Source organism: Hymenobacter miniatus (genome assembly GCF_016427455.1).
GTDB lineage: Bacteria > Bacteroidota > Bacteroidia > Cytophagales > Hymenobacteraceae > Hymenobacter > Hymenobacter armeniacus.
The window spans coordinates 1-57,671 of record NZ_JAELXR010000012.1 but is presented as its reverse complement, the minus strand read 5'-3'; the positions used below and the strand labels follow the sequence as shown (position 1 = coordinate 57,671).

Annotated in this window: 44 protein-coding genes (1 of these 44 running past the window's edge); 18 read left to right on the top strand and 26 right to left on the bottom strand. The window is 63.1% G+C overall.

Annotated features, from left to right (window positions below; all coding sequences use genetic code 11):
- On the top strand, nucleotides 1–1,679 hold the 3' portion of the coding sequence (locus tag JAO73_RS23395) for a beta strand repeat-containing protein (RefSeq protein ID WP_198978456.1). It extends 2,362 nt beyond the left edge of the window; only the last 1,679 of its 4,041 coding nucleotides appear in the window; its start codon lies beyond the left edge, outside the window; it ends in the stop codon at nucleotides 1,677–1,679.
- A gap of 161 nt (nucleotides 1,680–1,840) precedes the next feature.
- Here the strand turns inward: JAO73_RS23395 and JAO73_RS17625 are convergent, their stop codons facing one another.
- The 4 genes from JAO73_RS17625 to JAO73_RS17610 form a co-directional block, all read right to left on the bottom strand.
- Nucleotides 1,841–2,167, bottom strand: a complete 327-nt coding sequence (locus JAO73_RS17625) for a HesB/IscA family protein (RefSeq protein ID WP_046244758.1) — start codon at nucleotides 2,165–2,167, stop codon at nucleotides 1,841–1,843.
- Nucleotides 2,168–2,285: 118 nt separating this feature from the next.
- The gene (locus JAO73_RS17620; RefSeq protein ID WP_198978455.1) at nucleotides 2,286–2,681 is read right to left on the bottom strand and encodes a hypothetical protein; all 396 of its coding nucleotides are present in this window, start codon (nucleotides 2,679–2,681) and stop codon (nucleotides 2,286–2,288) included.
- 113 nt (nucleotides 2,682–2,794) lie between these two features.
- Nucleotides 2,795–3,205, bottom strand: coding sequence for a Fe-S cluster assembly scaffold IscU (gene iscU / locus JAO73_RS17615; RefSeq protein WP_190923982.1), 411 nt, complete (start codon nucleotides 3,203–3,205; stop codon nucleotides 2,795–2,797).
- Between the two features lie 98 nt (nucleotides 3,206–3,303).
- Nucleotides 3,304–4,518 (bottom strand): IscS subfamily cysteine desulfurase, encoded by a 1,215-nt coding sequence (locus JAO73_RS17610; protein ID WP_198978454.1) that lies wholly within the window; start codon nucleotides 4,516–4,518, stop codon nucleotides 3,304–3,306.
- Nucleotides 4,519–4,729: 211 nt separating this feature from the next.
- On the opposite strand from JAO73_RS17610, the gene mce reads away from it, so the two are divergent.
- The 3 genes from mce to JAO73_RS17595 all read left to right on the top strand — a co-directional run bounded on the left by mce (nucleotide 4,730) and on the right by JAO73_RS17595 (nucleotide 7,260).
- Nucleotides 4,730–5,134, top strand: coding sequence for a methylmalonyl-CoA epimerase (mce, locus tag JAO73_RS17605; RefSeq protein ID WP_198978453.1), 405 nt, complete (start codon nucleotides 4,730–4,732; stop codon nucleotides 5,132–5,134).
- Between the two features lie 90 nt (nucleotides 5,135–5,224).
- Nucleotides 5,225–5,797 (top strand): L-threonylcarbamoyladenylate synthase, encoded by a 573-nt coding sequence (locus JAO73_RS17600; protein ID WP_198978452.1) that lies wholly within the window; start codon nucleotides 5,225–5,227, stop codon nucleotides 5,795–5,797.
- A 23-nt stretch (nucleotides 5,798–5,820) separates the two neighbouring features.
- A complete protein-coding gene (locus JAO73_RS17595) occupies nucleotides 5,821–7,260 on the top strand; it encodes a CCA tRNA nucleotidyltransferase (RefSeq protein WP_198978451.1) in 1,440 nt (479 codons plus the stop codon).
- Between the two features lie 85 nt (nucleotides 7,261–7,345).
- On the opposite strand, the gene JAO73_RS17590 is transcribed toward JAO73_RS17595, so the two are convergent.
- Both JAO73_RS17590 and JAO73_RS17585 read right to left on the bottom strand, forming a co-directional pair.
- Nucleotides 7,346–10,000, bottom strand: a complete 2,655-nt coding sequence (locus tag JAO73_RS17590; RefSeq protein WP_198978450.1) for a PspC domain-containing protein — start codon at nucleotides 9,998–10,000, stop codon at nucleotides 7,346–7,348.
- A gap of 60 nt (nucleotides 10,001–10,060) precedes the next feature.
- Nucleotides 10,061–10,408 carry a PadR family transcriptional regulator gene (locus JAO73_RS17585; protein ID WP_190923994.1) on the bottom strand — a complete coding sequence of 116 codons (348 nt, stop codon included), beginning with the start codon at nucleotides 10,406–10,408 and terminating at the stop codon, nucleotides 10,061–10,063.
- Between the two features lie 375 nt (nucleotides 10,409–10,783).
- On the opposite strand from JAO73_RS17585, the gene JAO73_RS17580 reads away from it, so the two are divergent.
- Nucleotides 10,784–11,911: a putative type IX sorting system protein PorV2 gene (locus JAO73_RS17580; RefSeq protein WP_198978449.1), complete on the top strand. Its 1,128-nt coding sequence runs from the start codon at nucleotides 10,784–10,786 to the stop codon at nucleotides 11,909–11,911.
- Between the two features lie 72 nt (nucleotides 11,912–11,983).
- Nucleotides 11,984–17,212 carry a putative type IX secretion system sortase PorU2 gene (gene porU2, locus JAO73_RS17575; protein WP_198978448.1) on the top strand — a complete coding sequence of 1,743 codons (5,229 nt, stop codon included), beginning with the start codon at nucleotides 11,984–11,986 and terminating at the stop codon, nucleotides 17,210–17,212.
- 69 nt (nucleotides 17,213–17,281) lie between these two features.
- Here porU2 and JAO73_RS17570 read toward each other — a convergent pair whose 3' ends face one another.
- The 3 genes from JAO73_RS17570 to JAO73_RS17560 are packed head-to-tail and all read right to left on the bottom strand — an operon-like array spanning nucleotide 17,282 to nucleotide 20,038.
- Complete coding sequence (locus JAO73_RS17570; protein ID WP_198978447.1) at nucleotides 17,282–17,770, bottom strand: dihydrofolate reductase; 489 nt, start codon at nucleotides 17,768–17,770, stop codon at nucleotides 17,282–17,284.
- A 47-nt stretch (nucleotides 17,771–17,817) separates the two neighbouring features.
- Nucleotides 17,818–18,762, bottom strand: coding sequence for a methionyl-tRNA formyltransferase (fmt, locus tag JAO73_RS17565; RefSeq protein WP_198978446.1), 945 nt, complete (start codon nucleotides 18,760–18,762; stop codon nucleotides 17,818–17,820).
- Between the two features lie 40 nt (nucleotides 18,763–18,802).
- On the bottom strand, nucleotides 18,803–20,038 hold the full coding sequence (locus JAO73_RS17560) for an exo-beta-N-acetylmuramidase NamZ family protein (RefSeq protein WP_198978445.1): 1,236 nt from the start codon (nucleotides 20,036–20,038) through the stop codon (nucleotides 18,803–18,805).
- A gap of 107 nt (nucleotides 20,039–20,145) precedes the next feature.
- Here JAO73_RS17560 and JAO73_RS17555 point away from each other — a divergent pair, with 107 nt between their 5' ends.
- A complete protein-coding gene (locus JAO73_RS17555; protein ID WP_198978444.1) occupies nucleotides 20,146–21,369 on the top strand; it encodes an ABC transporter permease in 1,224 nt (407 codons plus the stop codon).
- Nucleotides 21,370–21,574: 205 nt separating this feature from the next.
- On the opposite strand, the gene JAO73_RS17550 is transcribed toward JAO73_RS17555, so the two are convergent.
- Entirely contained in the window at nucleotides 21,575–22,261 is a 687-nt protein-coding gene (locus JAO73_RS17550; protein ID WP_198978443.1) for a peptidoglycan DD-metalloendopeptidase family protein, read from the bottom strand.
- A 184-nt stretch (nucleotides 22,262–22,445) separates the two neighbouring features.
- Between JAO73_RS17550 and JAO73_RS17545 the strand changes: the two genes are divergently transcribed.
- Nucleotides 22,446–23,546, top strand: a complete 1,101-nt coding sequence (locus tag JAO73_RS17545) for a ferredoxin--NADP reductase (protein ID WP_198978442.1) — start codon at nucleotides 22,446–22,448, stop codon at nucleotides 23,544–23,546.
- Nucleotides 23,547–23,694: 148 nt separating this feature from the next.
- On the top strand, nucleotides 23,695–25,437 hold the full coding sequence (locus JAO73_RS17540) for a M3 family oligoendopeptidase (protein ID WP_233169266.1): 1,743 nt from the start codon (nucleotides 23,695–23,697) through the stop codon (nucleotides 25,435–25,437).
- A 79-nt stretch (nucleotides 25,438–25,516) separates the two neighbouring features.
- On the opposite strand, the gene JAO73_RS17535 is transcribed toward JAO73_RS17540, so the two are convergent.
- From JAO73_RS17535 to JAO73_RS17520, 4 genes are all read right to left on the bottom strand, one after another.
- Nucleotides 25,517–25,681: a hypothetical protein gene (locus JAO73_RS17535; RefSeq protein WP_198978441.1), complete on the bottom strand. Its 165-nt coding sequence runs from the start codon at nucleotides 25,679–25,681 to the stop codon at nucleotides 25,517–25,519.
- Nucleotides 25,682–25,825: 144 nt separating this feature from the next.
- The gene (locus tag JAO73_RS17530) at nucleotides 25,826–26,185 is read right to left on the bottom strand and encodes a hypothetical protein (RefSeq protein ID WP_198978440.1); all 360 of its coding nucleotides are present in this window, start codon (nucleotides 26,183–26,185) and stop codon (nucleotides 25,826–25,828) included.
- A gap of 73 nt (nucleotides 26,186–26,258) precedes the next feature.
- Nucleotides 26,259–26,876 carry a hypothetical protein gene (locus tag JAO73_RS17525; protein ID WP_198978439.1) on the bottom strand — a complete coding sequence of 206 codons (618 nt, stop codon included), beginning with the start codon at nucleotides 26,874–26,876 and terminating at the stop codon, nucleotides 26,259–26,261.
- A 135-nt stretch (nucleotides 26,877–27,011) separates the two neighbouring features.
- Nucleotides 27,012–27,611 (bottom strand): TetR/AcrR family transcriptional regulator, encoded by a 600-nt coding sequence (locus JAO73_RS17520; protein ID WP_198978438.1) that lies wholly within the window; start codon nucleotides 27,609–27,611, stop codon nucleotides 27,012–27,014.
- Between the two features lie 222 nt (nucleotides 27,612–27,833).
- On the opposite strand from JAO73_RS17520, the gene JAO73_RS17515 reads away from it, so the two are divergent.
- The 4 genes from JAO73_RS17515 to JAO73_RS17500 all read left to right on the top strand — a co-directional run bounded on the left by JAO73_RS17515 (nucleotide 27,834) and on the right by JAO73_RS17500 (nucleotide 31,402).
- Complete coding sequence (locus JAO73_RS17515) at nucleotides 27,834–28,997, top strand: T9SS type A sorting domain-containing protein (RefSeq protein WP_198978437.1); 1,164 nt, start codon at nucleotides 27,834–27,836, stop codon at nucleotides 28,995–28,997.
- Between the two features lie 139 nt (nucleotides 28,998–29,136).
- The gene (gene thiL / locus JAO73_RS17510) at nucleotides 29,137–30,168 is read left to right on the top strand and encodes a thiamine-phosphate kinase (protein WP_198978436.1); all 1,032 of its coding nucleotides are present in this window, start codon (nucleotides 29,137–29,139) and stop codon (nucleotides 30,166–30,168) included.
- A 140-nt stretch (nucleotides 30,169–30,308) separates the two neighbouring features.
- Nucleotides 30,309–30,833 (top strand): YMGG-like glycine zipper-containing protein, encoded by a 525-nt coding sequence (locus tag JAO73_RS17505; protein ID WP_198978435.1) that lies wholly within the window; start codon nucleotides 30,309–30,311, stop codon nucleotides 30,831–30,833.
- 113 nt (nucleotides 30,834–30,946) lie between these two features.
- A complete protein-coding gene (locus JAO73_RS17500; protein ID WP_198978434.1) occupies nucleotides 30,947–31,402 on the top strand; it encodes a YybH family protein in 456 nt (151 codons plus the stop codon).
- Between the two features lie 139 nt (nucleotides 31,403–31,541).
- Here JAO73_RS17500 and JAO73_RS17495 read toward each other — a convergent pair whose 3' ends face one another.
- The 6 genes from JAO73_RS17495 to JAO73_RS23390 form a co-directional block, all read right to left on the bottom strand.
- A complete protein-coding gene (locus tag JAO73_RS17495) occupies nucleotides 31,542–31,916 on the bottom strand; it encodes a hypothetical protein (RefSeq protein WP_198978433.1) in 375 nt (124 codons plus the stop codon).
- Nucleotides 31,916–32,491, bottom strand: coding sequence for a hypothetical protein (locus JAO73_RS17490; protein WP_198978432.1), 576 nt, complete (start codon nucleotides 32,489–32,491; stop codon nucleotides 31,916–31,918). Before JAO73_RS17490 ends, JAO73_RS17495 begins: the two co-directional genes overlap by 1 nt.
- A gap of 1 nt (nucleotide 32,492) precedes the next feature.
- Nucleotides 32,493–33,920 carry a 23S rRNA (uracil(1939)-C(5))-methyltransferase RlmD gene (rlmD, locus tag JAO73_RS17485; protein WP_198978431.1) on the bottom strand — a complete coding sequence of 476 codons (1,428 nt, stop codon included), beginning with the start codon at nucleotides 33,918–33,920 and terminating at the stop codon, nucleotides 32,493–32,495.
- Nucleotides 33,921–34,060: 140 nt separating this feature from the next.
- A complete protein-coding gene (locus JAO73_RS17480) occupies nucleotides 34,061–34,342 on the bottom strand; it encodes a hypothetical protein (protein ID WP_198978430.1) in 282 nt (93 codons plus the stop codon).
- Nucleotides 34,343–34,502: 160 nt separating this feature from the next.
- Nucleotides 34,503–40,034, bottom strand: coding sequence for a T9SS type B sorting domain-containing protein (locus JAO73_RS17475; protein ID WP_198978429.1), 5,532 nt, complete (start codon nucleotides 40,032–40,034; stop codon nucleotides 34,503–34,505).
- A 99-nt stretch (nucleotides 40,035–40,133) separates the two neighbouring features.
- Nucleotides 40,134–42,347 carry a GEVED domain-containing protein gene (locus tag JAO73_RS23390; RefSeq protein ID WP_317191242.1) on the bottom strand — a complete coding sequence of 738 codons (2,214 nt, stop codon included), beginning with the start codon at nucleotides 42,345–42,347 and terminating at the stop codon, nucleotides 40,134–40,136.
- Nucleotides 42,348–42,707: 360 nt separating this feature from the next.
- On the opposite strand from JAO73_RS23390, the gene JAO73_RS17455 reads away from it, so the two are divergent.
- The gene (locus tag JAO73_RS17455; protein ID WP_198978428.1) at nucleotides 42,708–43,520 is read left to right on the top strand and encodes an SDR family oxidoreductase; all 813 of its coding nucleotides are present in this window, start codon (nucleotides 42,708–42,710) and stop codon (nucleotides 43,518–43,520) included.
- Between the two features lie 185 nt (nucleotides 43,521–43,705).
- On the opposite strand, the gene JAO73_RS17450 is transcribed toward JAO73_RS17455, so the two are convergent.
- A complete protein-coding gene (locus JAO73_RS17450; protein ID WP_198978427.1) occupies nucleotides 43,706–45,430 on the bottom strand; it encodes a S8 family peptidase in 1,725 nt (574 codons plus the stop codon).
- 381 nt (nucleotides 45,431–45,811) lie between these two features.
- Here JAO73_RS17450 and JAO73_RS17445 point away from each other — a divergent pair, with 381 nt between their 5' ends.
- From JAO73_RS17445 to JAO73_RS17430, 4 genes are all read left to right on the top strand, one after another.
- A complete protein-coding gene (locus tag JAO73_RS17445; RefSeq protein ID WP_198978426.1) occupies nucleotides 45,812–48,505 on the top strand; it encodes a PIG-L family deacetylase in 2,694 nt (897 codons plus the stop codon).
- Nucleotides 48,506–48,727: 222 nt separating this feature from the next.
- Nucleotides 48,728–50,104 (top strand): aspartate kinase, encoded by a 1,377-nt coding sequence (locus JAO73_RS17440; protein WP_198978425.1) that lies wholly within the window; start codon nucleotides 48,728–48,730, stop codon nucleotides 50,102–50,104.
- A gap of 88 nt (nucleotides 50,105–50,192) precedes the next feature.
- Nucleotides 50,193–50,867 (top strand): phosphatase PAP2 family protein, encoded by a 675-nt coding sequence (locus tag JAO73_RS17435; RefSeq protein ID WP_198978424.1) that lies wholly within the window; start codon nucleotides 50,193–50,195, stop codon nucleotides 50,865–50,867.
- A 120-nt stretch (nucleotides 50,868–50,987) separates the two neighbouring features.
- Entirely contained in the window at nucleotides 50,988–51,875 is an 888-nt protein-coding gene (locus JAO73_RS17430; protein WP_198978423.1) for a glycerophosphodiester phosphodiesterase, read from the top strand.
- Between the two features lie 196 nt (nucleotides 51,876–52,071).
- Here the strand turns inward: JAO73_RS17430 and JAO73_RS17425 are convergent, their stop codons facing one another.
- The 5 genes from JAO73_RS17425 to JAO73_RS17405 all read right to left on the bottom strand — a co-directional run.
- Nucleotides 52,072–52,965: a DUF2911 domain-containing protein gene (locus tag JAO73_RS17425; protein ID WP_198978422.1), complete on the bottom strand. Its 894-nt coding sequence runs from the start codon at nucleotides 52,963–52,965 to the stop codon at nucleotides 52,072–52,074.
- 89 nt (nucleotides 52,966–53,054) lie between these two features.
- Nucleotides 53,055–53,567: a hypothetical protein gene (locus JAO73_RS17420; protein WP_198978421.1), complete on the bottom strand. Its 513-nt coding sequence runs from the start codon at nucleotides 53,565–53,567 to the stop codon at nucleotides 53,055–53,057.
- Between the two features lie 127 nt (nucleotides 53,568–53,694).
- Nucleotides 53,695–55,539 carry an ABC transporter ATP-binding protein gene (locus JAO73_RS17415; RefSeq protein ID WP_198978420.1) on the bottom strand — a complete coding sequence of 615 codons (1,845 nt, stop codon included), beginning with the start codon at nucleotides 55,537–55,539 and terminating at the stop codon, nucleotides 53,695–53,697.
- Between the two features lie 97 nt (nucleotides 55,540–55,636).
- Nucleotides 55,637–56,152 carry an energy transducer TonB gene (locus JAO73_RS17410; RefSeq protein WP_190924065.1) on the bottom strand — a complete coding sequence of 172 codons (516 nt, stop codon included), beginning with the start codon at nucleotides 56,150–56,152 and terminating at the stop codon, nucleotides 55,637–55,639.
- A gap of 6 nt (nucleotides 56,153–56,158) precedes the next feature.
- Nucleotides 56,159–57,671 (bottom strand): sodium:solute symporter (locus JAO73_RS17405; RefSeq protein WP_317191241.1); only part of this gene is annotated, 1,513 nt, incomplete at its 5' end.

Sequence of the window (57,671 nt, the reverse complement as noted above, 5' to 3'; positions counted from 1 at the left end):
GCGCCAACGGGGGAGGTATTGACATCGCAGCCGGAAAAACGCTGACGCTAAATGCCAACACGTTGGCTTTCGTGCCGGGCGGCAACGCCGTGATTTCCACGTCCACCGGCACTTTCACGGTGTCGCCAAATTCGTCGCTCAACCTCGAAACGAACAACACGACCTATTCCATCGGCACGCTGCGCCTCACCCCCGGTTCCACTTCGCTCGGCAACCTGCGGGTGTCGCACGCTTCCGGCGACTACCTCGACCTAACGCAGTCGCTGACGGTGAACGGCGCGCTGGTGCTCGATGCCTCGGGCACGCTCGACATCGGCGCCGGCCGTACCCTCACGCTCAACGGCACCGTGGCCGGTACCGGGTTTCTACGCGGTTCGGCCACCAGCGACTTGGCCGTGGGCGGCACGGGCGCCTTGGGCACGCTGCGCTTCTTCAACGGCACCACCACCCGCCTGCTCCGCAACGTCACCCTGAACCGCACGGCCGGCACCACCACCCTTGGCTCGCCGCTAACCATCAACGGCGCGTTTGCGCTGACCAACGGCATCATCACCACCAGCGCTACCAACTTGCTGTCGCTAGCCAGCAGCGCCGCCCTCAACGGCGGCAGTGCCAACAGCTTCGTGAATGGCCCGCTGGCCCGCGCCACGGGCATGGGGGCGGCCGCTACGGTGTTCCCCATCGGCAACGGCACCATTTACCGGCCGCTTACGCTCACGGCCAGCACCCAGACCGGCACTGCCACCTACACCGCATTCCAAACCGAACTCAACACCGGCCGGGTGCTCGCCACCGGCGGAGCGCTGCCCGACCTCACGCGCGTTTCCACCAAGCGCTTTTACACCGTCACCACCTCTAACACCGGGTCGGGCTTCACCGGCAACATTATCCTCACGTTTGGCAGCGACGACTACGTGAACAACCCGGGCAATGCCGCCCTAGTCATTGCCAAGCGCGATGGCGGCACCTCCGGCGCCTGGACCAACATTGGTCGCGCCGCCATCAATGCCAGCACCGGCCCCGACAATGGGCCCGGCGGCGTGCCATCAGCGGGTACGCTCACCTCGGGCGAATTCAGCGGCTTCTCCGATTTCACCTTCGGCGCCACCGACGATAACTCCCAGGTCAACTTCTTCCAGTCCGTCAACCCCCTGCCCGTGGAGCTCAGCCGCTTTGGTGCCCAGCGTCAGGCCGACCAAGCCGTGGCCGTGTCCTGGACCACGGCCAGCGAGAAGAACGCCGAGCGGTTTGAGGTGCAGCGCAGCCGCAACGCCCACGATTTCGTGACCGTGGCCACCACCCAAGCCCAGGGCACCAGCAGCAAGGCCTCGGCCTACGCCCTAGTCGATAAATCGGCCCCGGCCGGCCGGCTGTATTACCGCCTGCGGCAGGTAGACAACGACGGCACCGCGGCCTTCTCGCCGGTGGTGACGGTGGCTGGCAGCGGCGAAACCGCCAAGGTGCTGCTCTACCCCAACCCCACGAGCACCAGCATCAGCTTCATTGCCGAAGTCACCACGCCTTACCGCGTGCTCAACCAGGTAGGCCAGGTGCTGCTGCAAGGCACCACCGAAGCTGGCACGGCCAAAGTAGCCGTCGACAAGCTGCCCACCGGCCTGTACTTACTGGAACTGCAAACCCCCGCTGGCCGCAGCGTGCAGAAGTTCGAAAAGCAGTAATTTGAACCACGGATTCGTGCGGATTTTTCGGATTCCACGAATTTTGTGGACGTGATGAAAAGAAAAAGGCCTCTCGATTGAGAGGCCTTTTTTTGGCTGGTACTAGATTTGAGCCGCCCACAAAATCCGTGGAATTCGAAAAATCCGCACGAATCCGTGGTTCAGACGGAGAAGCTCTCGCCGCAGCCGCACTCGCGCGAAGCGTTGGGGTTGTTGAACTGGAAGCCTTTGCCGTTCAGCCCGTCGGAAAAGTCGAGCTCGGTGCCGGCCAGGTAGAGGAAGCTCTTCATGTCGACCACCACGCGCACGCCCTTGTCCTCAAACTCCTGGTCCATGGGCCGCACTTCGTTGTCAAAGTCCAGCTTATAGCTCAGGCCCGAGCAGCCGCCGCCGGCCACCGAAGCGCGCAGGCGGTAGGTATCGTCGAGGTGCGCGTCGTGCATCAGGCGCGTCACTTTCTCTTTGGCTTTATCAGAAACGGTAATCATGGCAATAGGAGAGGACAGGCCTCGCTTAGCTTACGGGAATGGGAGCGCAATTTAGACAAATTATAAACAAGGATGATGAATCCTTTGTTCAATCGGGCTGCCGCAAGGGCGGTTCCTTTTACGAGCTAGGGTTCAGTACCACGCTAAATACCGTGATGGCGTTCAGGTCGCGGCCGAAATACAGCTTATCAAGGGCCTCATACACGTTGTGGGCACGGAAGTAAGACGTTTGCAGCTCCCGGTCGCCGCGGGTGCGCCACTGCAGCGTGTAAGAGCTTTCGGTGTCGCGGAAGCGCTTCACGTAGTCCAGCATTTTCTGCAGCGTCTCGGTTTCGTCGCGCCCCGTTTCGTAGCGGAACAGGAAGCTCTGCTGGTGGCGCGGGTTCACCGTGACGAGGTCGAGGCGGGTCTGGCCTTCCACTTCCCGAAAATCAAACCGCAGCTGTTCCGGCGTCAGGCCCAGGTATTGCTGAATCTCGCGTTGCAGCCGGGCTGCTTCAAATTCGTCGGTCATTATGCAATGAGCGAATGGATAAATGCGTGAATGGGAGGAATGAAAAAATGGGTGAACAAGCGAAGTGGCCGCAGCCCATTCACTCATTCACCCATTCAAAATTCACTCGTTGATTAGTGGTGCGAGAGCTCCAGCGCGGGCAGGCCGTTTTTCACGCGGTAGTCCGAGATGGCCGACTTGATGGCGTCCTCGGCCAGCACCGAGCAGTGGATTTTCACGGGCGGCAGGGCCAGTTCTTCCACAATCTCCATGTTGTCGATGGCCAGCGCCTCGTCAACGGTTTTGCCTTTCAACCACTCCGTAGCCAGCGACGACGACGCGATGGCCGAGCCGCAGCCGAAGGTTTTGAATTTGGCGTCGGTGATGGTGTTGGTGGCTTCATCCACCTCGATTTGCAGGCGCATCACGTCGCCGCACTCAGGCGCGCCCACGAGGCCGGTGCCTACGTTCTTTTTGCTTTTGTCCAGCGTGCCCACGTTGCGGGGGTTGCTGTAATGGTCGATAACCTTATCGGAGTAAGCCATTTTGAGTTATGAGTTAAAAGTTAAAAGTTATGAGTTAGCACGGTTAAAAGCATGAGGCAAGAAAAACTCCTAACTCATAACTTTTAACTCTTAACTCCCTAGTGTTCTGCCCACTCAATCTTGCTGAGGTCGACGCCCTCCTTGAACATCTCCCACAGGGGCGACATTTCGCGGAGCTTGGTCACGGCTTCTTTTACGTGGTTGATGGCGTAGTCGATTTGCTCGTCGGTGGTGAAGCGGCTTAGGCCGAAACGCAATGAAGAGTGCGCCAGGTCGTCGCTCAGGCCCAGGGCCTTGAGTACGTAGCTAGGCTCCAGCGAGGCCGAGGTGCAAGCCGAGCCGGAAGATACGGCCAGGTCCTTCACGCCCATCATCAAGCCTTCGCCTTCCACGTACTTGAAGCTGATGTTGGTAACGTGCGGCAGGCGGTGCTCACGCGAACCGTTTACGTAGCTTTCTTCCAAGGTTAGCAGCTCGCGCTCGAGGCGGTCGCGCATGGCCGAGAGGCGGGCGGTGTCGGCAGCCATTTCCTGCATGGCCAGCTCGCAGGCCTTGCCCAGGCCCACGATGCCGGGCACGTTCAGGGTGCCGGAACGCATGCCGCGCTCGTGGCCGCCGCCGTCCATCTGGGCGGTTACTTTCACCCGGGGGTTCTTGCGGCGCACGTAGAGGGCGCCCACGCCTTTCGGGCCGTACATCTTGTGGGCCGTGAAGGCCATGATGTCGATGCCGTCGGCGATGACGTCCACCGGAATTTTACCCACGGCCTGGGTGCCGTCCGTCATGAACAGGGCGCCGTGGCTGTGGGCAATTTTGGCGATTTCGCGGATGGGCTGGATGGTGCCCGTCTCGTTGTTGCCGTACATGATGGTCACCAGAATGGTCTGGGGCGTCATGGCGGCTTCCAGCTCTTCAAGGCTGATGAGGCCCTGCTCGTTCACGGGCAGATAGGTCACGCGGCCACCCAGCTTCTCGATGTGCTTGCAGGTGTCGAGCACTGCTTTGTGCTCAGTGGTGGCGGTGATGACGTGGTTGCCCTTCTGGCTGTACATCTCAAACACGCCCTTGATGCCAAGGTTGTCGGACTCGGTAGCGCCCGAGGTAAAGATGATTTCCTTGGGGTCGCAGTTGATGAGCTTGGCAATCTGCTCGCGGGAATAGTCCACGGCTTCCTCGGCGGCCCAGCCGAAGGGGTGGTTGCGCGAAGCAGCGTTGCCGAATACTTCGGTCAGGTAAGGCATCATGGCCTCCAGCACCCGCGGGTCGAGGGGCGTGGTGGCGTTGTTGTCGAGGTAAATAGGGAGCTTTAGCATTGCGCGCAGCAGTAGTGACAAGTGGGAAACCAGCGAAAAGCCGATACCCAGCTAGAACACGGTTCCGGGGCAATCAGTTTTCTTTGGTTTCACAAAAGTAGATACAATCTAAATAAGGAAATGCGCCGACTTGCGGCGCTGGCCCAAAATGCCGGGCAAAACCCGGCTTTTTCTATGCCAGCGGCCCCTGCGCAGCCTTTCTCAATTCCGCATGCTTACCAACCTCGAACACCTCGGCCTGGCCGTGTACGACCTCGAAGCCGCCACGGCCCTCTACACCACCCTGCTCGGCGCCGCGCCCTACAAGAAGGAGCACGTGGCCAGCGAAGCCGTGGATACCGTCTTCTTCCAGGTCGGCGGCTCCAAAATTGAGCTGCTGGCCGGCACCTCGCCCGACAGCGCCATTACGAAGTTTCTGGCCAAAAAGCCCGAAGGCATTCACCACGTCGCGTTTGAAGTAGACGACATTCACACCGAAATGGCACGGCTGAAAGGGGAGGGCTTCGTGCTGCTGAACGAGGCACCCAAGCGCGGCGCCGATAATAAGCTGGTGTGTTTCGTGCACCCAAAGAGTGCGGCCGGCGTATTGGTGGAGCTTTGCCAGAGCATCAAGTAGCGTGGCTTCTGCGAGTCCGCGCCTGAACGAACGTCACCATTTCCCGCCATGCGCGGACTCGCAGGGTCCGCGCTACAAGCTTCCCATCGCATGAACCGTTTCCAACAAGAAGTAGATGCCGCCGTGGATGCCCTGCTGCTGCAGCAAGTCATTCTGTATCCTACCGACACCGTGTGGGGCGTGGGCTGCGACGCCGAGGCGCCGCCCGCCGTGAAGCAGCTGTACAAGCTCAAGGGCCGGGAGGCCGGCAAGCCCAGCATTGTGCTGGTGGCCGACTTTGCTATGATGAAGCGCTACGCCCCCGACGTGCCGGCCGAGCTGGAAGCCATGCTGGCGACGGACACCCGTCCCACCACCTACATCGTGCCGGCCGGGCGCGCCGTGGCCCCCGAGCTGGTGGCGCCCGACGGCACCGTGGGCCTGCGCGTGGTGAAAGACGAGTTTTGCCACAAAGTGGTGCGCCGGTTGGGGCACGGCCTCGTCTCGACTTCGGCCAACAAAGCCGGCGAGCCCACGCCCGCCGTGTACGCCGAAGTGGACCCGGCCATTGTGCGCGGCGTCGACCACGTGGTGAACTGGCGGCAGGACGACGATACCCGCGTGGCCCCCTCGCGCGTGGTGCGGCTGGGGGATGGCGGCCAGCTGGAAGTGGTGCGGGAATAAAACCCGTGCCGACCTTTGCAGGCATGAAGACGCCTCAACTGCCCGAACTGCCCATTTTTCGCACCATCGCCGAAGCCGCCGCTGAGCTAAAGCAGCCCGCCTACGTCATTGGCGGCTACGTGCGGGACTTGGCGCTGGGCCGCGACAGCAAGGACATTGACGTGGTGACGGTGGGCGACGGCATTGCGCTGGCGCAGGCCGTGGGCGCCCGGCTGAAAGGCCGCGGCCGGGTGCAGGTGTTCAAGAACTTCGGCACGGCCATGCTGCCGACTCAGGAGGCGGGCGACATCGAGTTTGTGGGTGCCCGCAAGGAAAGCTACCGCGCCGAAAGCCGCAAGCCCGAAGTGGAAGCCGGCACCTTGGAAGAAGACCTGGCCCGCCGCGACTTCACCATCAACGCCCTAGGCATCAGCCTCAATCCTGAGAATTTCGGCGAGCTGGTCGACCGCTACGAGGGCATGAATGACCTGGCCAGCAAAACCATCCGCACGCCGCTGGGGCCCGACGTGACCTTCTCCGACGACCCGCTGCGCATGATGCGCGCCGTGCGCTTTGCCTCGCAGCTCAACTTCGACATCGAGCCCGATACGTTCGACGCCATTATTCGGAATAAAGACCGAATCAAGATTGTGTCGCAGGAGCGCATCACCGTCGAGCTGAACAAGATAATCGAGTCGCCCACGCCGAGCTATGGCTTCAAGCTGCTGTTTCAGACGGGGCTGCTGCAACTCATCTTCCCGAAGATGGCGCAGCTGCACGGCGTGGAAAAAGTGGGCACGCACGCCCACAAAGACAATTTCTACCACACCCTGCAAGTGCTCGACAACGTAGCCAACGCCGGCGGCGACCTGTGGCTGCGCTGGGCCGCCGTGCTGCACGACATCGCCAAGCCCGCCACCAAGCGCTACTTCCCCAAAGTGGGCTGGACCTTCCACGGCCACGAGGACAAGGGCGCGCGCTGGGTGCCCGGCATCTTCACCGACCTGAAGCTGCCGCTGGGCGAGGAGATGCGCATGGTGCAGAAGCTGGTGCGGCTGCACCTGCGCCCCATCGCGCTGGTGAAGGAAACCGTGACCGACTCGGCCGTGCGCCGCCTGCTGTTCGAGGCCGGCGACGACATCGACCGCCTGATGCTGCTGTGCCGGGCCGACATCACCAGCAAGGACCACACGAAGAAGGAACGCTACCTCCGCAACTTTACGCAGGTGGAGGAGAAGCTGAAGGAGGTGGAAGAGAAAGACCACCTGCGCAATTTCAAGCCCGTCATCACCGGCGAAATCATCATGGAAACCTTTGGCCTGAAGCCTTCGCGGCAGGTGGGCCAGCTCAAAGAGGCGGTGATGGAGGCTATTCTGGAAGGCACCATCAAAAACGAAATGGAGCCAGCCCTGGCCTTCCTGTTGCAGCAGGGGGCGGCCATGGGACTGGCTCCGGAAGGAGGCGTCGTTCACTCACCAAACTAAGCCTGACTTCTTGTATTCGGGGGCATAGATGCAGGTATACGGAAAAAGTTGCCTGGTATTAATTTCTTAACCCAAAAGATTTTGGCTACAGGCGCTTGACGCTGGACGGGCCCGTGGAGTCCATGTCCACGTTTTTGGGCTGGCCGCTGTAGGCAATTTCGCTGGCGCCCACGGCCTCGCCCTTAATGCTTTCGGTCACGTTGACGCGGGCTTTGCATACGCCGGCCACGTCCACGGTGGCGGTGCGGGTTTGCAGGTTGGCGGCGGCCAGCTCGCAGGCCCCGGCGGCGTCGAGGTCCAGCACGTCGGCCTGGCCGGTGGCGGTGGTGCGGCAGGCGCCGGCTTGGTTGAGTTTCAGGGTGCCGTAGTTGCCATTGAGGCGCAGGTGGCTGGCGCCGGCCTGCTCCACGCGCAGCTCGTCCTGGCGGTCGAACCCGCCGAGGTCGGCCTGCACCGAGCCGGCCAGCTCGATGCGCTCGATGCGGGGCATGTCGACGACGATGAGGACTTTCTTTTCGTCGTTGCTCCAGCGGCGGCCGAAGAGGGAGGTGTTGTTGCGGGATTTGATTTGCAGTTCGTCGCCGTCGCGCTCCACCCGGATGTCGCTGAGCACGCCCTCGTTGCCGGCGGCTTCAATTTTGAAGGCGTCGCCGTGGCGCACCACCACGCGGTAGCCGCCCACCACGCTCACCCGGCTGAAGCCGGACTCGTCGAAGTTGCGGCGGCCGCCGCCGTAGCTGTTCAGGTCGGTGTCGAAGGACGGAGCGCCGCCGTAGTTCAGCGTGATGCCGCTTTTGCTGTCGTCGCCGTCGTTGTCCTCGTCGCCGTTGTCGCCGTTGCTGTCGTCGATGTCAATATTCGCGTCCGAGTCGTCCTCGTCTTTGCCCAGTTGCTCGTCGGTGCAGCCAATGCATTCCAGCTTGTTGCCGCTGAGGCGGTAGCGGTGCTGCTCGGGGTCTTTGGGGCGGCGGTTGTCCACGAAGTTGTCGTCGCCGAGCAGGTCGTAGGCAAAGTCGCGGCCGAGGCGGAAGGTACGGTCGCGGGGCAGGCGCAGGGTCACGGTCAGCTCCTGGTTGCGGTAGCGGGCATCGGGCAAGAAGGAAAAATGGTCGTCGAGCACCAGCGAAGAGTCGCCGCTGGTCCGGACCGTGTAATCGATGCTGGTGAGGGCGTTGCGCCGGGCCACGGCCTCGCTCGAGCCCTTTGCGCCCATGGTGCGCAGCACTTCCAGCACGCTGCCGCTGTCGGCGGCAACCAGGCGCAGGTCCACGTGCTGCTCCCATTGGCGGTCAACGTGGCGAGCGTCCAGCAGCAGCACCGGCGTGCTGAGCTTGGGGAACCGCTCCAACTGCTCCACTTGGGCATCGTATTGGTACTCGCGGCTTTGCTGGGCCACGGCCGTCACCACGCCCACCACGCTCAGCAGCCACAGGCCCAGCAGCGACAAGCTCACCGTGCGGTTCATGAACGAGTGGCGGAACAGCAGGTTGAGCCCGCCCAGCAGCAGCGACAGGGCCGGAATGCCCAGGGCCAGGAAGCCGGCCAGCAGGCCCCACTGGGGCACGCCGTTCAGCATCACGTGGGCCGGGGCGTCGCCCAGCACAATGTTCTGGGAGTGGGGCAGCAGGCCGATGCCGGCGCCCAGGCCAATGGCCAGCGCCACCAGCAGGCCAAAGCCCGTGAGGGTGAGCAAGATGCCGGCCACCACCCGGATGGACGAGCCCACGAAATTGACGGCCGGCTGCAAGGTGCGGGCCGCATCTTCCACGAAAGCGCCCACGGGGCGGTTGGTGGTGGCGGGGCCGTCCTGGGCAAAGGCGTTGTTGCGGGCGCTGCTGTCAAAGCTTTCGAGCGTGATGTCGTCGCCGCGCATGCGCAGCTTGTCCGAGACCGTTTTGGCCTCGGGCAAGACTATCCACAGGATGACGTAGAGCAGGAAGGTGAAGCCGCCCGCGAACAGGCCGGCTAGCAAAATCACGCGCACCAGGGTCACGTCGATGTTAAAGTAGGCAGCCAGGCCAGCGGCCACGCCCGCCACCTTGCCGGTGCCGGTGTCGCGAAACAAGCGGCGGCCGGCCAGCGGGCCCGAGTTTAACAGCGCCTCGGGGTGGGCAGGCGCGTCGTAGCGCTTGGGCAGCAGTATCCAGAGAATGATGTAGCCCAGCACCACCCAGCCCCCGAAGTCGACCCGGGCGTTGTGGCGCGACCACACGTTGATGGCCGGCGAGAAGAGGGTGCCGAACACGAAGGCCAGCCGAATCCAGAGCGGGTTCACGGCGAAGTATTGGGCAATGCCCGCGGCCACGCCCGCAATCTTGCGGTTGGCCATGTCGCGGTACAGGCGCTTGGGGCCGGTTTCCGTGGTGGCCGTGGCGGCGGGGGGCACCGCCGTGGCGGCGCCGCCGAAGCCAGCCGAAGCGTTGGCCGACGAGCCCGCGGCGTACGCCGTTTCGGGGGCTTCGTCGTCCTCGTCGGCGTCGGGGGCGAAGTCGCTCACGCGGCCCATCTTGGCCATCATGGCGTTCACGTCGTCCAGCGTGATGACCTGCTGCATGGGGGAGAGGCGCACCGAAAAGAGCTCGGCAATGCGGCCCTCGATGTCGGCCACAATGTCCTCGTGGCCGCGGTAGTTGGCAAAGTGCGCTTTCACTTCGGCCAGGTAGCGGCTGAGCACCTCAAAACCGTCTTCCTCGATGTGAAAGATAATCCCTTGCAGGTTGATGCTGATGTTCTTTTTCATGGTAAATGGCTGAAAAACGGCCGTTTAATGCTGGTGAGTGGGGAAGGAAAAAGACGGAACTCAGGCAACTGGCTTGGGTGGCGCGCTGTGCCGGATGATGCCCACCGACGTGGCCATTTCCTCCCAGGTGTCGCGCAGCTCGTTGAGGAACTGGCGACCGGTATCGGTCAGGGTGTAGTATTTGCGGGGCGGGCCGCTGGTGCTCTCCTTCCAGACATAGTCCAGGAGCGAGGCGTTTTTCAGGCGCGTCAGGAGCGGGTAGAGGGTGCCCTCCACCACTATCATGCGGGCCGAAGTCAGCTCCTCCAGCATGTCGGAGGCGTAGGCTTCGCCGCGGGCGATGATTTCCAGAATGCAGAACTCAAGGATTCCCTTGCGCATCTGAACCTGGGTGTTCTCGAGTTTCATGGGCGTTGCGAATTACTAGTGGGTGAGAAACAGTACAAATGTATGGTAGGTACTTTGCAACGCAAGGTACTGGATGAATAATTCATTGCTATTTGGTAAAAAATTATTTTATCTATTGATAATCAGCAGGAAAATTTTCGAAAATATTTTGCCGGCCACTGGCTTTCCATAAATGGCAGGGGCCGTCGACGCCTTGCCTAACCGGCCGGACGGCCATGCGCTCAGGGCCGGGGCGGGGCCATCCGGGCCGGCGGGCGCCGCCGTATATGGCCGGGGCGGGCCGCTGGCCGCAGTTGGCCCGAAATTCGCGGGCCTGACGCACTAACTTGGAGTAACTTGCGTTGCGACGGCGCAAAACCTCTTCACTACCTTTCTATGTCCCAACTTTCCTCGGCTGCCCGCGGGCTGCTTGTGCTGGGTGCCACGGTTGCGCTGGCCTTGCCGGCAGCGGCCCAAACCAAAGCGCCCAAATACAGCAACGAATTCCTCAACCTTGGCGTGGGCGCCCGAGCCCTGGGCATGGGCAAGGTGCAGGTGAGCCTGGCCAGCGACGCCACATCCGGCTACTGGAACCCGGCCGGCCTGGCCAACCAAACCCGCAAATACGACGCGGTGCTGATGCACTCCGAGCTGTTTTCGGGCATCGTGAAAAACGATTACGCGGCCTTCTCGACCCCGCTCGACGACAAAAGCGCCATTGGCGTGAGCGTGATGCGCCTGGGCGTGGACAACATTGCCGATACCCGCTCCCTGCTCGACGAATACGGCGGCGTGCACTACGACCGCATCACCTACTTCTCGGTGGCCGACTACGCCCTGCTGGTGTCGTACGCCCGCAAGGTGACCCAAGTGGAAGGCTTGAGCGTGGGCGCCAACGCAAAAATCATCTACCGCAACGTCGGCGACTTCGGCAAAGGCTACGGCTTTGGCATCGACGCGGGCGTGCAGTACAACCACAAGGGGTGGAACATGGGCCTGATGGCGCGCGACATCACCACCACGTTCACGCAGTGGACCATCAACGCCGACGAGTACCGCAAGGGCCTCACCAGCACCCTGGCCAAAACGGACACCATCCCGACCAACAGCGCCGAAATCACGTTGCCGCGCCTCGTGCTGGGCATTGGCCGGCGCGTAGAGCTGCCCAAGCAGTTCTCGGCCCTGCTGGCCGTGGACCTGGAAGCCACCACCGACGGCAAGCGCAATACCCTGGTTTCGAGCAGCGCCGTGAGCGTGGACCCGCGCGTGGGCCTGGAAATCGGCTACAAAAACCTGGTGTTCTTGCGCGGCGGCGCCGGCAACTTTCAGAAGATTCAGAGCTTCACCAAAAACGCCAACAACGAGTACGAAAGCAATTGGAAGGGGCAGTACAGCCTGGGTGCGGGCGTGGCCGTCAGCGGCCTGCGCGTCGACCTGGCGCTGTCGCGCCTGGCCGTGGAAAAGCTGGGCAGCACCTCCCAAACCAACTCGCTGATTGTGTCGCTCGGCTACGGCTTTAAATAATTCCGGGCCGGCAGCCTTGCCGTGGGCCGGGCTGTCCGTTGTTTAACGATGTCAATATCTACCAGAGAAAATATGTGTAAAAACTACGTGCAGTTGTCGCAGCGTTGGGGGTTGTGGGTGCTGGCATTGGTCATGTGGCTGGGTTGGGCCCCGGCACACGCGCAAACCCCGGCCCAGGTCGGCAACGAATGGATTGTACCGGGCCAGACGTATTACAAGGTTAAAATCCTGAAAGACGGCCTCTATAAGCTCGACTATCAGTACCTGACCCAGGCCGGCATCACGGGCGTGGCTCCCAACCAACTCCAAATCTGGCGCCGGGGCCGCGAGATAGCCACGTACGTAGGGGGCAACCAGACTTCGTTGGACCCCACGTCCTTCATCGAGTTTTACGCCGTGCACAACGACGGCAAGCTCGACGTGGAACTTTACAAGCGCCCGCAAGACCAGCCTCACCAGTACTACAATTACTACACCGACACGGCCAGCTACTTCATCACCTGGAAGGCGGGGGTGCAGGGGCGGCACATGGCCCAGCCCACGGCTGCTGGCGGGGCAGTGCACCCGCACCGCATTCACAACCAGCTCAACCTGCGCATCGGCTTTTACATTGAGTTGCCCAGTACAGCCGACGTGTATCTGCCGTGGATTGAACCGGCCGAGGGCTACTTCAACGGCGGGGGGCTCTCGGAAGTGCCTTCCGACTCGCTTATTTGGGGCGTAGCTTCCACCGGACCGGTGCCCAAGGTCGAAGTAATGTTGTACGGGGCAACTACCACTGCTTCCGGTAGCTCCACGGCTCACGCCGTGGAAGTATTGGTGGGCCCGGCAACCAATCTGCGAAGCCTCGGCGTGATGCGCTGGAACGGGCGCACGCGCTACCGGCAAACGTTTCCGCTACAGCGCTCCGATGTGGGTTCTGACGGCCGGATTCGCATCACCACCCGGCTGCACTCATCGGCTTTGCCCGGCGACGATTTTTATTCGTCTTACGTGCGCTTCATTGTGCCCCAAAACAATCGGTGGTTTAAGAACCGGCACAGCGTCGCGTTTCAAAACGACTCCACACTGGCTGGGCCGGCCACTTACGAGTTCGAGAACGACTCAATTCCAGCCACCGTGGCTGGCTTCGACGTGCAGGATTTTTACAACGTGCAGCGCGTGGTGAGCACCGCCAGTGGCACACGCCGCCGCTTTGTGTTTCCCGATGCCAATGCCGCGGCCACTCACACGCTGTGGCTGGCCGATGAAGCGGCCCTGGCCAAGCCGCCGCTGCCGGCCCAGCGCGTTACGTTCCGGACCATCAACCCCGCGCTGGCCAACTTCATCATCATCACGCACCCGCAGCTCATGAAGCCAGCGGCCGGCGCCGCTAATGCTGCCCTCGAATACGCCAAGTACCGCGCCAACCCCGGTTCCGGCCTTGCGCGCTACGACACGTTGATGGTGACCACGTTTCAGCTCTACGACCAGTTTGGCTACGGCGACCGGTCGTGGCTGGCCATGCGGCACTTTGCCCGTTGGATGGCCGCGGCCAGCCCCGCCGGCAGCCAGCGTTACCTGCTGCTGCTGGGCAAAGGCATTGAGCCCTCAGATGGCGGAAACCGGTTTTTTACCCCCATTCAAAACGCGCCGCGCACATTGGGCGCTCGGGGCATCGACTTGGTGCCGACCAGCACACGGTCGGTGTCGGACAACCTGCTGACGGCTGACTTTGCCAACAACGACTTCGCCGCGAAGCTGAACACCGGGCGCCTCACCGTGACCACTCCAGCTCAGGTTATGACGTACCTCAACAAGCTACGCGAATACGAACGGGCCGGCGACCAGCCCTGGCGAAAAAATGTGCTGCACCTCACGGGCGGCAACAACACGTTTGAATTTGTGCGTTTCAAAGGATACGTGGACAAATACAAGCAGCATGCGGAGAGCCCGTTATTCGGGGGCCGGGTGGTGAACACCATCGAGCGGCAGGTGGTGAACCCCGTGGGTAATTCGTTGCTGGTAGACGCCGACATCACGCAGGACCTCAACGCTGGCCTGGGCGTTATTCAATATTTCGGCCACGGTTCCAACACGTCTTTCGCCCTGGACATTGGCACGCCGACAAAAAACCCGACGTACAACAACCCCGGCAAGTACCCGGTGATGATGTTCGACGGCTGTTTTGCCGGAGACCTGTACGTTAATTCGCCCACATTCTTCGAAGATTGGCTGTTTTCGGCCAACAAAGGGGCCATTGGCTGCATGGGCACCACGGGCTTCGGCTTCGACGGCTACTTGGATATCTCCAAAGACCTGTACACCAAGCTTCTCTACAACGACCCCAATTGGTTCGGCAAGCCCTTCACGGCGGTGTACAACGAAACCGTGCGCCAGCTGCAGCGCGCGCCAGGTGGTGTGTTCAACCCGGCCTCGAACCCCGACGACATTGCCACCGAGCAGCTGCTGGGCACCGTGTGGCACGGCGACCCAGCCATCTCGCTCTACGCGCCAGCCCTGCCGGATTTTCAGGTGAGCAACGCCACGCTCGGCATCCGGCCCGTGGCACCGGACATGACCGTGACGGCCAACTCCAATACTTTCTCGCTGCTCATCGGCGTGAGCAACCCGCGCCGCGTCACCACCGACTCGGTGCGGATTCGAGTGACGCGCACGGTGGGGGCCAACGCGTCGCTGGTGTACACCAAAACCTTCGCGCAAGGCCCGCAGGGCAGCGGTACCTACGATTTCCGGCTACCGAACCCAACAGGCGTCAACGTATTTGGCGTCAACACTTTTAAAGTGGAAATCGACTACAACAACGTCGTGGCCGAAAGCGACGAAACCAACAACATTGCGTTCATCAACTACACTTTTCTGCGGGGCGGTATAACTACCCTGCACCCGGTAGAATTTGCCATCGTGGGCAACAATACGCCCCGCTTGGTGGCCCAGACCAACGACCCGCTGGGTACCTCCCGAGTCTACGAGTTTGAAGCCGATACCAGCGCGGCGTTTGGCAGCTCCCTGAAGCGGGCTTCCGGCCCCGTAACGGCCACCCTCACGCCCAGCTGGCGGCCCACGCTGCCTTCGGTGGCCGGGCGCGACAGTGTAGTGTGGTACTGGCGCGTGCGCTTCCAGGCGCCTACGGCCGACGAAGACCCGAACTGGGCCGTGAGCTCGTTCCGCATCATTCAGGGCCGCGCCGCCGGCGGGTGGTCGCAAAGCCACTTTGCCCAGTTCCGGCGCGACCAGCGCACGGGCGTGGAGGTGTCGCCGTCGGGCCGCTGGGCTTTCAGTACTCAAAACACGCCTCTTCTGCTGCGCACCGCGGGCGGTGGACTGCCGGGGGCAGCGGCTACGTTCTCTGCCACGTCGGGCCTGGGCATCATTGCGAACGTGCTGGCGCCGCCCACGCTGAGCCTGTGTGCCCGCAACACGCCCAACCTATTGGTAGCGGTGTACGATGAGCGCACGCTACGCCCGGTCGCCGGCCTGCCCGCCCCGGGCACCTGCGGCCAGGGCGCCCAGCAGTTTTACATCTTCGGCACCGACCCCACCAACGCCGGCGATACCCTCAACACCCTCAACAACAGCGCCGCTCGGCAAGCCCAGCTAAACGCCTTCCTGGCGGCGGTGCCCAATGGCGCTTACGTGGCCGTGGTGAGCATGAACCGCCTGCGCTGGCCGAGCCTGACCAGCGTGCGCGCCGCCTTCAGCTCGCTGCTGGGCTCGCAGATGGTGAACCAGTTGCAGAACGGCGACCCCTTCACGCTGCTGGCCCAGAAGCGCGCTGGCGGCGGCCGCCTGATACGCGAGCAAGGCCCCAGCACCGCCACGGCCGCCGGCCCGCGCTACAGCCAAATCATCAGCTTCTCGGATACGTTGCGTACGCCCACCACGCGCGGCACCATCACGTCGGTGCGCATTGGCCCGGCCAAGAGCTGGGAAAACCTCTACCACTGGATTCAGCGCGAGCCCAATGCCACGAGCAGCTACACCCTCAAGGTGATTGGCATCGACACGCTGGGCAACAGCCAGGTGCTGGTGGCCAGCGTACCGGCCGGCTCGCCCAGCCGCGGCGGCTACTCGCTGAGCACGATTTCGGCCCGCCAGTACCCCAACCTGCAGCTGGAGCTGACCATGCAGGACACGACCCGCCGTCAGGCGCCGCAGCTGAAAGAGTGGTTCATTACCTACCAGGGCGTGCCTGAAGGGGTGGTGCGCCGCGACCTGGCCCAACCCGCCAATGCCTACGACCCCGCCGCCCTCACGGCACAGGCGCTGAGCACGGGCACACTCAGTATCCCGGTGGTCTTCGAGAACGTGACGCCGTTCAGCTTTGGCACGCCGCTGCGGGCCAAGGTGGAGCTGACCCAGGGCAACGTGACGCGCCCGCCGGTGTACGTCACGCTTCCGCGCCAGGTAAAGGGCGATTCCGTTGTGACGTTCCTGGCCAAAGTGCCCATGCTGGGCGTGTTTGGCTGCTACACGACCAAAGTGACCGTAAACCCCACGCCGAACGCGCAGCCCGAGCAAAACCTGTTCAACAACGAGCTGAATTTGGCCCAGTTCTGCGTGGCCGACCCCAACCTGCCGCCGGTGCTGGACGTGGCCGTCGACGGCCGCCACATCCTCAACGGCGAGTTGGTGTCGGCGCGGCCGGTCATCACCATTCAGCTGAAGGACGAAGACAAGCTGCAGCACATCACCAGCGCGTCGGCCTTCACGGTCACGCTGCAGGGCCCGGGCCAGGCCGGCGCCGGCACGCCCGTGAACCTGTCGGGCAGCAACGTGCGCTTCACCGTCGACACCAGCAACGGCAGCCTGGCCACGCTCACGTACGAGCCCGGCCAAAGCGCCCCGCTGGCCGATGGCATGTACACGCTGAAAGTGCAGGGCCGCGACCCCAGCAATTCGGCCGCCGGCACGCAGGAGTTCCAGGTGAAATTTGAAGTGGTGAGCACCTCGCAGATTTCCAACGTGTACCCGTACCCCAACCCGGTGGTGAGCAAGGCCCGCTTCGTGTTCACCCTGACCGGCCAGCAGCTGCCCACCAACATGAAAATTCAGATTATGAGCCTCACCGGCCGTGTGGTCCGCGAGATTTTCATGAGCGAGTTGGGTCCGCTGCACATCGGCAACAACATCTCGGAGTACGCCTGGGACGGCACCGACACCTACGGCGACCGCCTCGCCAACGGCACCTACCTCTACCGCGTGGCGCTCGACGACCCCAACGGCGACTTTAAGCACCGCGCCACCGCCGGCGACCAGGCCTTCAAAAACGACTGGGGCAAGCTGGTGCTCATGCGGTAGCACCTGCGCCGGCAAACAAAAAAGGCAGCCCATCAGGCTGCCTTTTTTGTTGCGACAACTCCGCGTGCTTTAGCGCCGCCGCAACGTCACGAAGCTGAAGGCGTAAGCGTGCTGCTCGTCGGCCTCGTGGCGCTCGCGGGTTTCTTCGCGCCATTCGGTGGGGCTCAGCGCTGGGAAAAAGGCATCGCCCTCGAAGCTATGGTGCACCTCGGTGAGGTAAATGACGTCGGCGGCGGGCAGGGCTTCCTTGTAGATTTCTCCGCCGCCGATGACGCACACTTCCTCGTCGAGCTCGCGGGCACGGTCCAGCGCGGCCAGCACGGAGGCCGCGGTTTCGCAGCCGGGCGCGCTCCAGCCGGCCTGGCGCGTAACGACGATGTTGGGGCGCTTGGGCAGGGCCCGGCCGAGGCTGTCGTAGGTGCGGCGGCCCATCACCACGGGGTGGCCCAGCGTGAGTCGTTTGAAATGCTGCAAATCGGCGGGCAGGCGGCCCCAGGGCAATTCGCCCTTAGCGCCGATAACGCCATTTTCGGCCACGGCCACTACGAAAGAAACCATCGGTTTGTCTGGTTAAAATGAAAAAGGACCCGCGTGCTGCGCGCAGCTTACGCAGGCAGTTTAAACCCGCGCAGCAATTCGGCCACGGGCATGCGCTTCTTCCCCTCCAGCTGCACGTCCAGCAAATCCAACCAGGCATCGGCGGCGGCCACGCGCAGAAACGTGCGGCCATCGGAAGCCCAGGTGCCGGGCGCGGCCAGGGGGGCGCCGGCTTCGTCGGCGGGCAGCGCTTTCGCGCGGAAAATCTTCAGCAGGCGGCCGTCGGGCAGGACCGCGAAGGCGGTGGGAACGGGGGAGAGGCCCCGCACCCAGTTCACCAGCTCGGCAGCCGGGCGCGTGAAATTGAGCCGGCCCGTTTCCTTCTGCAGCTTGGGCGCGGGGCGCAGGTCGGCGCGCATTTCCTGCGGGGTGCTGGGGGCCGTGCCGGCGGCAATGGCCTCCACCGAACGGCGGGCCAGGGCCGCGCCCACGTGCTTCAGCTTGCCGTAGAGGCTGCCAAAGTCGTCGTCAGGCGCAATGGGCACCCGTTCCTGCAAAATCAGGTCGCCGGTGTCGATTTCATGGCGCAGGAAGAAGGACGTCACGCCCGTTTCCTGGTCGCCGTGCATCAGGGCCCAGTTGATGGGGGCCGCGCCGCGGTACTGCGGCAACAGCGAGCCGTGAATGTTGATGGAGCCCAGCCGGGGCATGTTCCACACCGCTTCGGGCAGCATGCGGAACGCCACCACCACCTGCAAATCGGCGGCGTAGCTCTTCAATTCGGCTTGAAATTCCGGCGACTTCAAATTGGTGGGCTGCAGCACGGGCAGGCCGTGGGCCTCGGCCGCCGCTTTCACCGCCGAAGCCTGCAGCTGCCGGCCGCGCCCGGCGGGCCGGTCCGGCGCCGTGACGACGGCCACCACCTGCCCGCCGGGCCAGGCCAGCAGGCTTTCCAGGGTGGGCACGGCAAAATCGGGGGTGCCCATGAAAATCAGGCGGAGGGGTGCGTTCATGGGGCAAAGAAAACGCCGGGCCCGTGAAAGGCCGCGCCACCTACCGCTCTGGGTAGAGCAGGTACTTTTTCCGCAGCGTCCTGAACCGGTCCAGGCCCGGCTTCCACGAGGCGCGGATATCGGCTTCGCTCTTGCCCGCTATTATCTGCTCGCGCAGCGCCGTGGTGCCCGACAGCTCCTCGAAATACTTGCCGAAGAAATGCGCCTTGTCGGTGCTTTGCTGGTAAAAGTCGAGCAGGTATTTCAGCACCAGGCCGCCGTTTTCGCGGGCGGGGGCGCTGGCCAGGTTGAGGCCGTAGCAGAGCTGGCCCTTCATGGGCGGCGTGGGCGAGCCGGGGTTGGGCGCGGGCGTGAACGAATACGGCCGCGATGCCGGCTGCGAGGGGCTACCAATGACCTCAAACGGCGTGGCGGTGCCGCGGCCCACGCTCACGTTGGTGCCCTCAAACAGGCAGATGCTGGGGTAGAGCCGCACGGCGTGGTCGGTGGGCAGGTTGGGGGAGGGGCGCACGGGCAGGTGGTAGGCCGTGGCGTGGGTGTAGCCGCTGGCCAGCGGAATGACGGTGAGCTGGCAGCGCAGGCCGCCGGCCAGCCACTTTTCGCCGTTTATCATCTGGGCCAGCTCGCCCACGGTGAGGCCGTGGGCAATGGGCAGCGGGTCGAGGCCGACAAAGGATTGGTGGGCCGCCTCGCGCATGGGGCCGTCCACGAGGTCGCCGTTGGGGTTGGGGCGGTCGAGCACGATGACGGGCTTTTTCAGCTCCGCCGCCGCTTCCATCACGTAGTGCAGCGTGCTGATGAAGGTGTAGAAGCGCGCGCCCACGTCCTGAATGTCGAACACCAGCACGTCGACGTCGGCCAGCATTTCGGGCGTGGGCTTTTTGGTTTTGCCGTACACCGAGCGCACGGCCACGCCGCTGCGGGCATCGCGCCCGTCCTTGATGGTGGCGCCGTCGGCTTCTTCGCCTCGAAAGCCGTGCTCGGGCGCGAAAATGGCCGTCACGTTCACGCCGCGGGCTTTGAGCGTGTCAACGAGAAAGGCATTGCCCACCCGCGAGGTTTGATTGATGACGAGGCCAACGCGCTTGCCTTTCAGCAGCGGCAGGTACTTATCCAGCCGCTGCGCGCCCACGGTCACGGCCGGAGCCGGGGCGGCCGGGGCCGTGCCGGGAGGCGTGGTTTGAGGGGCGGAAGCCTGCCCGGCCGGGGCCGAAGTGGCGCAGGCGGGCAAAGCCAGCAGCGACGTGAGGAGGAATTTTGCGGAAAAGCCGAGCATGAAACAGGGGAAAGGAAAGTAAAAAAAGCGTCCAACGCATTGGCGCACACAATGCGAGCGCGCAGCGTGGCCGGAACGCGCCGGAAACGTAGCTTTACGGTCGAATAATGAATGTCGCCCGCTACATTTCGCACAAAATCGACGGAGGAGCCGATTCCGGCTCTTTTACCGCGTCGGTTACAAAAATAGCCATCATCAGCATTGCCATGGGCTTGGCGGTGATGGTGGTGTCGTTTGCCATTCTGCAGGGCTTCCGCAACGAGATTCAGAACAAGATATTCTCGTTTGGCGCCCACCTGCAGATTTCGCGCTACGACACCAACAACTCCCTCGAAGTGGCCCCCATTGCCGGCCCGCGCTTGGTGCAGGAGCTGCACCAGTTCCCGGAGGTGAAGTCGACGCAGCCCTACGCCGTGAAAACGGCCATCATCAAAACCAAGGACGAAGTGCTGGGCGTGGTGCTGAAAGGCATTTCCGAAACCGACGGCCTCTCGCCCATGCGCCAGAACCTGGTGGGCGGCAAGTTCATCGGCTTCCCCGACAGCACGGCCGGCGAGGACGTGCTGCTCTCGCGCAAGGTGGCCGATAAGCTGCGCCTCAACGTGGGCGACAAGGCCCTGTTCTACTTCATCCAGAACCCGCCGCGCATCCGGCAGTTTCGCGTCAGCGGCATCTATTCCACGGGCCTCGACGAGTTCGACGAGGTGTACGTCATCGGCGACATCCGTCAGATTCGCGAGCTGAACTCCCCGGCCTGGCCCGACTCGCTGGTGGGCGGCATGGAGGTGGTGCTCAAGAACTTCGATGCCCTGGATAAAACCGAAGAAAAGTTTCTGGAACGCCTGCCCTACGACCTCAAAATCGATAAAATCACGGACCAGTACGCCCAGCTTTTCGATTGGCTGCAGCTGCTGAACCGCAACGTCATCATCTTCCTGATTCTGATAATTTTCGTGGCCACGTTCAACATGGTGGCCACCATTTTCATCATGATTCTGGAGCGCACGAACATGATTGGGATTCTGAAGGCGCTGGGCGCGACGGACAATCAGATTCGGCGCATGTTTTTCTTCCGCGGGCTGTCGCTCACGGTGCGCGGCATGCTCATCGGCAACATCATTGCCGTGGGATTCTGCGCGTTGCAGTACTTCTTCCACATCATTCCGCTCGACCCGGAGAACTACTACATGGACCGGGTGCCGATTTCGTGGGACCCGCGCATGCTCATCCTGCTCAACGTGGCCACGTTCGTGGCCTCGCTGCTGGCCGTGCTGATTCCGACTTACCTCATTGCGCGCATCAAGCCGGTGGTGGCTATCAAGTTCGATTAAGTCTGAACCACGGATTCGTGCGGATTTTTCGGATTCCACGGATTTTGTGGACGATTTCGCAGCATGCTTAATGCCAAAAAGGCCGTTCCTAAGAACGGCCTTTTTGGTTATTTGACGCTGAAACGGAGACTTCCGAACAGCCCGGACCGTATCCGTGCCGTCCACAAAATCCGTGGAATCCGAAAAATCCGCACGAATCCGTGGTTCAGATATACCGGCTTTGCAACACGAGATTGGGGTCGGGGCACAGGGCGGCCCATGTGGCCAGCTCGCTGGGCCGGGCCACGCCGGGGAAGTCGCCCACGCGCCCGCCCAGGTCAGCCATGAGCTGAAAATGCAGGTGCGGCGGCCAGTCGCCGTTTTCGGGGAAGGGGCCGACGGAGGCGAAAGCCTCGCCCTTGGCCAGCGTCTGGCCTACGCGCAAGTTCCTCCACTCCAGGCGGCTGAGGTGGCCGTAGAGACTGAAAAAAACAGTGCCTTCCAACTCGTGCTGCAGAATGACGGTGGGGCCGTAGTCGCCGAAATTGTTGTTGTCGGCGAGGCTGTGGACGGTGGCGGGCAGGGGCGCGAGCACGGGCACGCCGGCCGGACACCACACGTCCACGCCCAAATGCAGGGAGCGGGGCTCTTCCACCGCGCCGGGGCCGAAGTGCGGGCTGCGGCGGTAGATGACGCGGTTTTCGAGGTAGCCGCCCACGCCGATGGCGGCGTGCTGCAACTGTAGCTCGGCGTCGACGAGCCGGCCAAAGGCGGCGGTGTCGCGCAGGTCGGCGGTGGCGAGGCGCGGGTTTTGCGCCGAGAAGTCGAGGCGGGCCACGTCGGGGCCGTTGAGGTCGAGGGGCAGGACCGGGCCAAAATCGGCCTGGTGGCGTTGGAGCAGCGTGGTGAGCATGTAAGGCGGCAAGGAAGCGCGGGCCGGATGAAGCCCGGCATCGGCGGCAAGTTACCTTTGCTGCGCAAGCCGGCCCGGAATTTCTCCGGGCACACGGTTTTTTTCGTACGTACCCGTGCCGCGCGGCGAACCTCGGCCCCGCCCGATTGTTCCGGCGTCACCCTCTTATTCAGTTGCCTGCAGAATGTACCACACCCTCACCGTTGTTGCCCTCACCCAAGAAACCGCCGATTCCGTCACCATTCACCTTGAGCGGCCCGACCGCCAGCCCATTGCCAGCCGCCCCGGCCAATTCCTGACCCTGATTGTGCCCTGCGGGCCCGGCGGCAAAAAAGAGCGCCGCGCCTATTCCCTCAGCAGCACGCCGCAGGACGCCCCGCGCCTGTCCGTGACGGTGAAACGGGTGCCCGGTGGCCTGGTGAGCAATTACCTGCTCGACACCGTGCGCGTGGGCCAGCAGTTGGAAGTGATGGAACCCCTCGGCAATTTCACCCTCAGCCCCAGCCCCAAAGCCGCGCGTTCGTTGGTGCTCATCGGGGCGGGGTCGGGCATCACGCCGCTCATGTCCATGCTCAAGGCCGTGGTACAGGCCGAGCCCCAGAGCCACGTGCTGCTTATTTACGGCAACCGCAACGAGGAATCGGTCATTTTTCAGCAGCAGCTGGCCGCGCTCGAAGCGAAGTCCAACGGCCACCTGCAGGTAGAGCACGTGTATAGCCAGCCGCTGCAGCCCATGGGCCCGCACCGCCACACCGGCCGCCTCAATCGCACCATGCTGCTGCGCATTCTGGAGCAGCGCCACCAGTTCCCGGCCGAGCAGGCCGAGTATTTCCTCTGCGGCCCCGAGGGGCTGATGGCCGAAGCCCAGGCCGCCCTGGCCCTGCTGAACGTGCCCGAAGCCCGCGTGCGCCGCGAAAGCTTCCAGGCCAGCGCCGATACCGCCGAGCTCATTGCGGCCCAGCCCAACGGCCACGGCGACGTGTCGACCAACCCCGCCGACGACACCAAAACCACCCGCTCGGTCACGCTGCAGTACGAAGGCAGCGAGTACGTCATCGAAGTACCGGCCGGCCAAACCATTCTCGACACCGCCCTCGACCAGGACATCGACCTGCCATATTCCTGCCAGGCGGGCGTGTGCACGGCCTGCCGCGGCAAATGCCTGAGCGGCAAAGTGCACCTGGACGAGCGCGAAGGCCTGTCCGACTCCGAGCTAAAGCAGGGCTACATCCTCACCTGCGTGGGCCACCCCATGACCGACGGCGTAGTCATCGAAATCGGCTAAGGGCAGCAAACCAAACCGGCCGGCCGCACGAGTCGGATTTAAGCCCCTTTTAATCTAAAAAACTTCACCCCGCTCGGTGTTTGTTTCGTAAAGCGTAGGTTGCGGTTCGGGGCCCGAGTCCGCCGCTACTCCTTCTATACTTGTACTTATGATGCTACTTGCTGAACCCACTGCCGAGTCGGCCACCGATACCAGCCGGCCTCCGCGGGGCTATTTGCCCGAAGACTTCACCGTCACGGATTGGGCGGCCATCGAGCCGTTCTTTCAGGAATTGCAGCACCGGCCCATCTACACGGCCACCGAGCTGGAGCGCTGGCTCCTCGACCGCTCCGAGCTGGAAGCCGTGCTGAGCGAGGACCTGGCCTGGCGCTACATCCGCATGACCTGCGACACCCAGGACCCCGCCCGCGCCGAAGCCTTTCAGTATTTTGTGAACGAAGTGGAGCCCCAGGTGGCGCCCTACGACCACGCCCTCAACGAGAAGATGCTGGCCTCGGAGCACCTGGCCGGCCTCGACGAGCGGCGCTACGGGGTGTTTCTGCGCTCCGTGCGCCGGGCGTCGGAGATTTATCGGGCCGAAAACATTCCGCTGAAAACGGAAATCAGCACCAAGCAGCAGCAGTACGCCGCCACCGTGGGCGCCATGAACGTGACTCTCGACGGCCAGGAGCTGACCCTGCCCCAGGCCGCCGACCGCCTCAAGAACCCCGACCGGGCCGTGCGCGAAACCGCTTGGCGCGCCATTCAGGCCCGCCGCTTGCAGGACGCCCAGCCGCTCGACCAGCTTTTCACCGAGCTCATCGGCCTGCGCAACCAGGTGGCCCTCAACGCCGGCTTTGGCAATTTCCGCGACTACATGTTTGCCGCCCTGGGCCGGTTCGACTACACGCCGCAGGACTGTTTCCACTTCCACCAGGCCATTCGCGAAACGGTGGTGCCGCTCATCGACGACTTCGACCTGGAGCGCCGCCAAGACCTAAACCTGCCCTCGCTGCGCCCCTGGGACCTCGACGTGGACCCCAGCGGCCAGCCGCCGCTGCGCCCCTTCGGCACGGGCGAGGAACTGCTGGAAAAAACCATCACCGTCTTCCAAAACCTCGATTCCTACCTCGGCGACTGCCTGCGCACCATGCGCCAGATGGGCCACCTCGACCTGGAAAGCCGCAAAGGCAAAGCCCCCGGGGGCTACAACTACCCACTGGACGAAACCGGCGTGCCCTTCATCTTCATGAACGCCACCAGCTCCTTGCGCGACGTGGTGACCATGCTGCACGAAGGCGGCCACGCCGTGCACAGCTTTCTTACGCGCGGCCTGCCGCTGGGCGCCGACAAGCACCCGCCGTCCGAAGTGGCCGAGCTGGCCTCGATGAGCATGGAGCTGATGAGCATGGACCAGTGGCACGTGTTCTTCCCCGATGCGGAGGACCTGCGCCGCGCCAAGAAGACGCACCTCGAAAGCGTGCTCGAAACCTTCCCGTGGGTGGCCACCATCGACAAGTTTCAGCACTGGGTGTACGAAAACCCCACCCACACCCAGGAGGAGCGCCACGCCCGCTGGGTGCAGATTTTCGACGAGTTCAACCAGCGCACCGTGGACTGGACCGGGCTTGAAACGTTCAAGCCCTACCTGTGGCAGAAGCAGCTGCACCTCTATGAAGTGCCCTTCTACTACATCGAGTACGCCATGGCCCAGCTTGGCGCCATTGCCGTGTGGCGCAACTTCCGCCAAAACCCCGCCGAGGGCCTGGCCGCCTACAAGCGCGCCCTAGCGCTGGGCTACACCGCGCCCATTGGCCAGATTTACGCCGCGGCCGGCATTCGCTTCGATTTCAGCACCGAGTACCTGCGCACCCTGGCCGACTTTGTGCGCGAAGAAATGGCCGCGCTTTAGTAGCCGGCTGCCTCGATAAATAGCCATGAAAAAGGGCTGGCACTTGTGCCAGCCCTTTTTCATGGCTGTGAGTGTAACCCTACGAGTTGCCGCCCGGCTTGGTGCCCGACGACGTCTGGGTGCTGCCGCATTTGTTTTTGGGGCGCGGGTCGCAGTCTTTGCGGTGCTCGCAGGCCGACAAGGCGAGGCTACCGAGCAGAAGGGCCGGCAAGAGCCGACGCAATAGCGTAGAGGTGTAAGGCATGGCGTGCGGGGGTGAAGCGTTGCGAATAAGTGATTGAGTCTTAAAGATAGGGAATAATGACTGTCTTGATACTCATTTTATTCAACAGCTTTTCGCAACCCAGCCAAGCCTCACCCAGTGCGGCGCCCGCCGTTGGGGCTGCCTTTAATTGGCGCTTTGAATGCAGATAATGTCGACGGGCTGGCCTACCATGCAAACGCTGGCGGCTTGCGTGGGCGTGAAGCCAATGAGCACGCGCTGCCCGTTGGTGGACGAAAATGTGCTCCAGGCCGCGCCATGGGGCTCCAGGCGCTGGCCGTTAGCCAGCTCCAGCACCTTGCCGCAGCCATCGAGGCCGCTCAGGTCGCGCACGGTGGCCGGCGTGCCGCACGCCGGCGGGTACCCCACGCAAATGGTGGGAGAATTGGGGCTGGGGCCATCTTTTTTCTGGCAGCTGCCCAGCAGGCCAGCTCCCAGCAAGGCCAAAGCAGCCGCGCGACGGATGAGAATACTAGTGCGATTCATGAGCAGAAGAAGTCGTGTGGCGGTATGACCGGCCGGTGCATCTTCTGGTTGCATGGCTCCTGGGCCGATTTCCTTATTTGGCCCCGATGGTGAAGAAGGGCAGGGGCTTGAGGGTGGCGTATTTGCCGCCCAGCGACTGCAACTCGGCCAGGTGCAGGCGCAGGTAGTCGTTGTATTGGTGCACGGCGTGGTCGTACTGCACGCGGAAAGCCACCACGCCGGCATCGAGCTGCTGAATGCCTTCCACGAAATTGCGGGCGTTTTCGGTGGGCGCCTGGCCGTTGGGGGCAGCCACGGGGTACAGGGCCGTCAGCAGCGAGTCCTGGGCGTTGTCGTAGCGGTCGATGAGGTCGGAGCTGGCCATGGTCTCCTGGTTGTAGCGAATGGCCTTGAGGCGGTTGTTGGCGCGCTCCAGGCCTTGCAACTGGGCAGGGGTGGTGCCGGGCTGGTTCCGGAGTTCGCGCAGGAGCAGCCGCGTCACGCCGATTTTTTGGTCGTCGCTTTCGGTCATGTTGCGCCACTTCAGCGCTACCGAGTCCTGCAACACGTCGAACTGGGCCTTCACCGCCGCCGCCGAGGCAGGGTTGAGCACGGTTTTGGTGCCGTCGCGTTTGCACGACGCCGCGCAAGCCGCTACAACCAGCGAGGCAAAGAGAAATGATTTCAGCGGCGAAACAAACGGAAAAGCCATACGGGTCGGTCAATAAAAACGGAAAGGCCAAAGCTACGCCAGCCTCCTGGTGGAACGGGAATGCAAACGGTCTTTCTCAACCGCGTTGCGCCAACGTCGGTTTCCTACGCGCTATTGCAGGGCCCGGCCGGGGCTTTAGGCCTGCGGTGTCCGCAGCAGGCCGCTGAGCAGCTGCTCGGCCAGGCGGTGCGCAATTTCATCGGGCGAGAGCTTGCCATCGGGCCGGTACCAGGAGGGCAGCCAGTTCAGGCTGGCCAGCAGCGTGAGGGCGGCGAAAGCGGCGTCAGGGGTGTGCAGCTCGCCGGCGCTCACGCCCTTCGCAATGAGTTCGCGAAAAGCGGCCTCGTACCGGTCGCGCAGGGCCAGAAATTCGCCCCGCGCCGGCTCGCTGAGGTGGCGCCACTCGTGCAGGAACACGGCCGAGGCGGCACTGTCGTCGGTGAGCACGCGCACGTGGGCCTCAATGGCCTGCCGCAGCCGCGTGGCCACGGGCTTGGCGTCGTCGAAGGTGGCGGTGGCAAAGCCTGTGAAAAAGCTTTCGGCCAGCCCAAAGCATACCCGGTGCAGTATCTCCTCCTTCGACTTGATGTGCGAATACAGGCTGCCGGCCTCCAGCCCGAGGGCCGTGGCCAGCTCGCGCATGCTGGTGGCCGCAAAGCCACGCGACCGGAACAGGGCAGTGGCGGTGCGGTCGATTTGGGCCTTGCGGGGGCGGAGGGGAGCAGCAGTTGACATGGGTGGGATGGAGGTGTAAGGGTAAAGATAGGCCGACTAACGGGCGTTCGGGCACCCGCGCAGCTTAAAAAAACATCTTACGTCCGCGCTGGTCGCCAAACGGCCCATTTCGCCCACAGGCTCGTTTTTATCTGATTGTTAACTCGGTTCTCGCTCACAAACTAAACTGCTAGAAACGCGTATCTTTGCCGTTGCACTGACTTTCCTTAACCTCACTTTTTTATGAACAAGCATTACTTACTGCTGTCGGCGGGCCTGCTGCTTTCGGGCGCTGCTCATGCGCAAGGCACCGAGCTTTTTTTCTCTGAGTACGACGAGGGAGCGCACCAATCGGGCGTGAACTACGGCGGCGCTACTCCTTCCACGGGCAGCGAGCGGGCTATTGAAATCTACAACCCGACCACCAGCATCGTCAACCTCAACCCGTACTCCATTCGCCGTTATTCCAACGGCAGCACCACGCCCACCGAAGAAGAGCGCCTGTTCCGCAGCGACGCCAACCAAGTGGCCGTAGGTTCCAACACCATGAACCCCCGCAGCACTTTTGTGGTGGCCAGCGGCGAGGCGACGCTGCCGGTTATTCGCACGGCGGCCAACCAGTTCAGCGTGGGCCACGCCCCCACCACTGGCCCCACGGTGCTCATCGGCGGCGGCGTGGCGTACTTCAACGGCGACGACGCCGTGGCCCTGGTGCGCTACCCCAGCGGCACGGCCGGCACGGGCCAAGGCGTTATTGTTGACTTGATTGGTGTGATTGGCGAGCAGCCCCTGCTGGCTTCGGGCGGCACCGGCACCGGCAACTGGAGCGGCACCAACCCCGTCGACGGCACCGGCACCAGCGCCGTGTACCCCTCGTCGGCCAACCAGAGCCTGGTGCGTCGTCCGTCGGTTTCGACCGGCGTGCGTACCAATCCCGGCCCGCAAAACGTGCCCGGCACCAACCCGCCCGTGCGCAGCACGGCCGCCAATGCCTACAACATTGCCACTGAGTGGTCGGTGTACAGCTACGCTTTCCCTCCCGGCACCACGGGCAGCGGCTCGGTGGGCGCGCAGCTTTACGACCAGCTCGGCCAGCACATTGGTTATACCGGCCCGTTCGGCGTCTACCAAACCACCATTTCGGGCACCCTGGCCAAGTTCGACGCCAACATCAGCGTGTACCCCAACCCCGCCCACGGCCTGGCCACGGTGGAAATTAAGGACGCCAAAGTGGGCAGCGTGACCGTGCTCAACAACCTTGGCCAGCGCATCTCGGCCCAGGCCAAAGGCTCTGGCCAGGAGAAGCTGCAGCTGGATGTATCGTCCCTGAAGCCCGGCCTGTACTTCGTGCAGATTTGGAGTGCCGACGGCACGACCAAAATCTACAAGGAGCTGGTGGTGCAGTAAAGTGCCCCGCTCAGCAGCCGGAAAAGGAGGGAAGCAATTCCCTCCTTTTTTTGTGCGCGTACTTTTGCGGCATCGGTTTCCTGCTTTGCTCATCGGCAAAGGGGGGCGCCATCCCTTCGTTCCTGACCATACTTTTCTTATGCCCGAAAATCTCACGCCCCTCAACGCCATTGGCGAATTTGCCCTCATCCGCCGCCTGCAGGCTGGCCTCAGCCAGCGCCAGCCCGGCACGGTGCTGGGCATCGGCGACGACGCGGCCATCATCCGGCCCACCGCGGGCCACGACCTGGTAATGACCACCGATTTGCTGGTCGAAGGCATACACTTCGACCTGTCGTTTTGCCCCCTGCGGCACCTGGGGTACAAGGCCGTGGCCGTAAACGTATCGGACGTGGCGGCCATGAACGCCCTGCCCACGCAGCTGGTGGTGGCCCTCTCGGTGGGCCCGCGCTTCACGGTGGAGGCGGTGGAAGAGCTGTATGCCGGCATGCGCCTGGCCTGCGAGGCCTACAACGTGGACCTGGTGGGCGGCGACACCACCGCCAGCCGCGGCGGCCTCACCCTGGCCGTGACCGTGCTGGGCGAAGCCCCCGCCGGCCAGGCCGTGCGCCGCAGTGGCGGCCAGCCCACCGACCTACTCTGCGTGAGCGGCGACCTGGGCGGCGCTTTCCTGGGCCTGCAGGTGCTGGAGCGCGAAAAGCAAGCTTTTCTGGCCGACCCCGAAACCCAGCCCGAACTGGGCAATTACGAGTACGTGGTGCAGCGCCAGTTGCGGCCAGAAGCGCGGCTCGACATTGTGCACGAGCTGCGCGAACTGGGCATCCGGCCCACCAGCATGATAGACGTATCCGACGGGCTGGCTTCGGAGGTGCTGCACTTGTGCGCCAGCAGCGGCACGGGCGCGCGGGTGTTCAGCGAGTTTCTGCCCCTGGCCAACCCCACGCTGGAAGCGGCCGCCGAATTCAACCTCGACCCCATCACCTGCGCCCTCAACGGCGGCGAGGACTACGAGCTATTGTTTACGGTGCCCGTGACCGACCACGAGAAAATTAAAAATCACCCCGACATCACCATCCTCGGCCACCTCACCGATGCGGCCGACGGCGCAAACCTCATCACCAAAGCTGGTCAGCCGGTGCCGCTTAAGGCGCAGGGGTGGACCAGCTTTTAACTCATTTCTAGCCCGCAAGAATCAACCTTGTGGGGCCGCCAATCGTTAGGGGGCTGAGGTTGATATCCCGGAATGGCACGCTAATTGTTTTTCCGGTTGATATCCGCCAGGATTTCCACTCAACTTTTCGTTCGATAGCCATGAAAAAGCTTCCGTATTTTTTCGCTCTGATTATCCTGCTGAGCACCGTATTTGGCTCGGCGCCTGCTAAAGCCCAGTGGAGCCCGCAAGCCAAAGGCGCCGTAATCGGCGGCCTGGGCGGGGCCGCCGCCGGTGCTATCATCAACAAGCGCAACCGGGCCGTGGGCGGCGTGGTGGGCGGCGTGGCCGGTGGTGCCATCGGCTACGGCGTGGGCAAGCACATTGATAACAAGCGCAAGGAGCGGGCCCGCATTGCAGCCGCCAACCGCGCCGCCGCCGCCCGCGAGGCCGCCTACCGCGCCGAACTGCGCCGCGCCAACGCCCGCAACGAGAGCAAGACGGCCCTGGTAGCCACCAGCACCCAAACCACGGCCGTGCCCGTGAACAGCCTCACCGCTTCGGCCGCTATGCCGGGCGCCATGAGCCAGCCGGGCGTACCGGGCGCCGCCTACTTGCCCAACCCGCACTACGGCGACGCTTCCAAGCCGTACTCGACCGAAGAAATTCGTCGGAAAAGCTGGTAAGCCCGCGCTTTGCGTAATATGTCAAACCCTGGGCGCCAACGCCCGGGGTTTGCTACTTTTAGCCCGTGGGTGATGCTGCCCACCACATTTCCTTTCACCAACACCTTGGATGTATGAAATCCTTTCTTTGCAGCTTGTTTGTAGCCGTCGCCCTGAGCTCGTGCTCCAAAACCGGCGACGCCGTGAACGTGCAAACCCTTGACCAGGACTTTATCAGTGCCTGGAACAGCCGCGACACCGGCAAAATCACCGGCATGATGGCCGACGACGTGGCCTTTGTGCAGGGCAATGCCCACTGGAAGGGCAAAGACGAAGTGTCACAAAAATGGGTGAGCGCCACCGTGGCCACCATCAGCAACCTGAAAACCAGCGTGAGCAGCAGCGGCGTGGACGCCAACACGGCTTACGAAGCCGGCACCTTCTCGGTGGATGTGGCGCCCGCCGCCCCCGGCGAAGCCGCCGGTTTCGGCGAGGGCAATTATATCTTCCTCTGGAAAAAAGCCGCCGACAATACCTGGAAGCTGAGCTACGCACAGCTGGAAGACTTGCCGGTGCAGCGCCGGCAATAACGGCAATGCGCTAAAGCAAAAACGCCTGTCAGGCTGAGCGTAGCGAAGCATCTTATCACGTTAGAACATGTCGTTCAGCGGTGAAAGATGCTTCGCTACGCTCAGCCTGACAGGCGTTTTTGTTGGTACTCAACCGGGGTTAGTCCTCCGGATAAGGCACGAACACGAAATTGGTGAACTCCTCGTCCAGCACGAAGAGGCAGCAGAACTCGTTGGCATCCTTGTAGGTCGCCTGGAACGCCTCGATGCCCTCGGCGCTAACAATGCCCTGCTGCACGAACAGCTCCAGGTAGCTGGCGAAAACGTGCCACTCAAGGTTCATTTCGTCGGCGTTCACGAGCAGGCCGCCGAGGGGCACTTCTTGCTTGGCAAACACGAAAATGGGGTATTGGCTGATGTCGCGCTTACGAATCTGGGCCGAGGCTTCGCTCAGCGTGTCGGACACGGTGGCGAAGTCCTTGGTGATGGTGCCGAGGTATTTGCCGTTGAGTTCGGGGTCGTTGAAGTAATCCATTATTTGTTCTGCTGCTGAATTCTTATAATGCGGATATTGGTTTCAGATGTTTCATAAAAACCTAGCCCAGTTGCATAGGTGCCTGCTGGAACTTTGATTTCTACGGACTCGAAATAGTCACCATCAATTGGGCTTTGGGTTGAAGGGAACAACAGAAAGCCTTTGTCGGAGCACGTTACGGTGTAACCAGAGTCACTAAAGAAACCATCAGGAAGCGCTTTTATCAGTTTCCGATAATCTGGATGTTCAGCATCAGGCAAGAAAAGCCAAGTCAAAGCGTAGCCACCGTTGAATGTTTCGGATTTAATCCAATACATAGCTGGTATCTCATCACCAAAAACCAACGCTTGACCTGTACCAATTTGAATGCTGCTTATGTACTCAGCAGCAGCATCACATGCTCGGTCATAATCTACGTGAGCACCATCGGGGCCATTCAAATGAAAGACAGCATTAATCTCTCTACCTCCCGTAGGCTCGTTAATCCCTTCCCAATGATTCGCTAATTCTGCTGGACACAACAGAATTGGAACCCCAGAGCTTTCCGCACAGACAAAGTCCAAGCCCTCGTTCATTCTACTTCAGTTCCAACGCTACCACATTCTCCACGTGGTGGGTGTGGGGAAACATATCAACCGGCTGCACGCGGGTGACTTTATAAGCGGCATCCAGCAGTTCCAAATCGCGGGCCTGGGTGGCAGGGTTGCAGCTGATGTATACGATGCGGGGGGCGCGCAGCTCCAGCAGGCGGGCCACCACGTCTTCGTGCATGCCGGCGCGTGGCGGGTCGGTGATGAGGACGTCGGGGCGGCCGTGGTGGGCCGTGAACTCGGCCGTGAGCACGTCCTTCATGTCGCCGGCGAAGAACTCCATGTTGGTGATGCCGTTGATTTCGGCGTTGACGTGGGCGTCGGCCACGGCCTGCTCGACATACTCGACGCCGATGACCTTGCGGGCTTGCCGGGCCACGAAGCTGGCGATGGTGCCGGCGCCGGTGTAGAGGTCGTACACCAGCTCGTCGCCTTGCAGGTCGGCAAACTCGCGGGCCACTTTGTAGAGCTGGTGGGCGCCTTCTGAATTGGTTTGGTAGAAGGACTTGGGGCCGATGCGGAAGCGCAGGCCTTCCATCTCCTCCTCGATGTAGGGCTTGCCCTTGTAGTTCACCACTTCCAGGTCGTGGAAGGTTTCGTTGCCCTTGTTGTTGAGCACGTAGTTGAGCGAGGTAATCTGCGGGAATTTCTCGTACACGGCGTCCAGCAGCGGCTCGATGCTGTGGTGGGGCAGGTAGCACTGCAAAATCACCATGATTTCGCCGGTGGTCTGGGCCGTGCGGATAATGAGGTTGCGCAGGTTGCCGGTCTGGCGCACGATGTTGCCGAAGCGCAGGTCGCGTTCCCGGGCGTAGTCGCGGATGAAGAGGCGGATTTCGTTGCTCGGCTCGGGCTGCAGGTGGCAGTGCTGCACGTCGATAATCTTGTCGAAGCGGGCCGGGGTGTGGAAGCCCAGCACCCGGCGGTCGTAGTGCTGGGTGTCGTCGTTGATTTGCTCGTTGGTGAGCCAGCCCATGAAGCTGAAGGTGTATTCGAGCTTGTTGCGGTAATAGGTGCGCTGGGGCGAGGGCAGAATCTGCTGGATTTCGGGCAGCGCCACTTTGCCGATGCGCTGCAGGGTGTCTTCCACCTGCTGCTGCTTGAAGCGCAACTGCGAGTCGTAGCCCAGGTGCTGCCACTTGCAGCCGCCGCAAGTGCCAAAGTGCTGGCAAAACGGCGTGGTGCGCAGCTCGGAGTAGGAATGGAAATGCGTAGGGACGGCTTCCAGAAAGTTCTTCTTGGCCCGCGTGATGCGCAGGTCCACCACGTCGCCGGGGGCCACTTGCGAGACGAAGATGACCAGATTCTCGATGCGGACCAGGCATTTGCCTTCGGCCACCATGTCCTGAATCAGAACGTTCTGCAGGGCGTCTTCGGGTAAATTTTTAGAAGCTTTCGTGATTTTGCGGGACATAACGGGAGCAATAAGTCCGCAAAGGTACGCGGACGGGTCGCCCTCCCCGCCACCGGCACCGTCCCAATTTCCTGGTTAAAGTGCCCAACAGGTCTCCCTTACCGAGAAGGATGCTAGTTGAGGTAGGGGTCCATAATGCTCTAGGGCAAGTGCCCTTCGGTGCGCCAAAACTGGGCCGGGTTCACGCTGCCCGCAAACGGGTTGCTGTACAAGTCGGAGCGCTGGCTTTTGCCGCGCTCGCGGCTGGCGCGCAGCCGGGCCCGCAGCTGGGTGGGCTGTCCGCCCGCGTAGGCGACCAGCTGCCAGCACTGGCCCGGCGCCAGAAACACCTGATGGTCGCTGTTGCCGCAAACGCTGCTGGGGTTGTCCTCGATGTCGTGCCACTGCCCTTGCGCATCCCGGGCCTGCTGGGTAAGAAACAAGCTGCTGTTCTCGCTTTGTGGTGCCCTTACCCCGGCGGATGCTTTCCGCCTGAAAAAGCATCGGGCAGGCGTCTTCCGGCGCATTGTTATAAAGTGCTGTAAAAGAAAAGGCCTGCCATGCGGCAGGCCTTTTCGGGCAGTGGTTGCGGGCCAGGTGCGGCTACTTCACCACCTCGAACCAGTTCTTGATGCTGGTGCCGTTGGGCAGGGTCAGCAGGTAGAAGTACTGGCCGGCGGCGATGTTCGGGTCGTCGCCCCAGTTGTTGCGATAGTTGGTGGTTTTGTACACCTCGCGGCCCCAGCGGTTGAACACGGTGAAGGTGTTGCCAGGGTAGAGGGCGATGTTGTCAATCACGAGCACATCGTTCTGCCCGTCGCGGTTGGGCGTGATGATGTTGTAGACCTTGGTGTTGTTGGCAAAGTCGACGCGGGCTTCGTTGGAGTTCGACAGGCGCTCGGTGGCGTCGGTGCTCACGGCCACCACCCGGAAGTTTTCCTGGAAGCCAAAGCCCGAGGCCACGTTGCTGGCGTCGGTGTTCGAAACAGTGGCCGTCAATACGTTGGCGGGCACAGTGCTCACCAGCGCCGCGGCGCCGGCATCGGAGCGGCGGTAGATGCGGTATTCCTTCACCGTGAAGCCCTGGTAGGCGTTCCAGGCGAGGGCCACGCTGCCCTGGTTGCGGCCGGCGCCCGGCGTGGCCGCGGCGGTGAGGCGCACGGTTTGCACCACGGTGCTCGACACGAGGGTGCCGCAGCCGTTGGTCAGGTCGAGGCGGTACTCGTAGGAGTTGGCGTTGGCGTCCACGCTGTTGTTGTCGGTGAACGTGGTCGACGAAGCCGCGGTCTGGCCCACTGCTGCGAAAGTGCCCGTTCCGGCCACCCGGCGCATGATTTGCACCTGGTTGGGAGTGTTGGTGCTGCCCGGTGCGTTCAGCGACAGCACAATGCGGTTGTTGCTGGCCACGTCTACCGAGCCGAGCGTGAGGGCCACGCTCGGCGCATCGAACAGAATGGTGCGCGTGGTGGCGGCGCTGGGGCAGGAGGCCGGGCTGGCGCTCACTTCCACGGCGCTCACCGAGTAGGGCCCGGTGGCGTTGAAGCGCACCGTCACGGTGCTGGCCGTAACCGGCGTGGAGGTAATGGTGCCGCCCACAATGGTCCACTGGTAGGTGGCGCCGGTGGGGGCATTGGCGACGGTGTACTGCTGGGCCACGGTGGTATTACACACAAAGCCCGACCCCGAAATGGTGGGAGCCGTCGGCGTGGGGTTCACCGTGAAGGGGGTGCTGTAGAGCGGGCCCACGCAACCAGCCGAGGATGTTTCCTGGGCCGTGAGCGTGTAGGTGCCGGGGGCAGGCAGCGTGGCCAGCGTGCGGCTGTTGCCGGAGCCGGCCAGTGTGGTGCCGCTCAGCTGGAAAACGTAGGTAGAACCCGTGAAGCCGCCCGGCAGCGAGAACGTAGCCGGGCCGCTGCCCTGGCACACCCGCACGGGGCCCGCAATGGCCAGCGAGGGGCGGGGCGAGGGGTTGATGAGCACTTTCAGCGTGTCCGACTCGCCGCGGCAAACGCCCCCGGCGGGGTTGCTGGTCTCGGTAACCACAATTTTGCCGATGGTGGGCACCGTCACCGGGTTCCAGTTCACCGTCACCGTGTTCTGCGAGGTGCTCACCTGCGTGCCGCCAATGATGAGCCAGGAATAGCTGGAGCCGGCCGCAAACGAACCGCTGCGGTAGGTGTAAGGACCGTCGGCCTGGCACACGCCGCGTACGGGAGGCGGTAGCTGGGCAATGTCGCCGGGGCCGGTGGGCCGCACCGTTTGCAAGCGTTGGTTGATGACGATGGGCAGGGTGGTGGTGTCGGAAGAGCACCCCTGCGCGTTCAGGCGGAATACCTTCAGGTAGGCGCCGGTTTGGGCCGGGCCCCAGTTTACCGTCACGGCCGGTGTGCCCTGGCCGCTGGCAATGGTGCCGCCCTGAATCAGCCAGGTGTAGGCCGTGGCGGCCGGGGTGGGCACCGAGTAGGCGATGCCCGTCACGGTGGGGCACACCGAAGCGGGGCCCACAATGGGCTCCGGTGCCGGGCGCGGGTTCACGGTCACGGTCACCGTGTTGGTGGCCACGCAGCCAGCGGCCGTGGTGGCCGTCAGGGTATAGGTCAGGGTGATGGGGGCGGCCGTCGTGTTCACGCCGGTGAGCACGGGCTGGGCCACACCGGGACTGCTGAGGTTGGCGCTGGGGGTCCAGCGGTAGGTGTAGCCCGGCAAGGCGGGCGTGCCCAGCGTCACGCGGCTCTTATCGCACACGGCCACGGTCGGGCCGGGGTTGGCCACGGCAGCGGGGTTCACGGTCACGGTCACCGTGCCGGTGCTCACGCAGCCGTTGGCGGTGGTGGCCGTCAGGGTGTAAGTCGTGATGATGGGCGCGTTGGTCGTATTGGTCAGCGTGAAGGTGGGGTTGGCCACCGTGGTGCTGCTCAGGCCCGTGGCCGGGCTCCAGCTATACGAGTAGCCGGCAACAGGAGCCGCGCCCAGGGTGATGCTAGCGCCCGAGCACACGGCTTGGTCGGCGCCGGGTACAGCTACTGCCGCGGGGTTCACGGTCACGGCCACGGTGTTGGTGGCCACGCAGCCGTTGGCCGTGGTGGCCGTCAGCGTATAGGTGGTAATGATGGGTGCATTGGTCAGGTTGGGCAGGGTCACGGTGGGGTTGGCCGCCGTGGCGCTGCTCAGGCCCGTGGCCGGGCTCCAGCTATAGGTATAGCCCGTGACGGCAGTGCTTCCGATGCTGACCGGAACGTTGGAGCAGGTTTGCTTGGCGAGGCCGGCATCGGCTACCGCCGCCGGATTGATGGTTACCACGACCGTATTGGTGGCCACGCAGCCGTTGGCCGTGGTGGCCGTCAGGGTGTAGGTAGCCGTGATGGGCGCGTTGGTCAGGTTGGGCAGGGTCACGGTGGGGTTCAGCACGGTGGCGCTGCTCAGGCCCGTGGCGGGGCTCCAGGCGTAGGTGGTGCCCGCCACGGCCGTGCCGCCGATGCTGACGGGCACATTCGAGCAGGTTTGCTTGGCCGCGCCGGCATCAGCCACCGCGGCGGGGTTGATGGTGACGGCTACCGTTGCGGTGCTCACGCAGCCGTTGGTAGTGGTGGCCGTCAGGGTGTAGGTGGTGGTGATGGGCGCGCCGGTGGTGTTGGTGCCGGTCACGGTCGGGTTCAGGATGTTGGGGTTGCTGAGGCCGGTGGCGGGGCTCCAGCTATAGGTGGTGCCGGCCACCGGCGTAGCCGTGCCGCCCAGGGGCGCCGAAGTGGTGCCGGAGCAGAAGCTGAGGGCCGGGCCGGGCGAGGCCACGGCGGCCGGGCTGATGGTGACCACCACGGTCGAAGTGGCCGTGCAGCCCTGCGGGCTGGTGGCCGTCAGGATATACGTCTGGGTGATGGCCGCGCCGGTGGTGTTGGGCAGCGTCACGGTGGGTTGCGCCACGGTGCTGCTGCTCAGGCCCGTGGCCGGGCTCCAGCTGTAGGAGTAGCCGGGCAGGCCAGCGCTGCCCAGCGGCTGCGAGGCCACACCCGAACAGGTGGTGCGGGCCAGGCCCGCGTTGGCCACGGCGGCCGGGCTCACCGTCACGTACACCGAGTCGGTGCTGGTGCAGCCCGCGCCGGCGGTCACGGTCAGCTTGTAGCCTTGCCGGATGGGGGCGCCGGTGGCGTTGGGCAGCGTCACGGTGGGTTGCGCTACGGTGCTGCTGCTCAGGCCCGTGGCCGGGCTCCACAAATACGTATAGCCCGTGACCGGGGCCACGCCCAGGGGCACCGACGCTACGTTCGGGCACACGGTAATATCGGGGCCGGCGGCGGCCGTGGGCGGCGCCGTCACGGTCACGGTGAAGGTGGCCGAAGTGGTGCAGGTGCCGTCCGAGCCCACCACGGTGTAGGTGGTGGTGGCGGTGGGCGCCACCGTGATGGAAGTGTTGGTAGAATTCTGGCCGCCGCCGCTCCAGGCGTAGGTCAGACCGGTCTGGCCGGTCACGGTGAGGGTGGCGTTGCCGCCCTGGCAAATGCTGGCGGCGCTGGCGGTCACGGTGAGGGCCGGCAAGGGGCGAATGTCCACGGTCTTGGTTACCGAGTCGGTGGGGCAGCCAAACGAGGAAATGCCCTTCAGCACCAGCGTGCCGGTGGCATTGGCGTTGTTCCAGGTCACGTTCACGGTGTTGGTGTTCTGCCCGCTCGTGATGACGCCGCCCGTCACGCGCCAGCGATACGACGCCGGCACCGGGCCCGAAGCCGTGTAGGTACGCACCGTGGCCGGGTCGCACACCGTGGCCGGCCCGTTGATGGCCGTGGGGCCCGCCGCGCGGTTCACGGTGATGCGGAACACATCGGAGGCAATCTTGCCGCCGCAGCCGTTGTCTTTCACCGTCACGCCCAGGTCGTAGGGCGCAGAGCGGGCATTGCCGCAGGTGGAGTTAAACACAAAGGTGCCCGCCACCGAGCCCGTGCCGCTGGCCGACGCCGTGCCGGTTAGGTTGCCCGCCTGCACCGTGCCCGTGCTGCCGTTGAAGGTGGTGTTGAACGGCCCGCTGCCGTCGAGCAGGGCGCTGTTCACGGTGAGCACCAGCGGGTGGTTGCTGGATTGGGTGGCCGAAATGGGGATGCTCAGGCTCTGGCCTTCCTCGATGGTGTAGCTGCGGGGCACGGTGAGGGCTGGCGGCAACACGGGCGGGGGCGTGGCCGGGCAGGTCGACACCAGCAATTGCAGGTCCCGTCGGGTGGTGCCCAGCAGCACTTCACGGCCGTTGATGGCGCGGTATTCCGACACGTCGACGGCCACCACAAACTTGCCGAGGGTGGTACCGCCGTATTTTGAAATGCCCGTTGAGGCGTTAATCAGCGCAAAGTTGCCGGCGCCGGTGCCGAAGGGGTTGGTCCCGCTATAGCCGGTTTTGTAGGGCACAGGGTTGGGCAGGGGCGGAAATAAGCCCGTGCCGCTCAGCGTGCCGTAGGGCGTGCCGAAGGAGTACACGAGGCGGTCGCCGTCGGGGTCGAAGGCGTTGTTGAGGGTGATGGTGGTATCGTTTTGGCACACCACGGCCACGGCGGTGTCCGAAAACACCGGCGAACGGTTCGTAATCAGCGGCGGGGCCATGCTCACGTAGAGGGTGAGGGGCACGTTGCCGCCGTTGGGTCCGCCCAGGGTGTTTTCGATGTTGTCCAGGTCATTGTTGCGCGCCGCCACCGAATACACGGCGTAGTAGCCATCAAACGACACCGGCAAGCTCACCACCTGCACAAACTTGCAGAGGTAGAACGGCTGGCTGGGGCCTTGCACGGTACAGCCCGTGGGCACCCGCGGCGTAATGGGCGCCGGCAGGTTGGCGTTGGTGGGCGTGGGGGCGGTTCGGGCAAAGTTGAAAGACTGAATGCGCAGCCCCGTGGTCCGGTTGTAGATGTCGACCGGGACCGAGGTGGGCGGTGCCGCCACGCCGTTGGGGTTAATGTTGGTCCATTTGCCGTTGCTGTAGATGGTGACGGTGATTTCGTACCGGAAGGGGTTGGCCGTGGTGCCGTTGGCATCGAGGTAGCGGTAGCTCATTTCGCCGCCCAGCAAGTGGGTGGCCTGCGCCGGCCGCGCCCCCAGCACCAGCAGTGCCAGTAGCAGAATCGCCCCAAAAAAACGCCGTGGTAAGGTTTTAAACATACAAGAAGATGAAGAAGGGAATGCAGAAAAACAGGCCGGCGGCCCGCTGGCCGCCGGTGTTATGGGTCGGGTAAATCGAAGGCGGCGAGTAGTGAAAGCTTACTGGCGCACCACGCGGCGCACGGCCGTCTGGCCCTGGGCGTCGCGCAGGTGCAGCACGTACACGCCCGGCGCCAGGCGGCTCAGGTCGAGTTGGGCATCGGCGGTGGGGCTCAGGCGCAGGGAGGTGCTCAGCACCGTGGCGCCCAACAGGTTCTGCACGGCCACGGCGTAGGTGCCGGCGGCGCTGGCATCGGCTAGGTTGAGGCGCACCAGGCCGTCGGCGGTGGGGGTCGGGAATACGGTCAGGCCGGGCAGGGCCTGGGCGTCGCGCGCGGCGAGGGGCTGCACCCGCACCTGGTAGTCTTCCACCTCGGCGTTCAGGGTGTTCACGCCGCAGGGGCTGGGGGCGTTGGTGTTGGCCACCACCAGCACGCGCATGCGGGTGTTGAGGTTGGCTGCGGTGCTGTTGAGGGCGAAGGTGGCCGTGTAGGAGGCGCTGCCGGCGGGCGTGAGTCCGTTGGCCACCAGTTCGGTGTTGTTGTCAAACACGCCGTCCACGTTCAGGTCCACCCACACGGAGGTGCGGTGCGCCGCCGTCAGGTTGGTGTTCACGGTGAGCGTCATCGAGCGGGCGGTGAGCGTGATGGGCGAGCTGGTGAAGTTGCCGTAGCCGCCCGTGGAGTTCAGCGAGGTGTTGGTGAAAGCCGGCACGGCGCCCGGCACGCTCACGGAGGTGATGTAGAAGGGGCTGGCCAGCTGGGTGCCGCCGGGGCCCGTGCCACCCGTGCCGTTGGAGGCGCAGTACACCAGGCAGGGCACCTGAATGGTGAGGTAGTCGGTGCGCGTCACGGTGCGCGAGCCGTTGGCATTGGTGGCTTGCAAGCTCACGGTGTAGGTGCCCGAGGCCAGGTACTGGTGCGAGGGGTTCTGGAGGGTGCTGGTGCCGCCGTCGCCGAAGGTCCACAGCCAGGAGGTGGGCGCGTTGGTGCTCAGGTCAGTAAACTGCACGGGGTTCACGCAGCCGCCGGCCACGTAGTTGCTGCTGAAGTTCACGATGGGCGGCGAGGTGTTGGGGCGGGCCACCACGGTGTAGTCTTCGGCCTGGCCGCTCACCTGGTTGGTGCAGGGGCCGGGGTTGCTGCCCACGGCGTCGGCCACCACGCGCAGGCGCAGGGGCTGGTTGAGCACGGTGCTGGCGGGCAGGTTCAGGGTGGCGGTGGGGCCGGGGCTGGGCGAGTTCAGGCCCTGGTACACCAGCTCGGAGGCGGCCAGCGTGCCGTCGTTGTTCAGGTCCAGATACACCCGGATGTCGTGCGCGTTGCTGCCGCCCGTCGTGATTATCATCTGGTTGTTGAGGCCCACCTGCAGTTCGGTGCGCTGCGGGCAGGTGAAATCCTGATAGCCGGCGCTGCCGTCGGCCGAGGCGTTGTCGATGGTGCCCAGCCGGAACCGGACGATGCCGTAGTTGGCGAAGAAGTTGGTGGTGCTGGGCGTGCAGCTGGCCGCCACCGGCACCGTGGTGTTGTAGGTGATGGTGGTGGCGGCGCTGGTGGCGCTGCCGGCCGCGTTGGTAGCGCGCAGGGTCACGGCGTAGGTGCCGGCCGTGGCGTAGCAGTGGTTGGGGTTTTGCTGGGTGCTGGTGCCACCGTCGCCGAAGGTCCAGAGCCAGGAGGTGGGGATGTTCTGGCTGGCGTCAGTAAACTGCACACAGCCCGAGCAGGTGGTGGTGCCGTTGGTGGTGAAGGCCGCCAGCGGCGGGCTCACGTTGGCCGAAAGTGTGACGCTGTAGTCCTCGTCCTGCGAGTACACCGGCGTCGAGCACGAGGTGGGCAGGGGGCTGTTGATGTAGTCGGTGGCCACGCGCAGGCGCAGGCGGGCGCCCAGGGTGGCCGTGGCGGGCGGCGTGAAAGTGCCCACGTGCGGGTTGGCCGGCGTGCTGCCGGATGGGTTAATGTCCTGATACACCAACTCGTCGTTGCCGGTGAAGGCCCCGTCGTTGTTGTAGTCCACATACACCCGCACGTTTTGCACGGCCGTAGTGGTGGTGCGGATGCTGATGGGGTACGTTTGGCCCACCACCAGCGGCACAGCGGCCACGGTGCAACTAAAGTCGCGGTAACCAGTGGTATAGGCCGTTCGGTTGGCCAGCACGGTGTTGCTCACCGTCACGCCCAGAATGGCCATGCCGTAGAGCGACGGATTGGCGATGCTGGCCGAGCCCGGGGTGCAGGCCGCCGCAACAGGACACTGAGCCACCGCCGTCGAAGACAAGCCCAGTGATAACAAAACGGCAGCAACGCCCGGTGCAACGCGGGACCAAGAACGTAAGAGTGGGTGCATACGGTATTTTGGGGGAAAACAATAGAATTCAGTGGATAAATGTAAGCAGAAAGCCGGGATAGAAAGGCCAAAATCGGCTATTATTCTATTTGAGTCGGCCATGTGCCGGCCCGGTCCCACCAATGCGTGCTTTCAGCCTCCAAAACCCGGCCGACGGCTGTGCTGACCGCACGCTGCGGGCCAGGTTTAACCGCGACCCGCAAAAATCATACCCTGCGGCCGTAAGTTTGCCCGGCGCTTGCGCGTTACCGCTCTAATCGGCCCCGGCGCGGGCCCTGTCTTTTACCATTTATGCCCACTCCCACGGTACTCATCACGGGCGGCACCTCCGGCATTGGCCGGGCCTGCGCCCTGGCTTTTGGCCGGGCCGGCTACCGGGTCGCCGTCACCGGCCGCGACCCCTTAAAACTGGCCGATACGGCGCAGGCCTTGGTGGCCGCCGGCATCTCCTCCAACCTTACAATCATTGCCGATGTGGGCGACGAAGCCGCCGCCGAGCGCGCCGTGCGTGAAACCGTGGCACACCTCGGAGGGCTGGACGTCCTCATCAACAACGCCGGCATCAGCATGCGCGCCCGCTTTCAGGACGCCGACCTGGAGGTCATCAAGCGGCTCATGCAAACCAACTTCTTCGGCACCGTTTTCACCACCAAGTTTGCCCTGCCGCACCTGCTGCAGAGCAAAGGCACCATCGTGGGCATCAGCAGCATTGCGGGCTACCGCGGCCTGCCGGGGCGCACCGGCTACTCGGCCTCCAAGTTTGCCATGAACGGCTTTCTCGAAGCCCTCCGCACCGAGCTGCTCGACCAGGGCGTGAACGTGCTCACGGCCGCGCCCGGCTTCACGGCCTCCAACATCCGCAACACGGCCCTGGCCGCCGACGGCTCCTCGCAGGGCGAGAGCCCGCGCGACGAGGGCGCCATGATGACCAGCGAAGCCGTAGCCGACGAAATCCTGAAAGCCGTGCAGCAGCGCAAGCGCACCCTGGTGCTCACCGGCCAGGGCAAGCTCACCGTTTTCCTCAATAAGCTTTTCCCCGGCCTCACCGACAAGCTGGTGCTGAACCACTTCCGGAAGGAGGAAAAGGGCGTGGACGTGGGCTGACGGACGCCTCCACCCCCGGCCCCCTCATCTCAAGGAGAGGGAGAGCCTGATGTAATTCAATAAAAAGCCCTGCTTCAATAATGAGGCAGGGCTTTTTGCATAGGAAACGACGAGTACTTCTATCGCCTGGCTCTCCCTCTCCCTCGGGAGAGGGGGCCGGGGGGTGAGGCGCCACGTTAGAACTATTACAGCGCCGCCTTCTGCGCCAGCTTCACGGCTTCGTACATGTCTACCACGCCGCCGGTCACGGAGAGCGTGCTGAAATCGGCCTTTTTCTCGGTGCCGGGCACGTCTACCTGCGTGTGGTGCACCTGCGCCGACTGCATGATGATGCGCTTCAAATCGGTGGCCGTGAGCTTGGGGAAATAGGCCTTGAGCACCGCCGCCACGCCGGCCGTCACGGGCGAGGCCATGCTGGTGCCGCTTTCGTTGCCGTAGGTGCTGCCCGGCAGCGTGCTGAAAATGCCCACGCCGGGCGCAAACACGTCTACCGCTTTCTTGCTGTAGTTGGAGAAATCGGCGGCCAGGTTGGCGTTGTCTTTCGGGCCCGAAGCGCCCACGGTGAGCAGGTTGGGCACCGGCGCTTTGTTGAGGTAGAACGAAGCGGGGTAGTTGTCGCTCACGTCGAGGTTGTTGTTCTCGTTGCCGGCGGCGTGCACCAGCAGCACATTCTTGCTGGCGGCATACTTGAAGGCGGCTTCCACGGCCGGGCGCTGGGGCGAGAACTCCTTGCCGAAGCTCATGTTGATGATGCTGGCGCCGTTATCCACGGCGTAGCGAATGGCGTTGGCAATGTCCTTGTCGCGCTCGTCGCCGTCGGGCACGGCGCGCACCGTCATGATGCGCACCGGGGCGGGGGCCAGGCCCTGCACGCCGAGGTTGTTGTCGCGCACGGCCGCGATGATGCCCGACACGTGGGTGCCGTGCATGGGGTCGGGGCCGTGGAGGTCGTTGTTGCCGTAGTAGCGCTGGGTGAGGTCGTTGGGGTTGTCCTTCACGATGTCGGCCCGCGGGTTGAATTTCAGGTTCAGCGAGTTGTCGAGCATGCTGCGCTCCTGCTTCACGCCTTCGTTCAGCTGCTTAATCAAGTCGTCGGCGTCGGAGGCACCGGTCTGGCGCATCATTTCCAGCATGCCGGCCGTGGCGCGCTTCAGGTTGGGGTCGTCGGTGTTGGCGTTTTTGAGGGCGGTGGTGTCCAGCTTCTCGGTGCCCAGGGCCTGCTTCATGGCGGCCACCATCTGGGTGAGGGGGCCGGCCATGCTTTCCACCTGCTGGTTGCGCTCGGTTTCTTCGGCCAGGCGGGCTTTGTAGGCCTTTTCAGCTTTTTGATACAGGGCGTAATCAGCCTTTTCGGTGGGCTTCACCGTGGCGGCGGTTTTGCCCTTGAAGCGGGTGCGGCCGGCGGCTACTATGCGCGTCATTTCCAGCGTTTCGGCGTTCACGTTGCGGCCGTCGGGGCCCCCGAGGAAGTTCCAGCCGTGCACGTCGTCGACGTAGCCGTTCTTGTCGTCGTCGATGCCGTTGCCGGGAATTTCCTTGGGGTTGGTCCAGAGCACGGCCTTCAGGTCGACGTGGGCCGTGTCGATGCCCGAGTCGATGACGGCCACCACCACGGGGGCGGGCGTGCGGCCTTTCAGCAGCTCGGCATAGGTGCGGGTGGCGCCCACGCCGGGCACCTTGTCCAGTTCGGGGTCTTTGAGGTACCACTGGGCCGCGCTTTGGTCGGCTTTGGGGGCGGGTGCCGCCTGCGGCGCGGGCGTCTCGGGCGCTACCGGTGCCGGGGCCGCCACGGGCACGCTCACAGCCGCCGAGGCCGCCGGCGTGGTGGCCAAGGGGCGGCGGGCGCAGGAAGAAAACAGCGTGACGGCCAGCAGCAGCGGCAGCGAAACGCGGGGGAAGGTTGACGTCATAAGCAAGAAAAAGGCCGCGCACGAGGCGGCCGGTGTGGGAAATAACCGAAGAAGGGGCCAAGCTAGTTCAGCCGAGGCAAAGACGTGCCCCGGCCACCCAATGTTGCGCCCGCCCCGTGGCAAACGTGCTGGCGCGTGTTGGCGAACCTGCGCCATTGGGCTTGTTGTGCCAGGCGCCTCACCCCCCGGCCCCCTCTCCCAAGGCAGAGGGGGAGCCACGGCGGCGCTTACTGTGCGTGGTTTTCACGGTACAGGATACCACCCGCTTACCAACACCTGATGTCGACTGGCACCCCCTCTCGCTGAGGAGAGGGGGCCGGGGGGTGAGGCGCTCCGTTGAACGTCCGGTAACTTCACGCCCTCAATTCCGGTTTCCCGCGCATGATTCGCTCCCTCCGCCCGCTCGCCGCGGCCCTGCTACTACTCACTGTTAACTGCTCCCTGTTAACTGAGACGAAGGCCCAAACGCCCAAAACCTACACCTCCGCCGAAATCCTGCTGGGCCTCAAGAAGCTCAACGTCCTCGGCTCGGTGATGTACTTGGCTGCCCACCCCGACGATGAAAACACCCGCCTCATCGCCTACATGGCCAACGAGCGCCTGCTCGAAACCAGCTACCTGAGCTGCACCCGCGGCGACGGCGGCCAGAACCTCATCGGCCCCGAACTGCGCGAAGGCCTCGGCGTGATTCGCACGCAGGAGCTGCTGGCGGCCCGGCGCCTCGACGGCGGCCGGCAGTTCTTCACCCGCGCCAACGACTTCGGCTTCTCCAAAACCTCCGACGAAACCTTTCGCATCTGGGACAAGGAGCAGGTGCTCGCCGACATGGTGTGGGTCATCCGCCAGCGCCGGCCCGATGTGCTCATCACCCGCTTCCCGCCCGATGCCCGCGCCGGCCACGGCCACCACCAGGCCAGCGCCATCCTCGCCGCCGAAGCCTTCTCGGCCGCCGGCGACCCCAAGCGCTTCCCCGAACAGCTCCAGTACGTGCAAGCCTGGCAGCCCAAGCGCCTGCTCTGGAACACCGGCAGCTTCTTCGTGAAGCCCGGCGAAAACATGGACGGCTACCTCCGGCTCGACGCCGGCGGCTACAACCCCCTGCTGGGCCAGAGCTACGGCGAAATCGCGGCCCGCAGCCGCAGTAACCACCGCAGCCAGGGCTTCGGCTCGGCCGCCCAGCGGGGCGAGGCGCTGGAGTATTTCCAGCCCGTGAAAGGCGACAAGGCCACCAAAGACCTGTTCGAAGGCGTGGACCAGACCTGGAACCGGGTGCCCGGCGGCGCGGCCGTGGGCAAGCTCATCGAGGAGGTGATTCGCAAGTACGACCCGAGCAACCCCAGCGCCAGCGTGGCGGGGCTGCTGAAGGTGCGGGATGCCGTAGGCAATTTATGGCAAAACGCTATTGCAAAAGATGCGGGCTTGCCAATCAATAAGCCGACTACTGCTGAACAATATTGGCTTTCGGAAAAGGATGAGCAAATAGAAACCCTGATTAAAGCTGCTTTAGGCTTATATGTAGAAGCGACAGCTAATACCGCGACAGCAGTTGCCGGGCAGCCGATTGAAGTGACTTATGAAATAACAAACCGCTCTAAGTGGACCGGCAAGCTCAGCGAAATAGCGACTTCTCCTAATGCAATTGGCGGCGATACCCTCTTCTATAAACCCTTAATAGTCGATAAGAGCATTCGAACAACTAAGCGACAGCTCATTCCCTTGTTCATTCAAGAATCGCAGCCCTACTGGCTTCGTGAGAAGGGCACCATTGGTATGTATTCTGTTCCAGAAAAAACGCCACTTGGTAGTCTAACCAAAGTCTCTTTAGGTAGCAAAAACTCACCAGATTATATAAACAAGAAGAAAGAGCTTGAGGCAAACCCCAATGTTTTTTTAGCGCGTCAATTACTGATTGGGCTGCCTGAGAATAGGTCTGCCATAGATGGAATTGTGGGCTTGGACTTCGAAAATGGCAAAGGCGCTAAAATGCATTTTCGCCTGCAAGTCCCCGTCCAATACAAGCACACCGACCCGGTGCTGGGCGAATTATACCAGCCGCTGGCCGTGGTGCCGCCCGTGCTGGTGAACCTACCGCCCGCCCGTTCCTACGTCTTCGCCGATGCCCAGCCCAAGACCGTGCCCGTCACGCTGCGGGCCGGGCGCGCCGGGGTGAGCGGCCGCCTGGCCCTGGCCCTGCCCGCCGGCTGGAAGTGCGAGCCCGCCACCTTCGACTTCGCCCTCGCCGCCAAAGACGAGGAGCTGACCGTGAACTTCCAGGTGCAGCCCCTGGCCGGCGCCGCGCCCGGCCGCGCCGAGCTGCGCGCCACCGCCACCGTGGCCGGCCAGGCCTACGCCCGCGGCATCCAGAAGATTGAGTATCCGCACATTCCCACGCAGTTCCTCTTCCCCGAAGCCGTGGCCCCGCTGGTGAAGCTCGACCTGAAGCGGCGCGGCCAGAACGTGGCCTACCTCATGGGCGCCGGCGACGAAGTGCCCGACGCCCTGCGCCAAATTGGCTACAACGTGACCCTGCTCGAACCCAAGGACCTCACCGCCGCCCGCCTCAAGGAGTTCGACGCGCTGGTCGTGGGCATCCGCGCCTACAACACCGTCGATGCCCTGAAAACCAAGCAGCCCGAAATCCTCAAATACATCGAGCAGGGCGGCAACGTGGTGGTGCAATACGTGGTGAACCGCGGCACCGTCATGCCCGAAATCGGCCCCTACCCCATGACGCTCTCCTCCGACCGCGTGACCGTGGAAGACGCCCCCGTGACCCTCACGAAGCACCAGCTACTGGCCGCCCCCAACAAAATCACCGCCGACGATTTCAAAGGCTGGGTGCAGGAGCAGGGCCTGTACTACCCCTCCAAATGGGACCCCAAATACCAAACCGTCATCTCCAGCAGCGACCCCGGCGAAGCCCCCAAGGAAAGCGCCATCCTGGTGACGGACTACGGCAAAGGGCATTACATCTACACCGGCCTGTCACTGTTTCGGGAGCTGCCGGCCGGCGTGCCGGGCGCCTACCGCATTATCACGAACATGATTTCCTACGGGAAGGAAGTGGCGCAGTAACGGGCGCCTCACCCCCCGGCCCCCTCTCCTCAGGGAGAGGGGGAGCCACGGCGGCACACTTGTTGGCGGTTTGCCTTTGTTCCGATTTTACCTTGCAGGTCGTTTGGGCATTACCCGAACGACCTTCTTATTTGTCTAATTGAATTTTTGCGTCCGTGCCGCCTCGGCTCCCCCTCTCCCTGAGGAGAGGGGGCCGGGGGGTGAGGCGCCCGCTAGCACCGTATGCTCACAGTAGAAAAAATCGGCGGCACCTCGATGACCGCCTTCGCCGATGTCCTCCAAAACATCATCTTTCACGGCCGCCAGGGCGCGGCCTTATACAACCGCATTTTCGTGGTGTCGGCCTACGCCAACGTCACCAACTGGCTGCTCGAAAACAAGAAAACCGGCGCACCCGGCGTGTATCACCGCATCAGCCAGCATCAGGAGTTTCGGGCGGCCTTGCAAGACGTGGCCGCCAAACTGCAGGAGCTGAATAAGCACTACGAGCCGCTTGGACTCGATTTGGCCGTGGCCGATACCTTCATTCAGCAGCGCATCGACCAGGCGCAGGTGTACCTGGAGAGCCTGGTGAACGTGCTGGCTTCCGGCTACGTCAACAGCGCCAACATTCTGCAGGCCGCCCGCGAAATCCTGGCCTCGATAGGAGAGGCGCATTCGGCCTTCAACTCCGTCAACATCCTGCAAAACCGCGGCGTAAATGCCACCCTGGTCGACCTCAGCGGCTTCGACGACGCCCAGGCCCTGACCATCGACGAGCGCATCCGGCAGGCGTTTGCCGACATCGATTTTGCGAGCACCATCTGCATCGCCACCGGCTACACCAAGGGCACCGAAGGCATCATGCGCGAGTTCGACCGGGGCTACTCGGAAGTCACTTTCAGCAAGATTGCCGTGGCCGTGCGGCCCCAGGAGGCCATCATTCACAAGGAATACCACCTCTGCTCCGCCGACCCCAACCTGGTGGGCGTGGACCACTGCCGCCCCGTGGGCTTCACCAACTACGACGTGGCCGACCAGCTGGCCGACGTGGGCATGGAGGCCATTCACCCCAAGGCCTCGAAGCCGCTGGAGATACACGCCATCGACCTGCGCATCAAAAACACCTTCGAGCCCGAGCACCCCGGCACGCTCATCACCCGCGACTTCGTGAGCCCCGACAAGCACATCGAAGTCATCACCGGCACCGACAACGTGGTGATGATTGACATCCACGACCCCCTGATGGTGGGCACCGCCGGCTTCGACCTGCACCTGATGCAGGTGTTCTACGACCTCGACGTGAGCTACATCTTCAAAGCCACCAGCGCCAACAGCATCTCGGTGCTGGTGTGGGCCAAAGATTTGAAGGCCGAACTCACCGCTGCCCTGCAGGCGAAATACGAGCAGGTCACCATCGAAGAAGCTGCCCTGGTTTGCCTCATCGGCTCCAACATCGACGAGCCCGGCCTGCTGGCCCGTGCCGCCGGCGCCTTGGCCGAAGCCGGCATCAACATTCGCAGCGCCGGCTTTGCCCTGCGCAAGGTCAACATTCAGTTCATTGTGGGGCGCGAGGAATACCGGCCCGCCATCGTGGCCCTGAACCAGGCGCTGGGGTAGCACCGTAGCGCGGACGCTGCAAGTCCGCGCCCTGACGCACGAACGTTCCGACTTGTGCGGACTCGCAGAGTCCGCGCTACATTGCCACATGACGCTTCGCCAGTTTCTCGTTTTCACTGCCCTCACGCTGCCGGCCTGCGCGCTGCTCATTCTGTTCCTCGACCAGCCGCTGGCCGCTTTCATCCACGCGCATTTCGGGTGGGCCAGGCCCTTTTTCGCCGCCCTCACCACCGGCGCCGATGCTGCGCATGAGGCGCTGATGACGCATGTGGTGGGGCTGCCATTCATTTTTGAGGCGCTGGGCCTGGCCTTTGCCATCGGCCGCTACGGGCTGAGGCGCCGGGGTGCCACGCTGTTTCTGGTGCTGCTGCTCACGCACGAGTTCAGCATGGTGCTGGCCAAGGCGCTGAAGGGTTCGGTGCACCGCCTGCGGCCCGAAGTGCAGTTTGCCAAAGGCTATGCGGGCAACGGGCTGTGGGCCGCCGGCCCGCACAACGACTCGTTTCCTTCCTATCACACGGCGGTGTATTTCAGTCTGTTCTTGCCGCTGGCCGTGGCGTTTCCGCGCTGGCGGGTGCCGCTGCTGGTGCTGCCGGGGCTGATTGGGCTGGGGCGGCTGGTGCTGGGCATGCACTATCTGAGCGACGTGTGGGCGTCGCTGTGGCTGGTGGTGGCGCTCACGTTCCTGTTTGGCCTGCTGGAAAAGCCGCGCCGGGATGTAGAGACGCGTATTCGCGTCTCGTCGTTGAACGATGACGCTTGATTGACGCCATATGATTCGGTATGGCTAGTTCAACGACGAGACGCGAATACGCGTCTCTACATCCCGGCGGGCCACTTTCCCGTTCAGGTGCGCAAGGCACGTGCCGGTCCACGCTTTTTCATGAGAAACCACTTCGTATTTAAGGCCGCGTTGGCCCTGGCCATCACCTGGCAGCTGGCCGGCTGCGCCACCACCAAAGTCACGCCCGACCCCAAGCTGGTCATATTGGGCCACGCGGGCTCCGGCTTTTTCACCCCCATAAGTCCCTTCAACTTTCGGCCGCCCAGCAGTTGGCGCGGCATTCGGCGGGCCCTGCTGCGGGGCGCCGATGGCGTCGAAGTCGACCTGCAGCTCAGCCAGGACAGCGTGGTGATGCTCTACCACGACCAAAAGCTCGACGACCACGGCTCCGGCACCGGCTGCGTGAGCCAGCACACCGCCGCCGAGCTGGTGCAGCTGCGCTACCGCGGCGGCTGGCCCTACGACTGGATTCAGAAGGAGCGCCCCATCACCTTCGATACCCTGCTGGCCCGCCTCAACCGCCGGCCTACATTTCCGCGCCTGCACCTCGACTTGCACGAAGACGACCAGTGCCTGCCCGCCGGCAAGCAGCACGCCCGCACGCCGCTGCTCATCCGCCAGATTGCCCGCAGCCTCGCCCGCTACCGCGTGCCGCCCGAGAAAGTGCTGCTCATTACTCAGGAAAGCGGCACTATTCCGCTGGTCCGCAAGGCCATGCCCAAAGTCCCCATCGGCCTCGAAATCGCCTCCGACGAATTTGCTTTCGGCCTGCGCCTGGCCCGCACCGAAAAGCTGCACACCGTGGTGCTCGACGCCGACCGCGTGACGCCGGAGCAAACCGCCCAAGCCCGCGCCGCCGGCCTCGGCGTGGTCGTGTTCGGCGGCCGCTCGGCCAAGGACATCAAGCGCGTGCTGGCCACCCAGCCCAATGAAATCGAAGTCGATAACCTCAAGCGCCTGCTGATTTTGCAGGGAAGAAAGAAGTAAAGCGCCTGTCATTGCGAGCGCAGCAACGCAAGCCGTCCTGCCAAAACCAGACACATGCACGAACCAAAAAGCCCCGGCACTACGCTGTGCCGGGGCTTTTTAATGACTTGAGGCGTCACATTATGAGGCTGGTCGCTGAGAGCAGGACGGCTTGCGTCGCTGCGCTCGCAATGACAGACGACCGCACAGGCGGCAACTATTTGCCGCCCTTCTTGGCCTGGGCCATCAAGTCCTCGTTCATTTTCACGTATTCGCCATTCGGGGGCGTGGCGGCCAGGGCCGCTTTCTTCGACGCTTCGGCGGCTTTGGTGGCGCCGGCGTAGTCTTTCATTTTGAGGCGGATTTTGGCTTCCGTGTTCAGGTTCCAGTACTTGGTGGGCTCGGCGGCGTTGGCTTTCTCCATCCAGGCGAGGGCCTGCTTCAGGTCTTTGTTGTTGTCGTAGTAGTACACGGCCGCAGCGGCGAGGTCGGCGGGGGCAGGGCTGGCGTTTTTGGTGATTTTCTCGTCAATCTGGGCCATCACCTTGGTGTCCACGTCGGCGGTCACTTTGAATTTGGCGCCCGTGTTTTCCCACTCCATGGCCACGTTGGCGGTGGCGGGCGTCAGGTCGGTGAAGGCGATGGTGAAGGTTTCGACCTTGCCGGACAGTTTGTAGGGCTTGATGGTGAAGCGGGCCACGTCCTGGTCGTCCTTGAAGCCGTCCACGTCGGCGCCTTGCTTGAGGCTTTTGTTCAGCACCACGGTCCACTCGTTGGGGCGCGGCACGGTGTAGATGCCGTACTCGCCGGCCGGCACCTTCTTGCCCTCAATCATCACATCGTCCGAAAACTTGATGCTGGTGGTGCCGTTGGCACCCGTGCGCCAGCGCTTGCCGTTGGGCACCAGCGAGTTGTCGCTGCCGAAAATGCTGCGGCCCTTGGCGCTGGGGCGCGAGTACACGATGGTGATGTCGGTGAGGCCCACGCGCTGCGTGATGGTGCTCTGGGGGCTGGCGGCGGGCGTGCGGATTTGGGCCTGAGCGGCCGGGGCAACTAGCAGGGTAGCAGCCGTAACCACGGCCGCGGAAAAACTAAGGAAGTGCTTGCTCATCAGGTAAGGAAAGCGTGAGGGGGTGAGTGTGGAGCCAAAAATACGAAACCCGCGCTTGGGGCGCGGGTTTTGAGCAGGTGCGCTCATGGCTACATGATAAGCGTAAACCCGTGCCGCTGTTTTGCTTCTCCCAAAATCTCCTCAAGCAACTGGAGTTGTGAGCTGAAATTCAGGTAAAAGGTAATAGTCACTTCCTTCGAGTCCTTGTAGATGAACTTCAGTACATTACCGGTGCCATCTGATAGGTATTTAGGTGAGCTATAGGCCGGCCCACCTTTATAAGCCATAGCAGCTTCTATTGCTCTGATAGCTCGCAAGTCAATGTGCTTATCCCCAATCACAACCACATCTGGGCGAAAGCACACAGTTTTTTTCGTAATACCGTGCGATGGATTTCCGCTGAACTGATTTCTTAGTGTCCATCCTATCATAAGAAGCACTAAAGGGAGCCCAATAGCTTCCAATATTGTACCTAGCGGGTAGTCCATTTTGTCAAGCAGGAAACCAAACCCAAATAGCCCAATACCAATAAAGCCAACCATGCCCATTCGCTTGAACTGCCGAGTTTCAGGTCCCACCAAGTGTAGGGTTATTTCGCTCATAGGCTGGGTTCGGGCGATTGTAGGTTAGCTTCCAGACTTGGGCTGCGGCGACAGTAGCTCCATCAGCCTGCGAAATGGTCAAACGCTTCATGGCTAAATGAGCGTCTTGCCAGAAGGCCTCAGATTTCTACGTCAACTCAAACTGCAGCCGCAGCAAATTCGCGTACAGGCCGCCTTCGCGCTCGCTCAGTTCTTCATGCGAGCCAGCTTCCACAATGCGGCCACCGTCAATCACCAGGATTTTATCAACCTTGCGAATAGTAGAAAGACGGTGGGCAATGATGAGGCTCGTGCGGCTTTGCATCAGCTCATCCAAGGCGCCTTGCACCAGCTTTTCGCTTTCGCTGTCGAGCGAAGAAGTGGCTTCGTCCAAAATGAGGATGGCGGGGTTTTTCAGGATGGCCCGGGCAATGGCCACGCGCTGGCGCTGCCCGCCCGAGAGCTTGATGCCCCGGTCGCCCACCACCGTATCCAGCGCCTCGGGGAAGGCTTGGATGAACTGCCAGGCATTGGCCCGCTCGGCGGCTTCGATGATTTCGGCGTCGGAGGCATCGGGCTTGCCATAGGCAATGTTTTCGCGAATGGTGCCGCCGAACAGCAGCGTTTCCTGCGGCACGATGCCGATGTGGCGGCGCAGGGCGGTGAGGTCGTAGTCCTGCACGTCGTGCCCGTCCACGATGATGCGGCCGCCGCTTAAGGGGTAAAACTGCATCAGCAGGCCGGCAATGGTGCTTTTGCCCGCGCCGCTGGGGCCGACTAGGGCAATTTTCTCGCCCGCCGCAATGTGGAAATCAATGTCTTTCAGCACCGGCACGTCGGGCCGGGTGGGGTAGCGAAAGGCCACGTGCTCGTAGCGAATGTCGCCGTGCAGGCGGGTCGGCACCAGGCCTACGGGCGGCTCGATGTGCGTGGGCTCGGGCGTTTCGTCCAGAATTTCGAGAATGCGCTCGGACGCGCCGAGGGTGCTCTGGATTTTGCCGTACATCTCGCCCAGCCCTGCAATGGAAGCCCCGATGAAGACGGTGAAGAGCAGGAACGTGAGCAGCTGGCTCACTTCGAGGTGGTCGGGGCCGGGGTAGTACACCAGCGTGGCGGCGCGCCACAAAATGAGGATGATGCCGCCGGTGAGGCCGATGATTACAAACGACACGAAGCCGCCGCGAAACAAATTGCTTTTCAGGGCCACGCGCACGGCGCGGTTGAGGGCCGTGCCGTAGCGGTGGGTTTCAAACCGCTCGTTGGTAAAGGCCTTCACCGAGTTGATGGCCTGCAGGGTTTCCTCCACAATGGTGTTCGTGGCGGCCAGCTCTTGCTGGGTGTTGCGGGCGAGCACCCGGATTTTGCGCCCGAAAACGCCTGCTGCCAGGATGATGGGCGGAAACGTGAGCAGCATGAACAGCGACAGCTTCGGCGACACGATGAGAATGGCCGTGATGCCGATAATCAGCGTGAACACCTGCCGAAACAGTTCGGCGATGGTGAGCGAAAACGTGTCCTGAATCTGGCCCACGTCGGTGGTGATGCGCGAGGTGATGGCCCCGACGCGGTTTTGCTCGAAAAAGGGGATGGGCAGCTGCACAAACTTGCCGTAGAGCGCCTGCCGGATGTCGCGCACCGTGAACTCGCTCACCTGCGTAAAAAACCAAATACGCCCGAAGGAAAAGAAACCCTGGCAGGTGATGATGACAAACAGCAGCAGCGCAATGCCGTTGATGCTGAGCGGAAAGCGGTCGAGAATAACCACCGGCTTGTGGTTGGCCGCGTCGATGAGCTTGCCGGCCAGCCACGGAAACACCATGAACGTGCTGCTGCTGAGCACCAGCATGAGCATGCCTACCAGAAACTTGCCGCGGTAGGGCAGCATGTAGCGGAAAATCCGCAGGCTGCGCTTGAGCGACTCCTTGTTTACTTTCGGTTTGGGCAGGTCGGCGGTTACGTCGCTGCCACTGGTATTTAATCCACTTCTGGCCATCAGGCGGGGGTAATGTTAACTAACTATCGAACACGGCAAATACGGCAGCCTGGCGTGAGGCCACGATGAAGCGCTGCAGAACCGCCGCAATCCCGCCTTATTTCACGCGCCGCACGCCGGCGGGCGAGGGCCGGTTGTTCATTTCAATCTTCATGTTGCCCGCGCCGCCGAAGGGCACCGGCAGCTGAATGAGCACCGGCACCGGCCGGCCTTTGCGCATGGCCGGCTGCCAGCCCGTGAGCAGGGGCACCACGCGCAGGGCCTCGGCGTCGCACTCGGGCGAGAGCGACTTGGCCACCACTGGGTTGGTCACGGAGCCGTCGGCGTTCACCGTGGCCGTCACCAGCACGATGCCGCTAAGGGCTTTGACGCGCGCGGCTTCCGGATATTTTATGTTTTCGAGAAAAAACAAGCCCAGGGCCTGCTCGCCGCCGGGGTACACGGGCGCGCGGTCGGGGCGGTTGGCGGCCGAATGGGCCTGCACCTGCATGTTGTCGGCCTTGAGGATGATGGGCTGCTGCGCAGCGCCGGGCGTGGCCGCGGGCGCTTGGGCCCGCGCCGCCGAGGCCGCCGAGCCCACGGCCAAAATCGTCAAAAGAATAGTTTTCGTCATGGGAAGTTAAACCGCGGTTTGGGCGGCGGGGTTCACCGCCGCTGGCCGGGAAATGGCCAGCAGGCCCAGGTAGATGAGCGCGCCGTTGAGCAGCAGGATTTCAAAGCCGAACTTGTAGCCATTGAGCCACTCCACCGAGTGCGATACGATGAGCCAGGTCAGGCCCACCCCCGCCACGCACACGGGCAGCACCAATTGGTCGCGCAGCCGGCGGCCGGTGAGGATGCCAAAGGCAAACAGCCCCAGCAAGGGCCCGTAGGTGAAGCCCGCGGCCTTGTACACGGCATCGATGAGGCTCTGGTTGTTGTAGGCCCGGAAGATGAGGATGATGATAATCAGGACCACCGACCAGCCCAGGTGGGTGAGCTGGCGCAGGCGCGTCTGGCGGGCTTCCGGGTATTTCTTGATGTCGAGGAAGTCGACGCAGAAAGAAGTGGTGAGGGAAGTAAGAGCGGAGTCGGCCGAAGCGTAAGTGACGGCGATGATGCCCAGAATGAAGATGATGCCCGCCACGATGGAAAACTGCGTGGTGGCCAGGTAGGGGAATACCTTGTCAGTGTTCAGCGAGCCGTTGAGGTTGAGCAGCTGAGGCAGCTGCTCCAGTTTCAAGCCGCGGGCGGTGGCGTATTGGTACATCAGCACGCCCAAGGTCAGGAACAGAATGTTGACGCACACAATGACCGGCGTGAACCAGAACAGGTTCTTCTGGGCTTCGCCGAGGCTGCGGCAGCTCAGGTTCTTCTGCATCAGGTCCTGGTCGAGGCCGGTCATCACGATGGTGATGAACATGCCCGAGGCGAACTGCTTCCAGAAAAACTTGTCGTCGCGCACGTCGGAGAAATACACCTGCGACATTGGGCTGTCCTTCACCGCCGTGATGAGCTTGGCAAAGGAGTAGTTCAGCGCATCGGCCATGAAGTAGATGCTCAGGGCCACGCAGCTCAGCATGGCCAGCGTCTGAAAGGTATCGGTCCAGAGAATGGTTTTGAGGCCGCCCTTGAAGGTGTAGAGGTAGATGAACAGGATGCTGACCACCACCGTCACGGCAAAGGGCACGCCCATGGCATCGAACACCGCCAGCTGCAGCACGCCCGCTACCAGGTACAGCCGCAGGGCCGAGCCCAGGGAGCGCGAAATCAGAAAAAACAGCGCCCCGGTTTTGTAGCTCCAGTAGCCAAACCGCTCATCCAGATACGAATAGATGCTCACCAGCCGCAGCCGGTAGTACAGCGGCATCAGCACCAGCCCAATTACCACGTAGCCGGCCACAAAGCCCAGGGCCACGGCCAAATAGCTCCAGCTTTTGCCGTACACGTTGCCCGGCACCGAGATAAAGGTGACGCCCGAAAGCGAGGTGCCAATCATGGCGAAAGCCACCATGTACCACGGGGCGTTGCGGTTGGCCACGAAGAAGCTTTCGCTGGTAGCCCCCCGCGACGTGAGGATGGCAATGATGATGAGAACCGCGAAGTAGCCCGCTACGAGGCTGAGAACGAGAGTTGGCGACATGTAAGCAGGG

Excerpts from the sequence above, each read along its gene's own strand:
- JAO73_RS17625 (WP_046244758.1), bottom strand. The coding sequence starts at position 2,167 with ATGATTACCGTTTCTGATAAAGCCAAAGAGAAAGTGACGCGCCTGATG.
- JAO73_RS17620 (WP_198978455.1), bottom strand. The coding sequence starts at position 2,681 with ATGACCGACGAATTTGAAGCAGCCCGGCTGCAACGCGAGATTCAGCAA.
- iscU (WP_190923982.1), bottom strand. The coding sequence starts at position 3,205 with ATGGCTTACTCCGATAAGGTTATCGACCATTACAGCAACCCCCGCAAC.
- JAO73_RS17610 (WP_198978454.1), bottom strand. The coding sequence starts at position 4,518 with ATGCTAAAGCTCCCTATTTACCTCGACAACAACGCCACCACGCCCCTC.
- mce (WP_198978453.1), top strand. The coding sequence starts at position 4,730 with ATGCTTACCAACCTCGAACACCTCGGCCTGGCCGTGTACGACCTCGAA.
- JAO73_RS17600 (WP_198978452.1), top strand. The coding sequence starts at position 5,225 with ATGAACCGTTTCCAACAAGAAGTAGATGCCGCCGTGGATGCCCTGCTG.
- JAO73_RS17595 (WP_198978451.1), top strand. The coding sequence starts at position 5,821 with ATGAAGACGCCTCAACTGCCCGAACTGCCCATTTTTCGCACCATCGCC.
- JAO73_RS17590 (WP_198978450.1), bottom strand. The coding sequence starts at position 10,000 with ATGAAAAAGAACATCAGCATCAACCTGCAAGGGATTATCTTTCACATC.
- JAO73_RS17585 (WP_190923994.1), bottom strand. The coding sequence starts at position 10,408 with ATGAAACTCGAGAACACCCAGGTTCAGATGCGCAAGGGAATCCTTGAG.
- JAO73_RS17580 (WP_198978449.1), top strand. The coding sequence starts at position 10,784 with ATGTCCCAACTTTCCTCGGCTGCCCGCGGGCTGCTTGTGCTGGGTGCC.
- porU2 (WP_198978448.1), top strand. The coding sequence starts at position 11,984 with ATGTGTAAAAACTACGTGCAGTTGTCGCAGCGTTGGGGGTTGTGGGTG.
- JAO73_RS17570 (WP_198978447.1), bottom strand. The coding sequence starts at position 17,770 with ATGGTTTCTTTCGTAGTGGCCGTGGCCGAAAATGGCGTTATCGGCGCT.
- fmt (WP_198978446.1), bottom strand. The coding sequence starts at position 18,762 with ATGAACGCACCCCTCCGCCTGATTTTCATGGGCACCCCCGATTTTGCC.
- JAO73_RS17560 (WP_198978445.1), bottom strand. The coding sequence starts at position 20,038 with ATGCTCGGCTTTTCCGCAAAATTCCTCCTCACGTCGCTGCTGGCTTTG.
- JAO73_RS17555 (WP_198978444.1), top strand. The coding sequence starts at position 20,146 with ATGAATGTCGCCCGCTACATTTCGCACAAAATCGACGGAGGAGCCGAT.
- JAO73_RS17550 (WP_198978443.1), bottom strand. The coding sequence starts at position 22,261 with ATGCTCACCACGCTGCTCCAACGCCACCAGGCCGATTTTGGCCCGGTC.
- JAO73_RS17545 (WP_198978442.1), top strand. The coding sequence starts at position 22,446 with ATGTACCACACCCTCACCGTTGTTGCCCTCACCCAAGAAACCGCCGAT.
- JAO73_RS17540 (WP_233169266.1), top strand. The coding sequence starts at position 23,695 with ATGATGCTACTTGCTGAACCCACTGCCGAGTCGGCCACCGATACCAGC.
- JAO73_RS17535 (WP_198978441.1), bottom strand. The coding sequence starts at position 25,681 with ATGCCTTACACCTCTACGCTATTGCGTCGGCTCTTGCCGGCCCTTCTG.
- JAO73_RS17530 (WP_198978440.1), bottom strand. The coding sequence starts at position 26,185 with ATGAATCGCACTAGTATTCTCATCCGTCGCGCGGCTGCTTTGGCCTTG.
- JAO73_RS17525 (WP_198978439.1), bottom strand. The coding sequence starts at position 26,876 with ATGGCTTTTCCGTTTGTTTCGCCGCTGAAATCATTTCTCTTTGCCTCG.
- JAO73_RS17520 (WP_198978438.1), bottom strand. The coding sequence starts at position 27,611 with ATGTCAACTGCTGCTCCCCTCCGCCCCCGCAAGGCCCAAATCGACCGC.
- JAO73_RS17515 (WP_198978437.1), top strand. The coding sequence starts at position 27,834 with ATGAACAAGCATTACTTACTGCTGTCGGCGGGCCTGCTGCTTTCGGGC.
- thiL (WP_198978436.1), top strand. The coding sequence starts at position 29,137 with ATGCCCGAAAATCTCACGCCCCTCAACGCCATTGGCGAATTTGCCCTC.
- JAO73_RS17505 (WP_198978435.1), top strand. The coding sequence starts at position 30,309 with ATGAAAAAGCTTCCGTATTTTTTCGCTCTGATTATCCTGCTGAGCACC.
- JAO73_RS17500 (WP_198978434.1), top strand. The coding sequence starts at position 30,947 with ATGAAATCCTTTCTTTGCAGCTTGTTTGTAGCCGTCGCCCTGAGCTCG.
- JAO73_RS17495 (WP_198978433.1), bottom strand. The coding sequence starts at position 31,916 with ATGGATTACTTCAACGACCCCGAACTCAACGGCAAATACCTCGGCACC.
- JAO73_RS17490 (WP_198978432.1), bottom strand. The coding sequence starts at position 32,491 with ATGAACGAGGGCTTGGACTTTGTCTGTGCGGAAAGCTCTGGGGTTCCA.
- rlmD (WP_198978431.1), bottom strand. The coding sequence starts at position 33,920 with ATGTCCCGCAAAATCACGAAAGCTTCTAAAAATTTACCCGAAGACGCC.
- JAO73_RS17475 (WP_198978429.1), bottom strand. The coding sequence starts at position 40,034 with ATGTTTAAAACCTTACCACGGCGTTTTTTTGGGGCGATTCTGCTACTG.
- JAO73_RS17455 (WP_198978428.1), top strand. The coding sequence starts at position 42,708 with ATGCCCACTCCCACGGTACTCATCACGGGCGGCACCTCCGGCATTGGC.
- JAO73_RS17450 (WP_198978427.1), bottom strand. The coding sequence starts at position 45,430 with ATGACGTCAACCTTCCCCCGCGTTTCGCTGCCGCTGCTGCTGGCCGTC.
- JAO73_RS17445 (WP_198978426.1), top strand. The coding sequence starts at position 45,812 with ATGATTCGCTCCCTCCGCCCGCTCGCCGCGGCCCTGCTACTACTCACT.
- JAO73_RS17440 (WP_198978425.1), top strand. The coding sequence starts at position 48,728 with ATGCTCACAGTAGAAAAAATCGGCGGCACCTCGATGACCGCCTTCGCC.
- JAO73_RS17435 (WP_198978424.1), top strand. The coding sequence starts at position 50,193 with ATGACGCTTCGCCAGTTTCTCGTTTTCACTGCCCTCACGCTGCCGGCC.
- JAO73_RS17430 (WP_198978423.1), top strand. The coding sequence starts at position 50,988 with ATGAGAAACCACTTCGTATTTAAGGCCGCGTTGGCCCTGGCCATCACC.
- JAO73_RS17425 (WP_198978422.1), bottom strand. The coding sequence starts at position 52,965 with ATGAGCAAGCACTTCCTTAGTTTTTCCGCGGCCGTGGTTACGGCTGCT.
- JAO73_RS17420 (WP_198978421.1), bottom strand. The coding sequence starts at position 53,567 with ATGAGCGAAATAACCCTACACTTGGTGGGACCTGAAACTCGGCAGTTC.
- JAO73_RS17415 (WP_198978420.1), bottom strand. The coding sequence starts at position 55,539 with ATGGCCAGAAGTGGATTAAATACCAGTGGCAGCGACGTAACCGCCGAC.
- JAO73_RS17410 (WP_190924065.1), bottom strand. The coding sequence starts at position 56,152 with ATGACGAAAACTATTCTTTTGACGATTTTGGCCGTGGGCTCGGCGGCC.